The sequence below is a fragment of the Oryzobacter faecalis genome (assembly GCF_046764005.1).
Classification (GTDB): domain Bacteria; phylum Actinomycetota; class Actinomycetes; order Actinomycetales; family Dermatophilaceae; genus Oryzobacter; species Oryzobacter faecalis.
Map to the genome: position 1 here is coordinate 283,191 of NZ_JBKOFW010000004.1, position 56,655 is coordinate 339,845.

Genomic DNA, 56,655 nt, shown 5'->3' on the forward strand with positions numbered 1-56,655 from the left:
CGTAGCCGGCCTCGTGCCACTCGACGGCGAGGCCGAGCCGCTCGCGCATCGCGGCGACCGTGACCCGGTCGACGTCGTCGACGGGCTGCGCAGCGGCCAGCCGGGCCAGCGTGTCGCGGGCGAGCTGCGCGTGGTGGGCGTACCCGTCGGGGGAGAGGTCGTCGAGGTCGTCGTCGTGCCCCGGGACACCGAGGTAGGTCGCCTCGATGGGGCTGGCGGCGACGACGGCGTCGAAGTGGGCCTCTGCGACGGCATCGACGGCGGTGGGCTGGCGCAGCACGGGGGTCTCGGTCACGGTCGGCGACGCTACCCGAGGCGACCGACGTGGGGCCCCCGGGTTTCCGTCGCCTAGCCTTCGGCGGGTGGACGTGTACATCCGGTCGGTCAACGTGGGTCGGCCCCGGCCCGGCATCGAGCCACGCGGACGCGACACGGCCATCGACAAGCGGCCGGTCGCGTCGGTCGAGGTGCGCGACCCCGGACCCAAGCGGGGCGGGCTCGGCAGCGGGGTCGTCGAGGACGACGTGGTCGCGCGCAGGCACCACGGAGGGTCGCGCCAGGCGGTGTACGCGGTGGCGCGCGAGGAGCTCGACTGGTGGGCCGCCGAGGTGGGCCGGGACCTCCATGACGGCGTCTTCGGCGAGAACCTCACGACCGTCGGCCTCGACGTCGACGCCGCGGTCGTGGGGGAGCGCTGGCGTGTGGGAACGGCCCTGCTCGAGGTGTCCGGCCCGCGCATCCCGTGCGCGACCTTCGCCGCGTGGATGGGCGAGCGCGGCTGGGTGCGGCGGTTCACCGAGCGCGGCCGGACGGGGGCCTACCTCTCCGTCGTCCAGCCGGGCCGGATCAGCAGGGGTGACCCGGTGGAGGTGGTGTCGCGTCCGGCGGGTGGGCTCACCGTGCCGGAGGTGTTCCGGGGCCTGACCGGCGACCTCGACCTCGCCCGGCGCGTGCTCGATGCCGGCATCCTCGACGACCGCGACCACGCCACCCTCGAGCGGAAGGTCGCCCGCCGCACCCCCACCGACCACTGAGCCGCTCTCTCCACTGGCCGCACGGTGCGCACATCGACCAATAGGGCGATGTTGTCACGCCCGTGGCGTGGCAGGTCTCAGGCCGCCGTGAGGATGACGCGGAAGTGCCGCCGCCAGGCGTCCGAAAGTCGTTCGGGAACCGGGATGCCGAGGGCCCGAGCCACCGAGGCCCTCCGCGCGAGCAGCGCCTCGGGCTCCTGGAACAGCTCGTCCCCGGTCACCACCACGAACGTCCAGCCCTCCACCGACGAGAGGTGTCCGCGACGAGCCCCGTCCTTGGCCCGCTGCTCAGTGGTCTCGTGCCACCGGCCGTCGTACTCGATCGCGAGGAGGTGCTCCTCGTAGCCGAGCTCGATCCTGAACCGCACCGAGCCGTCGCGGTCCTCGACGTGGATGTCGACCTCCGGCTCGGGGAAGCCCGCAAGGACCATGAGGAGCCGCAGCGCCGTCTCTGGCGAGGAGTCGACCCCCGCACGGACCATCCCTGCTGCCTCGACGACCTCGTTCCTGAACTGCCCTTCCCATCCGGTGGCGTACTCGACGAGCTCTTCGGGTGACAAGCGCTTCTTGCGGACCAGGCTGTCGCCGAGCGCGACGAGGTCGACGAGTCCGAGGAAGCGGGCCATGTCGCAGAACGTCTGGCCCGGAGAGGTGATGGGCAGGCCGTGCCACTTCGTGATCTCGAGCCTCCGGCGGTACCGGTGCGGCTTGACCCCGCGGATACGGAAGCGGACGTCGCGCATGAAGGAGACGTGCGTCCACTCGTTGTCCGGAACGCGCCCACCCCACATCCGTGCAGCCGTGAAGTGGCTGAGCACCGCACCCGCAGGCGCCACCAGAAGGACCGCCCGTGCTCGAACGACCACGGTGTCCGGCACGTGAGCGGCCACCACGACCCCCGGGAGGATCTGGCGGAACTCAGGACCGGCGAGCCGTCGCCGGACACCCCGGCAGCCCGGTGGTCGCGGGTGAGGAACGGATGTCGTGGAACTGGCCCCGTCATCCTCCGATGGTGGCGACTCTTGGCCGGAGCAGTTCGGCGTCATCCACAGGCTGGGTCAAGATCGTCCTATTGGTCGATGTTGTCCCGGCGGTGCTTGGGCCGGACGTCCTGGGTCAGGGGCGGGCGCTGGTGCGCCAGGCGCCGGGACCGTGGGGCACCGAGGTGCGCAGGGCCGCACGGTGCGAGGCCCACCGGGATCCGTCGCGCTCCGGCGGCGGGTCGTCGCCCCCCGACGCCGCGGCCAGCACGGCGACGAGGGCGGCCACCTCCTCCGCGGAGGCGTCGCCGGTGATCCGGATCTCGGGCGTGGGCCGGTGGTCGTCGGTCATGACAGAGGGCGGGGTCCCCGTGAGAGCCGAGCCTGCGAGGAGGTCATGGGGCGGGGTCCCCGTGAGAGCCGAGCCTGCGAGGAGGTCATGGGGCGGGGTCCCCGTGAACTCTGAGCCTGCGAGGAGGTCATAGGGGAATGTTCCCGTGCTTCTTCGGCGGCAGGGTCTCGCGCTTGGTGCGCAGCGCGCGCAGCGCCTTGGTGACGTTCATCCGCGTGTTCGACGGGGTGATGACGGTGTCGATGTAGCCGCGCTCGGCCGCGACGTAGGGGTTGGCCAGGGCGTCCTCGTACTGCTTGATGAAGGCCGCGCGCGCCTCCTCGACCGAGCCGCCCTTGTCGGTGATCTTCTTCAGCTCCTTGCGGTAGAGGATGTTGACCGCGCCCTGGGCCCCCATGACCGCGATCTGCGCGGTGGGCCAGGCGAGGTTGATGTCGGCGCCGAGGTGCTTGGATCCCATGACGTCGTAGGCCCCGCCGTAGGCCTTGCGGGTGATGACGGTGACGAGCGGGACCGTGGCCTCCGCGTACGCGTAGATGAGCTTCGCGCCGCGGCGGATGATGCCGTCCCACTCCTGGTCGGTGCCGGGGAGGAAGCCGGGCACGTCGACGAAGGTGAGGATCGGGACGTTGAACGCGTCGCAGGTCCGCACGAACCGCGCGGCCTTCTCGGAGGCGTCGATGTCGAGGGTGCCGGCGAGCTGCATCGGGTTGTTCGCGACGACCCCGACCGAGCGGCCCTCGACCCGACCGAACCCGATGACCATGTTCGGCGCGAACAGCGGCTGCACCTCGAGGAACTCGCCGTCGTCGAGCACGGCCTCGATCGCGACGTGCATGTCGTAGGGGACGTTGGGGCTGTCCGGGATGAGGGTGTCGAGCACGCGGTCCTCGTCGGACACGGAGAGGTCGTTCTCGCCGCCGAAGACCGGGGCGTCCTCCATGTTGTTCGAGGGCAGGTACGACAGCAGGGCCCGCACGTACTCGATGGCGTCGTCCTCGTCGGTGCCCATGTAGTGCGCGACACCGGACTTCGTGTTGTGGGTCCGCGCGCCGCCGAGCTCCTCGAAGCCGACGTCCTCGCCGGTGACGGTCTTGATGACGTCCGGGCCGGTGATGAACATGTGCGAGGTCTGGTCGACCATGACGGTGAAGTCGGTGACCGCGGGGGAGTACACGGCCCCGCCCGCGCACGGCCCCATGATCAGCGAGACCTGCGGGATGACGCCGCTGGCGTGGACGTTGCGCCGGAAGATCTCCCCGTACAGGCCGAGCGAGACCACGCCCTCCTGGATCCGCGCCCCACCCGAGTCGTTGAGCCCCACCACCGGGCAGCCGACCTTCATCGCGAAGTCCATGACCTTGCAGATCTTCTCGCCGAACACCTCGCCGAGGGAGCCGCCGAAGACGGTGAAGTCCTGCGCGAACACGGCGACCGTACGGCCGTCGACCGTGCCGTAGCCGGTGACGACACCGTCGCCGTACGGCCTGTTCGCATCGGCGCCGAAGGCCACCGAGCGGTGCCGCGCGTACTTGTCCATCTCGACGAACGAGCCCTCGTCCAGGAGCAGCTCCAGCCGCTCGCGAGCGGTCTTCTTCCCCCGGGCGTGCTGCTTCTCGACGGCCCGCTCGGAGCCCGCGCCGGCGACGAGGGCGACGCGACGCTTGAGGTCGGCGAGCTTGCCCGCGGTCGTCGTGGTGTCGATGTCCGCGTGGACGTCGGTGCCGCCGATGGAGTGGGTGTCGCTCGTGGACATGTCGCGAGCCTAGCCTTGCGGGCGTGAGCCAGAACCCCCGATCCCGGCCGCTCGACGCGGCGTTGGTCACACCCGGAGAGCCGTGGCTGCCGGTCGAGGTCTTCGCCTCGCTGGGGTCCACGAACGACGAGGTGAGGGCCCGCCCCGCGCCCTGGCGCGTCGTCGTCGCCGAGGAGCAGGAGGCCGGTCGCGGACGCCTGGGCCGCAGCTGGACCACCACCGCCGGCACCGCCCTCGCCGTGTCGGTGCTCGTCCCCCCGCCGGCGTCAGGACCGGCCTGGGTGCCGCTCCTCACCGGCCTCGCCGTCCGCGAGGCGGTGGCCGAGGTGGCCGGCCTCGTGACCTCGCTCAAGTGGCCCAACGACGTGCTCGTGCCGTCCGACGGCGACCGCAAGCTCGCCGGCGTCCTGTGCGAGTGGTCGGGCGACGGCGTCGTCGTGGGCACGGGGATCAACGTCGGCACCGAGCGCGGCGACCTCCCGCTCGACACCGCGACCTCGCTGCGGGCCGCCGGTGCCCCGGACGTCGACCGCGCCGTCCTCCTCACGGCCTACCTGCGCCACCTCGCCGGTCTGCTGCGCGCCGACACCGGTCCCGGCGGCGAGGTCCGTGCCGCGTACGTCCGGGCGTGCGGCACGATCGGGCGCGAGGTCGAGGTGCACGAGCCCGGAGGACGCGTGCGCACCGGTGTCGCGACAGGGGTCGACGATGACGGCAGACTGACCGTGCGGACCCCGGCCGGCGCCACGACGGCGGTCTCCGCCGGTGACGTCGTCCACGTCACGTCGCGCCGAGGGTGAAGGAGGAGGTCGCGATGTCCACGCCCGGCGAGGACGCGACCCCGACGACGGCCGAGCTCGCCGAGCGGGCCGAGCGGGCCCTCCTCGGGCGGCAGGCCTCGATGGGTCGTCGCGAGGTCTCCGAGGGCGCCGGCGTCGAGCCCGCGACCGCGCGCCGGTTCTGGCACGCCATGGGCTTCCAGAACGTCGAGGACGACGAGGCGATGTTCACCGAGGCCGACCTCGAGGCGCTCAGGCGGGTGGCCCGCCTCATCCGGGACGACGAGGTCAGCGAGGAGCTCGCCCTCGGGATGACGCGGGCGTTCGCGCGCACCGCCGACCGGCTCGCCGTGTGGCAGACCCAGCTCGTCGCGGAGTCCCTGGAGTCGCCGGGGACGGAGGAGGTCGAGGGCCGGGACAGCCGGTCGGTGCCGGAGCCCCGCATCGCCGCCGACGCCGCCGCCCTCCTCGCCGAGCTCGCCGACGACGTCGAGCCGCTCCTCGTCTACGTCTGGCGCCGCCACCTGACGAACGCCATCTCGCGCATGCTCGCCGACGCCGACCCCGCCGTGCGGTGGGACCCCTCGGCCCCGTACCGCGTCGTCGGGTTCGCCGACCTCGTGTCCTTCACCTCGTTCGTGCGCCGGATGAGCGAGCGGCAGCTGGCCCGGCTCGTCCAGCGCTTCGAGCTGCTCGCGAGCGACGTCGTCACCGAGCACGGCGGCCGCGTCATCAAGACGGTGGGCGACGAGGTCCTCTTCGTCCACAAGGAGGTCGCGGGTGCCGCGGCGATCGCCCTCGACCTCGTCGACGCGATGGGCGAGGACGAGCTCCTGCCGCCGGTGCGGGTCGGCCTCGCTCACGGCCGGGTCGTCTCGCGCCTCGGGGACGTCTTCGGGCTCACCGTCAACAAGGCGAGCCGGATCACCGCCGTCACCCCGTCGGGCAAGGTCTACGTCGACGACGACATGGCCCACCTCCTCGGCGAGGTGTCCGGGTTCACGGCGACCGAACGGCGCCGCCGGATGCTCCGCGGCATCGGTGTCCTGACCCTCCATGAGCTGCGACGCGCGCCCGGTGGGCGTGGCCTCACCTCGCGAGAGGACGGGGCGTGACTACGATCGACCGCATGACGATGGTGTTCGGCGCATGACGAAGGTGCTCCTCGCGGAGGACGACCCCGCGATCTCCGACCCGCTCGCCCGTGCGCTCCGGCGCGAGGGCTACGACGTGGACGTGTGCACCGACGGCGAGTCGGCCCTCGACCAGGCCCTCCAGAACCCCGACCTGCTCGTGCTCGACCTCGGGCTGCCGAAGATGGACGGGCTGGAGGTGTGCCGCAGGCTCCGGCAGGAGGGGAGCTCGGTGCCGGTCCTCGTCCTCACCGCCCGTGCCGACGAGGTCGACACCGTCGTCGGGCTCGACGCCGGGGCCGACGACTACGTGACCAAGCCGTTCCGCCTCGCCGAGCTGCTGGCGCGGGCACGGGCGCTGCTGCGCCGCGGCATCGTCGAGAACGCCCCGCCAGAGGCGCTCGTGCGGATCGACCCCGAGGGCCGCCGGGTGTTCCTGCGCGGCCAGGAGGTCCAGCTCACCGGCAAGGAGTTCGAGCTGCTCAAGGTCCTCGTCGCCAACGAGGGCAAGGTCGTCTCCCGCGAGAAGCTGATGCGCGACGTCTGGGACAGCGCCTGGTACGGCTCGACGAAGACCCTCGACATGCACATCTCGGTGCTGCGCAAGAAGCTGGGCGACGACGCGGCGCACCCCAGCTACATCACGACGATCCGCGGGGTGGGTTTCCGCTTCGACGCGCCGGAGGACTGACGCGTGCGCCGCGTCCTCACGACGACGGCCGCGCAGACGGTCGGCATCACCTCGCTGCTCGTCGGCGGGACGGTGGCGGGGCTGCTCCTGTGGCCGGGTGACCCGCTCGCGTCCCTCGCCGGGGACGCCGCCAGCCTCGACGGCACCCCGGCGACCCCTGCCGTCGTCGCCGCGCTCGTCGCGGCCGTGGCCGTCGCCTCCCTCGTCGCCCTCGGCGTCGCCAAGCTCGTCGCGGACACCCGCGCCGACCGCGTCTCCGGGCTGCTCGTCACCCTCGGCGAGCGTGCCGAGCGTGACTCCGCCGACCCCAAGCCGGTGCCGCTGAAGTCGGGGATCGTCGAGGTCGACCGGCTCGACGCCGCCCTCGCCCGCGGGTCGCAGCGTGGCGCCAAGCGCCTGGCGTCCGAGCGCGACTTCGCGGCGGACGCCTCGCACCAGCTGCGCACGCCCCTCACCGCGCTGCTCATGCGGCTCGAGGAGATCTCGCTCACCGACGACCCCGAGGTCGTCAAGGAGGAGGCGACGATCGCCATCGGGCAGGTCGAGCGGCTCAGCAAGGTCGTCGACGACCTCATGAGCCGTACGCGCAGCGGCGTCGACGCCAACCCGTCGGTCTCGCTCGACTCCGTCCTCGCCTCCCTCCAGCGCGAGTGGCAGCCGGCGTTCGCGTCGGCCCGCCGCAGCGTCCACATCAGCGGTGAGCGCGGTGTCCAGGTACGGGCGACCCCGGTGGCGCTCGGGCAGATCCTCACGACCCTGCTCGAGAACTCCCTCGCCTACGGGCGCGGCACCGTCGAGATCGCCGCTCGTCGCGCCGGGCCCTCGGTCGTCGTGGAGGTCACCGACGAGGGCGACGGCGTCGCGGCCGCGCTCGCCCCGCACATCTTCGAGCGGTCGGTGTCGTCCACCGGCAGCGGGCTCGGGCTCTCGCTGGCGCGGGACCTCGCGGAGGCCGCGGGCGGTCGCCTCGAGCTCGTCCGGGCCCGGCCGCCGCTGTTCGCGCTCTTCCTCTCCGCCGCCGGCTGAGGACGTGGCCCGGTCGGGCCATGGTCACCGGCGGGCCGCGGCTCCTACCGTTGGCCCGTGGGATCGCGCACGCGCCTGCTCGGGCTCGGCCTCGGCACCCTCCTCGTCGTGCTGGGGGTCGCCGAGACGATCCGTGCCGTCCGCAGCGGCGACGGCGGTGTCGTCTTCTGGTTCGGCACGCTCGTCGGCGGGGGCGTGCTCACGATCGCGGGGACCGTGCTCGCCGAGCGCCTTCCCGGGCCGTCCCTCGCGATGACGGTCCTCGGCTGGCTGCTCGGGTCGGTCCCGACGATGTGGACCCTCGTCGTGCCGATCCTGCTCCTCGTGAACGTCGTGCTGCGCTTCCTCGGGCCCACCGGGACGCCGGTCGGGACCAGCCGCGCCGGTCCCGCCTAGAGGGGTTCGCCGGCGAAGACGACCTTGCGGTAGGCCCAGAAGCGGAAGAGCGTCCCGAGGCCGATGCCGACGATCGTCGCGACGTTGTCGGCGAGGCGCGACTCGAACCCCAGCCAGTAGTGGGACACGAACAGGGTCGCGGCGGCGATGCCGAGGGCGATGACGTTGACGCCGAAGAAGAGGGCGACCTCGTGGTGGGCGGGACGGCTGCGGCGACGGCGGAAGGTCCACTGCCGGTTGCCGATCCACGCGACGAGCGTCGCCACCGCGCCGGAGATCACCTTGGCCGTCGTGACCTTGTCGGACAGCACGGTGTGCCAGAGGACGTTCGCGAGCCCGATGTCGACGACGAAGGCCAGGGCGCCGACCACCCCGAACTTGATCATCTCGCGGTAGAGGACGTCGATCGCGCCGCGGAGGGTGTCGACGAGGTGGCCGGGCCCGCGGGTCGGGGGCGGGGCGGCGGTGGGCACCCGACGAGCCTACAAGCGCGCGGTCGGTATCCTCGCCGCGTGCTCACACCACGTCGCGCCCCCGGTGGCTTCCCGGTCGTCGGCATCGTCGGAGGGGGTCAGCTGGCCCGGATGTGCGCCGGCCCGGCCGCCGAGCTCGGCGTCACCCTCAGCGTCCTCGCCGAGTCCGACGAGGCCAGCGCCGCCCTCGTCATCCCCAGCGCGCCCGTCGGCGAGCACACCGACGCCGAGGCGGTCCTCGCGTTCGCCCGCGCGTGCGACGTCGTGACCTTCGACCACGAGCACGTGCCCGCCGACGTCCTCGACCTGCTCGTCGCCGAGGGGGTCGAGCTGCACCCGCGGCCCGCCGCTCTCCGGTTCGCCCAGGACAAGCTGGCGATGCGCGAGCGGCTCACCGAGCTCGGCATCCCGTGCCCCCGCTGGGTGCGCGCGTCGACGGTGGAGGAGGTCGCGGCGTTCGGCGACGAGGTCGGCTGGCCGGTCGTCGCCAAGACCCCACGAGGTGGGTACGACGGCAAGGGCGTCCGTGTCGTCGGGTCGGCCGACGAGCTCGCCGACTGGCTCGCGCGGGCCGGCGCCGACGGCACCGGCCTCCTGCTCGAGGAGCGGGTGGCGTTCCGGCGCGAGCTCGCCGTCCTCGTCGCGCGCAGCCCGTCCGGGCAGGCCGTCGCGTGGCCGGTCGTCGAGACGGTCCAGACCGACGGCATCTGCACCGAGGTCCTCGCGCCGGCACCCGACCTCGACGCCGGGCTCGCGGCTGCCGTGGTGCACGCCGGGCTGCGGGTGGCCGGTGAGCTCGACGTCACGGGGGTGCTCGCCGTCGAGCTCTTCGAGCTACAGCGTGGGTCTCGCCGCGGCGTCGAGGTCGAGGACGGTTCCGGCACACCGTCGTTCGTCGTCAACGAGCTCGCGATGCGTCCGCACAACTCCGGCCACTGGTCGATGGACGGTGCGGTCACCGGCCAGTTCGAGCAGCACGTGCGCGCCGTCCTCGACCTGCCGCTGGGGTCGCCGAAGCCCCGCGCCCGCTGGACCGTCATGGCCAACGTCCTCGGCGGCGACTACCCCGACCTCTACCCCACCTACCGCCACGTCATGGCCCGCGACCCCGAGGCCAAGGTGCACCTGTACGGCAAGGGCGTCCGCCCCGGGCGCAAGATCGGACACGTCAACGTCTCCGGCGACGACCTCGCCGACCTGCGGGAGCGGGCCGGCCACGCCGCCGACTACATCCAGGGAGTGGTGACCGAGTGAGCCAGCAGCAGCCCGGAGGAGCAGCGCCCGTCGTCGGCGTCGTCATGGGGTCCGACTCGGACTGGCCGGTCATGGAGGCCGCGGTGGCCGCGCTCGACGAGCTCGGCGTGGCGTGCGAGGTCGACGTCGTCTCGGCGCACCGGATGCCCGAGGAGATGGTCGAGTACGGCCGCACCGCCGAGGAGCGGGGGCTGCGCGTCATCGTCGCGGGGGCCGGGGGAGCGGCCCACCTGCCGGGGATGCTCGCGTCGGTGACCTCGCTGCCCGTCATCGGCGTCCCGGTGCCGCTGAAGTACCTCGACGGGATGGACTCGCTGCTGTCGATCGTGCAGATGCCGGCGGGGGTGCCCGTCGCGACCGTGTCGGTCGGGGGTGCCCGCAACGCCGGGCTGCTCGCCGCCCGCATCCTCGGGGCCGGTGAGGGCGCCGAGGCCGAGCGGCTGCGCGCCGCGCTCACCGAGTTTCGCGGCGCCCTGCGCGACGAGGCGCATGCGAAGGGTGCCCGCCTGCGCGCCCGCCGCTCCGACGGCTGAGCCCCCTCCTCAGCGGGCCATGCCCTCGCTGCGGACCCGGGGCCACTCGATCTTCGGGCAGGTGTCCATGACGACGTCGAGGCCGACCGCCCGGGCCCGCTCCGCGGCGGCCTCGTCGACGACCCCCAGCTGCATCCAGATCGCGTCGATCTGGAGCCGGTCCTTGTTGCGGATCGCGTCGTCGACGACCGCGCCGACGTGCTCGGAGCTGACGAAGCAGTCGATGACCTTGATGTCCTGGTCCGGGATGTCGTCGAGCGAGGCGTAGCCCTGGGCGCCGTGCACGGTCTCGGCCTTCGGGTGCACCGGGATGATCGGCTTGCCGAGCTCGACGTGCAGCCACTTCGAGATGCGGTGGGCGACACGCTGGGTGTTCGTCGAGAGGCCGACGACGACCCAGACGCCCGGGTCCATGATCAGCTCGCGGACGAGGTCGGGGTCGTTCTGGTGGTGGTGGGCCATGGACCCATCATGCCCCCGCGCGGCCGCGTGAAACGGGGGGTCCGGCGGGACGCCTCCGTGGGCCGTGGGCTCGTCGTTGCCGGGTGCACCTCGTGTCCTGGCCGGGGTTCGAGGCTTCGCGATGACGCGGCCTCCTCGCGCTCGGCGATCGTCGCTTCGCGCTCGGCCTCCTTCACAGGCGCCTGGGCGGCGTCCCGCTCGGCTCCGTCCTGCTGCCTGCTCACCACCCGCTGGGCGCACCGTCCACCTCGCCCTCCGCTCGGGGTTCTTCACAGGCGCCTGGACGGAGTCCCGCTGTGTTTCGCTCCGTGGCCGGCTCACCACCCGCTGTTCGCACCGCCCCCCTCGCCTCCCGTCCCGGCGTGCTCCACGAACTGCGTAGACGCGTCGCCCCCTCCCCGCCCACCGCGAACGTGGGTGAAGATCGTCGGCCCAGCGACGATCTTCACCCACGTTCGCCCGACGCAGGGCGGTGCCGAGGGCGGGCACCGACGTCAGGTTGCCACGCGAATTCGGCTGTGGGTCATCCACATTCGAGCGATCGAACACTTGTGCTAACGGTCGTCGGCGGGTACGATCGGGGTACAGGGGGAGGGGGACAGCATGAGCAGCACCGCACCAGCGACGAGCAGCCGCACCGGGCATCCGAGCGAGCTCCTCACGGTCCTGCACGACACGCAGACCCTGCTCGCTGCGCTCCCCGCGCCGTCACCGACCGGCGGCTCGCGGGAGGCGTGGGCCGAGGTGGTCCGGTCCTGCCAGCAGGTCGTCAACGCGGTGTCGGCGGTGCAGGACGAGGCGATCGTCGCCCTGGCCGCGATCGAACCGGTCACCCTCGAGGACGGCACCGACGCCGAGACCCACAAGGCGCCCGGGCACGTCGCCCTGGACGCGGCCGCGGTCGTGTCCGGGGCCCTGGAGGTCACCGCCAACCACGCCGGCGACCGGGTCCGCGACGCGGTCCGGTGGGCCGCCGACGGCAACCCCGGCACCACCACCTGCACCGGCCTGGGCGGGCTCCACGCCGCGATGCGCACCGGCGATCTCGACCGGTACCGGGCCGGGGTCGTCGCCCACGAGCTGGAGGAGGCCCCGGCGCCGGTCGCCGAGACCGTCATCGCCACCCTCGGTCAGCACCTCGCGTCCGAGACCGGGACCCAGCTGCGGCGCCGGACCCGGCGGCTGCTCGCGCGGGTCAGCCCCGACCTGCTCCGGCAGCGCGCGGCCCGGGCGAGGCAGGAGTGCGGGCTGCGCCGCCGCGTCGGCGAACCGGGCGTCGACCAGTGGGAAGGCTCCTTTCCCTCCGAACAGGCAGCGAAGGCGTGGGCCGCGATCGACACCCGCGCCCACCAGCTCCTCACCGACAAGGTGCACGACCGGATCGACCGCGCCCGCGCCCAAGCCCTGATCGACCTCGTCATGCAGTCGGCGACGGTCACCACCGTCATCACCCTCCCCGTCCCCGTCCCCGCAACCGCTCCCGTGCCTGAGCCCATCACCGACCAGGCTCCCGCGGTCGACGCCGAGCCCGCGACCGACGCCCGGACCGCTACCGCGACCGAAGAGGACCCCACGACCGTGGCTGCCGCCGATCGGCTGACCGCCGGCGACGCCGTCGACGGCGGGTTCGTCGAGGTCGCCACCGGTCGCGGGACCGAGCAGGTCCTCGTCGCCACGACCTGGCTCACCGACCAGCTCGCCCGCGCGAATACCTCGATGATCCGCGGCGACACGCAAGACGAGGGTCGAGCCCGCCCCCGAGGGACCGCGAACGGCGACCACGACGAGGTTCGGGTGCAGACCCGGTCCTGTGACCCGGTCACCGGGGCGCTGCTCAGCGACGAAGAGTCCGGCGCCTACCGCCCACCGGACCGGATCGCCGCCCTGGTCCGCCACCGCGACGGGCGCTGCCGCTTCCCCGGCTGCTCCGTCGCCGCCAGGTTCTGCGACCTCGACCACGTCCGGCCCTGGCCTGCCGGACCCACCACCGCGAGCAACCTCATGTGCCTGTGCCGCCGCCACCACCGCATCAAACAACGACCCGGCTGGCGAGCCGACCTGCGCCCCGACGGCACCGTCACCTGGACCGACCCCACCGGCCGCTCACGCGCCACGGCGCCCGTCGACGCCCTCCACACCGTCACCCTCCCCGCGACCCCGGCCGCCACCACCGGCACCGCACCCCCCGCAGGGGAGACCGCACCGCCCGACACGGACAGAGCCGCCAGCGACCCACCCGGCACCCCCGCACCACGGGCCGCCCCACCCGACCGGTTCAGCCACCTCGAGTACGGGCTCGAACACCTCCTGGGAGGAGTCGACCTCGGACGCCACCGCCCGCGACGGGTCCGGCGCACCGTCGACCTCCACCCCACGACCCTCGAGCTGGACCGGCCGAACCCCCCGTGCAGCGCCCGCCGTCGGGCGCGAAGCCGCACGGGCGAGCACGGCGCACCCCCGTTCTGAGGGCAGGGCGAGCAGCTCAGTCGTTGCCGAACAGGTCGCGCGTGTAGACCTTGTCGGCGACGTCCTCCAGCTCGGGGACGAGGCGGTTGGCGACGATGAGGTCGCTGCGCCGCTTCAGCTCGTCGAGGTCGCCCACCACCTCCGACCCGAAGAACCGGTCGCCGGTGAGCTCCGGCTCGTAGACGACGACCTCGATGCCCTTGGCCTTGATCCGCTTCATGACGCCCTGGACGCTGCTGCTGCGGAAGTTGTCGGACCCCGACTTCATGATGAGCCGGTGGATGCCGACGACCTTCGGTCCCCGGGCCACGATGTCGGTGGCGACGAAGTCCTTGCGGGTCGTGTTGGCGTCGACGATCGCGCTGATGAGGGTCTGGGGGACGTCGGCGTAGTTCGCGAGCAGCTGCTTGGTGTCCTTGGGCAGGCAGTAGCCGCCGTACCCGAACGAGGGGTTGTTGTAGTGCGCGCCGATCCGCGGGTCGAGGCCGACGCCCTCGATGATCTGCCGCGTGTCCAGCCCGTGCGTCGCCGCGTACGTGTCGAGCTCGTTGAAGTACGCGACACGCATCGCGAGGTAGGTGTTCGCGAAGAGCTTGATCGCCTCCGCCTCGGTGCTGTCGGTGAGGAGCACGGGCACGTCGGGGTCGAGCGCGGCGTCGGCGAGCAGGCGGGCGAACCGCTCCCCGCGCGGCCCCCGGTCACCGACGACGACGCGCGAGGGGTGGAGGTTGTCGTGCAGGGCCCGCCCCTCGCGCAGGAACTCGGGGGAGAAGACGATCCGTTCGGTGCCGAGCCGCTCGCGCAGGGCCCGCGTGAACCCCACGGGGACGGTCGACTTGATGACGACCGTCGCCTCCGGCTCGGTCGTGACGACGTCCTTGGCGACCTGTTCGACGGTCGCCGTGTCGAAGTAGTTGGTGCGCTCGTCGTAGTCGGTGGGGGTGGCGACGACGACGTACTCGGCGCCGGCGTACGCCTCGGTGGGGTCGAGAGTCGTCGTGAGGCGCAGGCGACCCGCGGCGAGGCGCTCCTCGACGTCCGGGTCGGCGATGGGGCTGCGACCGGCGTCGATGAGGGCGAGCCGGCGGGGGTCGATGTCGTGGGCGACGACGTCGTGGTGCTCGGCGAGGAGGACGGCGAGGGAGAGCCCGACGTAGGACGTGCCGACGACGGTGAGGTGCCCGGTCATGTCCCCAGCCTAGGGAGGGCTCGTGGCGGTGCCGGGGCCACGGGGCGGACACGACGACGGCGGAGGTTGCACCACGCCCTCCCGTGGGTTTGGGTTGGGGGTGAGCCCGGGACCGCCGGCCTCGGCGACGGAAGGACGCACCACCGCATGAAGTTCGGACTGTTCATCCCGCAGGGCTGGCGCCACGACCTCGTCGGGATCGACCCCGGCCAGCACTGGGGCGTCATGGCGGGCCTGGCCCGGCGGGCCGACGGCAACGAGGACTGGGCCTCGATCTGGGTCTACGACCACTTCCACCCGGTGCCGCGGCCCACGGAGGAGTCCGTCCACGAGGCGTGGACCCTCATGGCCGCGTTCGCCGGGGTCACCGGCCGTGTGCGGCTGGGCCAGATGTGCACGTGCATGGCCTACCGCGAACCGGCCTACCTCGCGAAGGTCGCCGCCACCGTCGACGTCGTCTCCGAGGGCCGCCTCGAGATGGGCATCGGGGCGGGCTGGTACGAGCACGAGTGGCGCGCCTACGGCTACGGCTTCCCCCGCGCGGGCGAGCGGCTCGCCAGGCTGCGCGAGGGCGTCGAGATCATGCGCCAGATGTGGACCACCGGAAGCGGCACCCTCGACGGCGAGTACTACCAGGTCGACGGCGCACTGTGCTTCCCGCAGCCGCTCCAGGGCACCTCCCTGCTGGGCAGCACCCACAACGGGATCCCCATGTGGGTCGCCGGCGGCGGAGAGCGCAAGACGCTGCGGATCGCGGCCGAGTACGCCGACTACACGAACTTCGACGGGTCGCCCGAGGCCTTCAGCCACAAGAGCGCCGTCCTCGAGCAGCACTGCAAGGACGTCGGCCGCGACTACGGCGAGATCGTCCGCAGCGCCAACTACAACGTCGTCATCGGACGCGACGAGCGCGAGGTCCGCGACCGGATCGGCTGGATCCGCGACCACTACACGAGGGCGGGCCTCCCCGCGAAGGTCGTCGACGAGACCGTCCGGTCCTTCGAGACCGGCCCGCTCGTCGGCACGCCCGAGCAGGTCGTCGAGCGGCTGCGCGACCTCGAGAAGCGGGGGATGACGTACGCCATCACCTACTTCGTCGAGCAGGCCTACGACCTCTCCGGGGTCGAGCTGTTCGAGCGCGCCGTCGTCCCCGAGCTCCTCGACCGCGACGAGCACGGCCACCTCTGGCACCTGATCCGCGGGCGCTGACCGTGGTGGGTCCCGTGCTCTGGCAGGTCCTCGCCGTCCCCTACGCGGCTGCGGCCGTGCTCCTCGTCGTCGCGGGGGCGCCCAAGGTGCTCGACCCCGGCGACCTGCACCGCGCGGTGCGCTCGGTCGGGATGCCGGTGGGCCGGGAGGCCGTACGGGCCTTCGCGCTCGCCGAGGTCGTCGTGGGGGTGGCCGCGCTGGCCGTCCCCGGGCCGGCCACGGCCCTGCTGCTCGCAGCGCTCTACGCCGGGTTCACCGCCTTCGTCGTCGTCGCGCTCCGGAGCGGCGGCGTCGTGTCGAGCTGCGGGTGCTTCGGCAAGGCCGACACCCCGCCCACCGTGGCCCACGCCGTCCTCACCGGCGGCGCGGCCCTCGCCGGGCTCGCGGCGGCCGCCGTCGTCCCCGCGGCACCGTGGGCCGGCCTCGAGGCCGGACAGGCGGCCGGGGTGCTCGCACTCGTCTCCCTCGTCGCGTTCCTCGCGTGGCAGGTCATGGCGGCCCTGCCGTCGGTCGACCCGCGCGCCGTCCGCAGCGTGGGGAGGGGCTGACGTGGTCTGGGCCCTCGTCGGCATGGGCCTGGCCATCGCCCTCCTCGGCGTGCTCGTCCTCGGGCTGCTGCGCAGCCACGCCCTCATCCTCAAGGCGCTCCACGAGCTCGGGGCGGGGCTCGAGCTCGAGAAGGAGGCCGCGGCCCACACCGACCACGCCCACGACGACGCCACGGCCTCGGTGGGACCGGTCCCCGTGTCGATCGAGCCCGGGGTGACCCCGCCCACCCGGAAGGCCTCGAGCCGGGCCCACGACGTCCTCGGTGAGGACCTCGAGGGCAGACCGGCCGTCATCGAGCTCGCCACCGCGGCGGGCGCGGCGGGGGCGGCCGGCGCGGTCGGGTCGGAGGACGCCGCGACCGGCACCGGTGACGCTCGCCCGACGCTCCTCGCCTTCCTCACGAGCGGGTGCAGCGTGTGCCTGACGTTCTGGCAGGAGCTCGGCCCCGACACCGAGACCCCCGGGGGCGCGCGGCTCGTCGTCGTCACCAAGGGGGTCCCCGACGAGTCGGCGCGCACCCTCGCCAGGCTCGCCCGCCCCGGCCTCGAGGTCGTCGCGTCGAGCGGTGCCTGGCTCGACTACGACATCCCCGGGTCGCCCTACTTCGTCCTCATCGAGGACGGTGTCGTCACCGGTGAGGGGTCGGCCACGTCCTGGCCCGCGGTCCGCGACCTCCTCGGGCAGGCCGTGGACGAGAGCGCCGAGGCGCGGGCCCGCGCCGGGCGCCCCGGCCCGGGGATGCTCCTCGGCGACCCCGGCCCCGGCGGACGCGACGACCTGGGCCGGATCGACGCCGAGCTGCTCGCGGCCGGCATCCAGCCCGGTCACCCGAGCCTGCACACCTCCCCGGAGCCGCCCGACGACCCGCCGGAACCGCGCGCGTGAGCGCCCTCGACGTCGTCCTCGCCGTGGGGCTGCCGATGGCGGTGCTCGCGGCGGTCCGGGCGACGTGGTCGCCTTGAGGCGAGTCGATGCTCTCGAGCATCAGCCCGTTCGGTGAACGGGCCCGCGCCTCCCGGTGGTGGCTGACCACCACCGCCTACGTCGTCTCCTCCACGCTCGGTGGCCTCGCCATCGGGCTGCTCGCCGCCCTGGTCGGCGCCCTGGTGCCGCAGGGCTGGCGGCTGTCGCCGACGGGGTTCGTCGTGGCGGCGCTGCTCCTGCTCGTCGGGCTCGCCCTCGACCTGCGGGTCGGCGGCCTCGAGCTGCCCTCGTGGCGCCGCCAGGTCGACGAGGCGTGGATCGGGCGCTACCGCGGCTGGGTCGTGGGCGTCGGGTTCGGGGCCCAGCTCGGGTTCGGCGTCGTCACGATCGTCACGAGCTCGACGACGTACGCCGTCGTGCTCCTCTCGCTGCTCTCGGGCACGCCGTGGGTCGGGGCGCTGCTCGGTGTCGTGTTCGGGCTGGTCCGGGCGCTGCCCCTCGTCCTCATGGCCCGGGTCGACTCGCGCGAGCGGCTGTGGGAGGCCCTGCGTGGCGTCGCGCTCGGGGCGCGGGTTGCTGACATCGTGGCTAGGGTGGGCCTCTCACTGGGGGCCACGGTCCTCGCCATCGCGCCCCTGACGATGGCGACGTGGACCTGACGGGAGTGGCATGAGGCGTAGTGGGTTCGGGATCTCCGTCGACGTGCCGACCGGGTGGTCGGCCACGATGGTCCGCCGGGTCGTCGACGGCGCGGAGGCCGCCGACCCGGGTGGACGCGGCACCGGGGAGCGCGCGACCGGCCCCACCGAGCGCACCATGCCCGTGGTCCACGTGTCCTCCCGCCCGCTCCCGGCCGCCATCGGTGACTTCGGGTCCGGCCTCGTCGAGGTCATGGCGCCCGACGACGTGTTCGTCGCCCTCGTCGAGTACGGCTCCGACCTCGCCGGCACGGGGCTGTTCGAGCGTCGCGGGTGGCCGCGCCTGGCCCCGTCCCAGTTCTCGCCCGCCCGGATGCAGCGTGCCCTCCCCGGCCGCAGCGCGAGCCAGCACTTCTTCTCCGTCGGCGAGCGGGCCTTCTGCCTCTACACCGTCATCGGGAGCCACGGCCGACGGATGGCGACCGTGCCGCGGGCAGCCGGTGTCGTCCGCTCGCTCGCGGTCGAGCGGGCCCCCGTCCTGCGCCGCCGGGGGGTGGTCGTGTGACCGTCGTCCGGCCCGAGCCGGCCGCCCCCGGGTCGAGCGCCCTCGACGACGTCCTCACCCGGCCCTCCGGGCTCGTGCGGCTGGTCGACCGGCTCTCGCGCGGGCGGTCGGTGAGCCGGCGCGGCTTCTTCGTCGGAGCGGCCGTGGCCGGGTCGGCGCTCGCGACGAACCCCCGCGCCTATGCCCTGATGCCGCAGAGCGCGTACGCGACGATCTGCGGCCCGTCGACGACGTACTCCGGTGGGTGGAGCATCTTCTGCGCCACCGTCAACAAGGGCGTCAATGCGTGCCCGCCGGGCAGCTTCACCGCGGGCTGGTGGAAGGCCGCCGACTCCTCGTGGTGCGGCGGCGGGTACCGGTACATCGTCGACTGCAACGCGAAGTGCACGAAGTGCACGAGCGGGTGCTCCGACCACATCTGCGACTCGAAGTGCTGGAACTGCTCCTGCCGCGCGGGATCCACCGCCACCTGCGACCAGCGGCGCGAATGCTGCAACGCCTTCCGCTACGGCCAGTGCAACACCCAGGTCAAGTGCAGCGGCGGGGTCCACTGCAGGGTCGTGTCCTGTGTCGCGCCCTACTCGTGGGACAACTGCTCGACGACCTCGTTCCGCAGCGACGCCACGGCCGAGCACAGCTCGCCCTACCTGCCGCAGTGGGGTCCGATCGAGAAGCAGTACAAGGCGATGGGTGCCCAGCGCTCCTACCTGCGCGCGTCGACCGGCCCGATCCGGTCGGCCGCGGACGGGCGCGGTCGCTACGTCGACTACCAGGGGGGGCGGATCTGGTGGACCAGTACGACGCCCGCCGTGGCGATGACCTCGGCGGTCAGCGCCTTCTACGCCGCGAACGGCGGCATCCCCGAGCTCGGCTACCCGAAGGCGCAGCGGAGCTCGGCGCTCGTCGACGGTGGCTGGATCCACGTGTTCGAGAAGGGCTGCATCGTCGACAGCGCCTCCACCGCGACCCAGGTGGTCTCCGGCCCACGGTGGAGCGTCTGGGTCGCCGCGGGACGCGAGACGGGTGCCCTCGGCTACCCGGTGGCGGCGCTCGAGACCCTCGCGGGCGGCGCGTGGCTGCAGCGCTTCCAGGCGGGGGGCATCGTCGACAGCGCGGCGACCTCGCCCGTCGCCGTCGACGGCATCCGCTGGACCAGGTGGGTCGCCTCCGGTCGTGAGACGGGGCCCCTGGGCTTCCCGGTCGCGGCGCGGCAGGACCTGGCGTCCTGGTCCTGGATCCAGCGGTTCCAGACGGGCTGCCTCGTCGACAGCCCCTGGACCACGCCCACCTCCGTCCACGGTGCCGTCTGGGTCGCGTGGCAGCAGGTCGGGCGTGAGGGCGGGCGGCTGAGCTTCCCCACGGCCGAGCAGGTCGTGACGAGTTCCGGTGTCTCGCAGCGATTCCGCGGTGGCGGGATCTGGGGACCCACCGGGTCGGCCGCGTACGCGGTCTTCGGTGCGGTCCTCAGCGAGTGGGAGGACGCCGGTGGCACCCGCGGCCGGTACGGATACCCGGTCCAGCACACGGTGGTCAACCCCAACGGCACGACGACGGGCGTGTTCGAGGGCGGCACCATCACCGCGTAGGACCGCGCCCGGGGGCCGGCGGGCTAGCGTGGCTCCATGGCCGGCCCGGAGATCTCCGCCCCACCCGTCCCGAGGTCCGACGAGGTCCTCACCCCCGAGGCCCTGGCCTTCGTGGCCGACCTCGACGCGAGGTTCCACGGGCGCCGTGACGAGCTGCTCGCCGCCCGCCGGACCCGGCGCGAGCAGATCGCGCGCACCGGCACCCTCGACTTCCTCCCGGAGACCGCCGAGGTGCGCGACGCCGAGTGGACCGTGCCACCCCTGCCTGCGGACCTGCGCGACCGGCGGGTCGAGATCACCGGGCCGACCGACCCGAAGATGGCGATCAACGCCCTCAACTCCGGTGCCCGGGTCTGGCTCGCCGACCTCGAGGACGCCAACACCCCGCACTGGCGCAACGTCGTGGGCGGTCAGCTCACCCTGCTCGACGCCACGAGGGGCCGGCTGGCCCACACCTCACCCGACGGCCGGGAGTACGCCGTGGGCGACCCCGCCGCGGCCCCCGTCGTCATCCCGCGCCCCCGCGGGTGGCACTTCGACGAGGAGCACCTCACCGTGGCCGGTCGCCCCGTCGTCGCCGCCGTCGTCGACGTCGGGCTGCACGCCTTCCACAACGCCCGCGAGCTGCTGGAGCGGGGGAGCGCCCCCTACTACTACCTGCCCAAGACGGAGTCCCACCTCGAGGCCCGCCTGTGGGACGAGGTGTTCACGCACGTCGAGGCCACCCTCGGGATCCCGCACGGCTCGGTGCGGGCGACGGTGCTCATCGAGACGATCACCGCGGCCTTCGAGATGGACGAGATCCTCTTCGAGCTCCGCGACCACGCTGCCGGGCTCAACGCGGGCCGCTGGGACTACCTGTTCAGCATCATCAAGAACTTCCGCGACGCCGGGCCGGCGTTCACCCTCCCGGACCGCAACGCCGTGACGATGACCGCGCCGATGATGCGGGCCTACAGCGACCTCCTCGTGCGCACCTGCCACCGGCGGGGCGCGTCGGCCATCGGCGGCATGGCGGCGTTCATCCCCAGCCGCCGCAACGCCGAGGTCAACGAACGGGCCCTCGCCAAGGTGCGCGAGGACAAGACCCGCGAGGCGCGCGCGGGCTTCGACGGGTCGTGGGTGGCGCACCCCGACCTCGTGCCGGTGTGCGCCGAGGTCTTCGACGCCGTCCTCGACGGGCGCGAGAACCAGCTCGACGTCCTGCGCGACGACGTGGTGGTCACCGCCGCGGACCTGCTGGCCGTCGACCGCACGCCCGGCGAGCGCACCGAGGCCGGGCTGCGCGGCAACGTCAGGGTGGCCATGCTCTACCTGCAGGCCTGGCTGTCCGGGAACGGGGCGGCCGGGATCGACCACCTCATGGAGGACGCCGCCACGGCCGAGATCTCCCGCTCGCAGGTCTGGCAGTGGGTGAACACCGCGGCGCGCCTGGACACCGGTGAGGTCGTCACCCGCGAGCTCGTCGAGCGGGTCGTCGAGGAGGAGTGCGCCGCCCTCGGCGAGGCGGTCGGCGAGGAGGCGCGGGCGCTCTTCGTCGAGGGAGCGCTCGGCGAGGAGTTCCCCGACTTCCTCACCCTCAGGGCGTACCGCGTGCTGCTCGGCCGGGGGGAGTGACACCGCGCGCGACGGGGCGCACGAACCCGCCCGAGGCGATCTGCTCGCCGCCGACCCAGACGCTCGCGACATCGGCGTCGCCGGCGAGCGCGAAGACCTTGCCGAGCGCCTCCGCGGGCGACTCGGTGTGCCGCAGCCCGATGTCGAGGGCCGTCCCCGGCGGTGGGACCACCCAGACGGCGTCGAGCTCCTTGCCCTCCGACAGGTCACCGACGACGGAGGACAGCCCCAGCGCCTCGGCCCCCGCCATCGTGCTGAGGTGGAGCAGCTGGCCCGGGGTCAGGACGAGCCCGTCGTCGCCGAGGAGTCGCTGCTGGGCATAGGCGTGCAGGCCCTCCTTGAGGATCGAGAAGCCCGTGCCGGCGCCGACGTCGGAGCCGAGCGCGACGCGGACCCCGGCTGCCAGGTGCCGGCGCAGCGGGAGGATCCCCGACCCGAGGGCGGCGTTGCTGCTCGGGCAGTGGGCCACCGCCGTGCCGCGGGCGGCCAGCACGCGCAGCTCCTCGTCGGTCGGGTGGACGTCGTGGGCGAGGACCGACCGCGGTCCGAGGAGCCCGTGGTGGTCGTAGGTGTCGACGTAGTGGGCGCGGTGCGGGAACAGACCGGCCACGGCGGCGACCTCGTGGGGGTTCTCGTTGACGTGTGAGGTGAACGACGCGCCGTCCACGTCGGCGAGGACGCCGGCGCACGCCTCGAGGATGCCGTCGGAGGCGGAGAGGGAGAACCGGGGCGTCACGGCGTAGCGCAGCCGGTCCACACCGTGCCAGCGGGACGCGAGGGCGAGCGCCTCGCCGTGGGCCCGCTCGGGCGTGGTGAGCAGCGGCTCGGGCAGGTTGCGGTCGCTGACGACCAGCCCGCTCGTCACCCGCAGCCCGAAACGGGCGGCCTCGGCGAGGAGCGCGTCGACCGCCGGCGCGAAGTGCGAGCCGAAGACGAGGGAGGTGGTGGTCCCCGCCGAGACCAGCCCCGCCACGAACTCCCCGGCGATGGTGGCCGCGTACTCCGCCGACGCGAGGCGTCCCTCCTCGGGGAGTGCCGACCGCTCGAGCCACTCGAGCAGTGGCATCCCGAGCGCCCCGATGATCCGGACCTGCGGGAAGTGGACGTGGGTGTCGACGAGGCCGGGGAGCAGCAGTCCCTCCCGCAGGTCGATGACGGGGGCGCCCGGGTGCGAAGCCGCGACCGTGGCGAAGGGCCCGCGGGTGGTGATGACCCCAGCGGCGGAGACCGCGAGCCCGAGGTCGTCGTCGTAGCGGAAGCCGGGACCGTCGAGCGGGTCGGTGAACGGGTCGTGCGGGGTGTCGTAGGCGCGAGCCCGGTAGACGACGCACGCGCCGGTCATGCCTCGGCCCGGGACCGCTCGGTCGCGAACAGCCCGACGAGCTCGGCCGCGACCGACACGGCGATCGCCGCGGGAGCCTTGCCGGGCAGCCCGGCGAGGCCGATCGGGCACCGGATGCGGTCGACGGTGGCATCGTCGTGGCCCTCCAACCGCAGACCGGCGCGGAAGCGGGCCCACTTCGCCGCCGACCCGATGAGGCCGACCGTGCCGAGGTGCGTGCAGCGGAGGGCGGCGTCGCACAGGGCGAAGTCCTCGGCGTGGTCGTGCGTCATGACGAGGACGTGGGTCCCGGCCGGCAGGGCCCCGAGGGCCAGCTCGGGGAGAGGGCAGTGGTGCACCCGGACCCGGGCCTCGCCGCCGAGGACGGCAGACAGCCGGTCGTCGGTGAGCTCGGCGGCGCGGGAGTCGACGAGGTGCAGGTCGAGGTCGTGGCCCGCGAGGACGCGCGCGAGCTCGAGCCCGACGTGCCCGACGCCGAACACGGCGACGGACGGCACGACGGGCAGGGGCTCGAGGAGCAGCGTCACCTCCCCGCCGCAGCACTGCCGACCGTGCTCGGTGCGGGCCCGTTCGCTCAGCGCGACGGTGAGCTGCTCGGGCCCGGTGGCCCCGGACCCGATGAGGGCGCGTGCCCGGGTGACCGCGGTCTGCTCGAGGTTGCCCCCGCCGACGCTGCCCCACGTGCCGTCGGCGGCCACGACCAACTTGGCCCCGGCCTCACGGGGCGCGTGGCCACGGACGTGGGCGACGGTGACGAGGACGCCCGGGAGCCGCTGCTCGCGCAGCGCCTCGACCGCCGCCAGCCAGCCCATCTCAGGCCTCCGCCGCGACGGGTGCCGGTGCGGGTGCCTGCCCCTCGGCGGGTGCCGTCGCGTGGGCGGGCGCCGGCGCGGCGCGGCGGGCCCGCTCGACCGCCCAGAACACGGCCTCGGGCGTCGCCGGGGACGCGAGCTCGACGCTCGTGCCGGGCGGTCCGAAGGCCGCGGCGGCCTCGCGCAGGGCCTCGCGGACCGACAGGGCCAGCATGAGCGGTGGCTCGCCGACGGCCTTGGACCCGTAGACGGCGCCGTCCTCGTGGGCCCCGGCGAGCAGGGCGACGTGGAGCTCGTCCGGCAGCTCGCCGATGCTCGGCAGCTTGTACGTGGAGGCCGACGCCGTGGTGAGCCGCCCCCGCCCGGGACCGTCCGACTCGTCCCACCGCAGGTCCTCGAGGGTCAGCCAGCCCAGCCCCTGGACGAACCCACCCTCGACCTGCCCGAGGTCGACGAGCGGCGAGAGGCTGTCCCCGACGTCGTGGACGATGTCGACGCGCCGGACCCGGTAGGCCCCCGTGAAGCCGTCGACCTCGACCTCGGACGCCGCGACGCCGTAGGCGAAGTACTTGAACGGACGGCCCTGCATCGCGACGGGGTCCCAGTGCAGGCCCTCGGTGCGGTAGAAGCCGGCGGCCCACAGCTGGGTCCGGGCGAGGTACGCCTCGCGGACCAGCTCGTCCCACGGCAGGCCCCGTCCGGCGTCGACCTCCCGCAGGCGGGCGAGGACCTGCTCGCAGGCGTCCTTGACGGCGCCACCGTTGAGGTCGCTGCTCGAGCTGGCCGCCGTGGCCGAGGTGTTCGGCACCTTGTCGGTGCGCGTCGGGGCCAGGCGGACCCGCTCGAGCGGGACGCCCAGGGCCGTGGCCGCCACCTGGAGCATCTTGGTGTGCAGCCCCTGGCCCATCTCGGTGCCGCCGTGGGAGAGCAGCACGGAGCCGTCCTTGTAGACGTGGACGAGGGCGCCGGCCTGGTTGAAGGCGGTGAAGTTGAACGAGATGCCGAACTTGACGGGCGTCGTCGCCAGCCCCCGGCGGCGGTGCGGGTGCGCGGCGTTGAACGCGGCGACCTCCGCGCGACGCCGGTCGACGTCGCCCGAGGCCACCACCTGCTCCCACGCGGCCACGGCGCGTTCCGGGTGGCGGACCGGCTGCCCGTAGGGGGTCGACTGCCCCTCGCCGTAGAGGTTGCGGCGGCGCAGCTCGGTCGCGTCGAGGCCGAGGAGGGGGGCGCACCGGCCGAGGACGTCCTCGATGACGAGCATGCCCTGGGGCCCGCCGAACCCGCGGAACGCGGTCTGGGAGGTCTTGTGCGTGCGCGCCACGCGGCCCCGCAGGCGGACGTGGGGGATCCAGTAGGCGTTGTCGACGTGGCACAGCGCCCGCGCCAGCACCGGCTCGCTGAGGTCGAGGCTCCAGCCCCCGTCGGAGGTGAGGGTGGCCTCGAGCCCGACGAGCAGGCCGTCGTCGTCGAAGCCGGCCCGCCATGTCGCGTGGAAGCCGTGGCGCTTGCCGGTCATCGCCATGTCGTGGGCGCGGTCGAGGCGGACGCGGACGGGGCGGCCGGTGAGCGTCGCGCCGAGGGCGGCCACCGCCGCGAAGCCGTGGGGCTGCATCTCCTTGCCGCCGAAGCCCCCGCCCATCCGCAGGCACTGGACCGTGACCGCGTGCGAGGCGATCCCGAGGACGTGGGCGACGATCTCCTGGGTCTCGGTCGGGTGCTGGGTGCTGCACTGGACGAACACCTGACCCCCCTCGTCGACGAGGGCGAGCGAGGCCTGGGTCTCGAGGTAGAAGTGCTCCTGCCCGGCCATCTCGGTCGTCCCGGTGAAGACGTGCGCGGCTGCGGCGAGGGCGGTGTCGACGGCACCCCGCTCGAGCAGCTGGGGCGTCCCCTGGTAGCTCTCGGCGGCGATCGCCTCCGTGACGGTGACGAGCGACGGCAGCGGCTCGTAGCCCGTCGTGACCGCGGCGGCCCCCAGCCGGGCGGCCTCGAGGGTCTCGGCGAGCACCCACGCGACGGCCTGCCCGACGAACATCACCTCGCTCGGGAAGAGGGGCTCGTCGTGCTTGACCCCGGAGTCGTTGACCCCCGGCACGTCGTCGGCCGTGAGCACCCGGACGACGCCCTCGACCTCCAGGGCCGGTGCGACGTCGAGCCGGGTGAGCCGGGCGTGGGCGTGCGGAGCGCACACGGGGTACGCGTGGAGCACGTCCGGTGTGCGGAGGACGAGGTCGTCGGTGTACAGCGCGTGTCCCGTGACGTGGAGGTCGGCGCTCTCGTGGGGGAGGGCGAGCCCGACGACGGCGTCGTCGGGCCGGCGGGACAGGTGGCTCATGCGCGGACCTCCCTGCCGGCGGTCTCGGCCCACCACGCGGGCAGCGCGGTGCCGAGCATCGCCGACCGGTAGGCGGCGCTGGCCCGCTGGTCGTCGATCGGCGTGCCCTCGCCGGCGAGGACGGCCGCAGCGGCCTCGACGGTCCCCCGGTCCCAGGGCCGGCCCTCGAGCGCGGCCTCCGTGGCGCGGGCGCGCAGCGGGGTGGCGGCGACGCCACCGAGCCCGACCCGGGCCCGGGTGACGGTGCCGTCGACGACGTCGAGGGCGACGGCCACCGCGACGCTGCTGATGTCGTCGAGGCGCCGCTTCGCGACCTTGCGGAACGTCGTGTGGGTGGCCGGCGGCAGGGGGATCCGCACGGAGCGGATGAGCTCGGCGGGCCGCAGGACGGTCGCGCGGTAGCCGGTGAAGAACTCCTCGAGCGGAACCTCTCGCTCGCCTTCGGGCGAGGTGAGGACGAGGGCGGTGTCGAGGGCGAGCAGGGCGGGGGCGAGGTCGCCGATGGGGGAGGCGGTGGCGAGGTTGCCGCCGATCGTGGCGCTGTTGCGGACCAGCCGCGAGGCGAAGAGCGGCCAGACCCGGGCGAGCAGCGGCACGGTGTCGCCGAGGGCCCGCTCGACCTCGGTGAGGGTGAGGGCTGCGCCGACCTCGACGACGCCGTCCCCGACGGACACGCCCCGCAGCTCGGGCAGCCGGTCGACCGCGACGACCGACGACGCGCGCCGCCCCTTGAGGTTGACCTCGACGCCCCAGTCGGTGGACCCGGCGACGACGACGGCGTCGGGGTGCTCGGCCAGGACCACCACGGCCTGGGCGAGGTCGGCGGGCCGGACGAAGCCGCCCAGGCGCGTGGGTGTGGTGGGCGGTGCGGGCCGCTCCTGCCGCCGGGCCAGGGGGTCGTCGGCGGGCACCGGGCCCAGGGCCCACGCGGCGTCACGGATCGGCCGGTACCCCGTGCACCGGCACAGGTTTCCGGCGACGGCGTGCAGGTCGAACCCGTTCGGGCCGTGCTCGGCGTCCTGTCCGGCACCGGGCGCGCGGTCCGGGCGGTAGTACTCGGCGGCCATCGAGCAGGCGAACCCGGGTGTGCAGTAGCCGCACTGCGACCCGCCCCCGGTGGCGAGCCCGGCCTGGACGGGGTGGAGGTGGCCGGGGTCGCCGAGCCCCTCGGCCGTGAGGACCTCCTGGCCGTCGAGTGCCGCCGCCGGGACGAGGCAGGCGTTGACCGGCGTCCAGCGGCTGCGGGCGGCGCCGTCCTCGTCCGGACCCTCGGGCCGCAGGACGAGGACCGCGCAGGCGCCGCACTCGCCCTCGGCGCACCCCTCCTTCGCACCGGTGAGGCCGAGGTCGCGCAGGAGGTCGAGCGCGCTCGTGTGGGCGCCGACGCCGGCCAGCGGGCGCCGCGTCCCGTTGACGGTGAGGTGCGGGTCGGTCACGGTGCTCCCTCGTGCAGGCATGCGTCGTGCGGGCCGCATGGTTCGGGGAGTCACGGGCCGCCGGTTGTCCATGCCGAACGACGACCTGCCGGCATCCATGCTACGTGACGCGGCTCACATGCGCGGGGTCTTCGTGAGGCGAGGGTGCCGGTTGACGTCCTTGTAGAGCAGGTAGCGGAAGCGTCCCGGACCCCCGGCGTAGCACGCCTGGGGGCAGAAGGCCCGCAGCCACATGAAGTCGCCCGCCTGCACCTCGACCCAGTCGGTGTTGAGCAGGTACACGGCCCGGCCCTCGAGGACGTACAGGCCGTGCTCCATGACGTGTGTCTCGGGGAAGGGGATCGTGCCACCCGGCTCGAAGCCGACGATGTTGACGTGGAGGTCGTGGCGGACGTCGAGGGGGTCGACGAAGCGCTGCGTCCCCCAGGCGCCGCCGCTGTCCGGCATCGGCTCGACCGGCACGTCGTCCTCGTGGGTGACGAAGGGCTCGGGGACCTCGACGCCGTCGACCCGCTCGTACGCCTTGCGGATCCAGTGGAACGTGGCGGTGGCGCCACCCTCGCCGCGCAGCGTCCAGTCGAGGCCCGGCGGGAGGTAGGCGTAGCTCCCGGGGCGGAGGGCGTGCGCCGTGCCGTCGACGGAGAGCGCGAGCGAGCCGTCGACGACGAAGAGCACCGACTCGGCGTCCGGGTCGTCGTCGGGGCGGGTCGACCCACCGCCGTCGCCCACCTCGACCACGGACCACGAGAAGGTCTCGGCGAACCCGGACAGCGGCCGCGCGAGGACCCAGAGCCGGGTGTCGTCCCAGTGGGGGAGCCGGCTCGTGACGATGTCGCGCATCGTGCCCCGGGGCAGGACCGCGTAGGACGTCGTGAAGACGGCCCGGTCGGTCGTCAGCTCTCCCTGCGCGGGGAGGCCACCGCGCAGCACCCAGTAGCTCATCTCGCTCCCCTCTCCAGCAGCCGTCCCCGGGGCTCGGCGGCCAGGTCGACCGGACGTCCGCGCAGCCAGGTCTGCCGGACGGTGCCGGTGAGCGTACGCCCGGCGTAGGGCGAGACGGGGTTCCTGTGGTGCAGCCGCGCCGGGTCGACCACCCACGGGGCCTCCGGGGCGAAGACGCACAGGTCGGCGTCGGCTCCCACGGCGATCTCGCCCTTGCCCTCCAGGCCGACGAGCCGGGCCGGCGCTGTCGCCATCCACCGCACGACGTCGGTGAGGGGCACCCTGCGCTCGCGGGCCGCCGACCACACGACGGGCAGCCCGAGCTGGAGGGAGGCGATCCCGCCCCACGCGGCGGCGAAGTCGCCGCTCTCGCCGGCCTTGAGGTCGGCGGTGCAGGGGGAGTGGTCGGTGACGACGAGGTCGATGGCGCCGCTCGCGAGCGCGGCCCACAGGCGCTCGCGGTTGGCCGCGTCGCGGATGGGCGGGCAGCACTTGAGCTCGGTCGCGCCGTCCGGGATCGACCCGGACTCGAAGTACAGGTAGTGGGGGCAGGTCTCCGCCGTCACGGCCACCCCGGCGTCGCGCGCCGCCCGCAGCGCCGGGACGACCCCCGCCGCGCTGAGGTGGACGACGTGGGCGCGTCCACCGGTGGCCCGGGCGGTGCCGACGACGAGGGCGACGGCGCGCTCCTCGGCCGCGTCGGGCCGGCTGTCGAGGAAGTCGCGGTACGCCCTCCCGTGCGCGCACTCGCGGACGGCGCTGCCGTCCTCCGCGTGGACGACCAGCAGCGCTCCCAGCCGGGCCGTCTCGGCCATCGCCGTGGCGAACCCGTCGGGAGTCAGGGGGGCGAACTCCTCGACACCGGAGTCGAGGAGGAAGCACTTGAACCCGAGGACGCCCGCGCCGTGGAGGGCGGCGAGGTCGTCGACGTTCCCCGGGACCGCCCCGCCCCAGAAGCCGACGTCGACCCAGGCCTGCCCCTGCGCCGCGGCCCGCTTCACCGCGAGGGCCGCCACCGACGTCGTCGGCGGGATCGAGTTCAGCGGCATGTCGACGATCGTCGTCACCCCTCCCGCCGCGGCGGCGCGGGTCGCGCTCGCGAAGCCCTCCCACTCGGTGCGCCCGGGCTCGTTGCAGTGCACGTGCGTGTCGACGAGCCCCGGCAGCAGCACCTCGTCGTCGGCGAGCTCGACGACGTCGGCCCCGTCCGCGGGGGCGCCGACCGCCGCGACGTCGACGACGACCCCGTCGCGGATGCGGACCGACGCCGCGGCCTCGCTGCCGTCGACCACGGCCCGGCCGGCCCGCAGGAGGGTCTCAGCTGCCACGGTAGGTCGAGTAGCCGAAGGGGCTCAGCAGCAGCGGGACGTGGAAGTGCTCGGCGTCGCGCACGGTGAAGGCGACGACGACCTCGGGGTAGAAGGCGGCGACCCCCTGCCCGTCGAACCAGGGGCCGGTGGCGAACCGCAGCCGGTGCTCGCCCTCGCCGACGTCGGCGGCGAGGGCGGCGACCCGGCCGTCGCCGTCGGTCGTCCCCCGGGCGAGGGCCGTGCCGTCGGGGGCCTCGAGCGTGACCCGCAGCCCGGCGGCGGGGCGGCCGGTGGAGGTGTCGAGGACGTGGGTGCTGACCGATGCCATCAGGTGCTCTCCTCGCTGGACAGGGCCTCGCGCAGCCGCAGCACCGCGATCTGCGTCAGCTGCCCGACCGTCTCGGTCCGCTCCGCCGCGGGGGTGTTGTCGAGCCGCCGGGCGAGCTCGTCGAGGACGTCCCGGCCCGTGCGCCCGGCCGCCCGGATGATGAAGACGCGGTCGAAGCGCTCCTCGTAGGCGTGGTTGGCCTCCTCGAGCGCCCGGAGCAGGTCGGCGTCGCCGCGGTCGACGCCGGACTGCTCCCGCGCGGAGTGGGCCGCCTCGTGCCGGCTCGCGTCGGCCCGCTCGCCGATGCGCGGGTGCCGGGCGAGGGCCCGCGCCAGCTCGTCGTCGGTGACGGTGGCGGCCACCGCGGTCATCCGGTCCTCGAGGGCGCCGAGGTCGGTGTAGGGCCGCCCCGCGACGACCTCGTCGGCCCAGCGCGGGACGTCGAGGCAGGTGAGCAGCCGTCGGCGGGCCTCGTCCTCGGGCCAGGCGTCGAACCGCGCGACGTCGGGGCCGGTCGTCATCGGCCGTCCTCCGGCTCGCGGAGCACCGTCGCCTCGATGAGGCCGTACGGCCGGTCGGCGGCGACGAAGACCTCGCCGGGGTTGTCGAGCCCGAAGGGGGCGAGGTCGACGAGCAGGTGGTGGCGGTTCGGTGCCGCGAACGAGACCTCGACGAGGCCGGGATGGGCCTCGAGGACGGCCCGGCCCATGGCGTAGAGGGTCTCCTGGAGGGCCCGGCTGTAGGTTGTCGCGAAGGTGGCGAGGAGCAGGGACCGCACGGCGTCGTGGGAGGCGTCCCAGTCGGGGACCGACCCCGGGGCGTGGCGCCAGGTCGCCCGCAGCGAGGTGGCGAGGATGCGGTCGTCGGCGTCGGCGAGGGTCGTGTACTCGTCGCGCAGGAAGCCCTTGAACTCGGACCCGGTCGACTTGAGGACGACGAGGTCGCGCAGCCCGGAGACCACCTCGGCCCCGGCGTCGGTGACGTCGACCTCGGCCGTGCGGACCTCGCCGCCCCGGCGCACGAAGGCGTGGTCGTGGCCCGCGCCCTCGACGGGGATGCGGTCCCACGCGTACTCCTCGACCCGGACGGTCGCGCCCTGCGCGGCCGGCGTCGCGGCGAGGAGCCGGCCACCCAGCGCGATGGCGTAGTCCTCCGGCGAGGCGACCCCGTGCTGCTTCGCGTAGGCGAAGGCGGTGTTCTTCTGGGTGTCGGTGGGCAGCACGTGCGACTGGTCGCCCTCGGTGTGGGCCGCCGTGAAGTCGCCGCGCAGCGCCGTCGAGACGTTGAGGTCGCGGATCCCGTGCCGCGGGCCGTCGCGGACGATCCGGACGACGCGACACTCCGCCTTGCCGTACCGGTTGGCCCCCAGGACGATCCCCATGGCCTCAGCCTTCCCCTCGGTGGGTGCGGTGCGCCAGCGCTGCGAGGGTCGGCGCGTCGAGCCGCGTGGCGGCACCGACCTCGTCCGACGACAGCGCCGAGCAGTCGAGCCCCCGCAGGAGGACGTCGGCGAGGGCCCGTGCGGTGGCCGGCTCGTCGAGCACCCCGGACTCCTGCCGGCCGACGTACGCGCGCAGCCGCTCGGCCGCGGCCGGGAGGGCCTCGCGGTAGAAGGCGAACGTGGCGGCGAAGCGGGTCGGGAGCTGGGCGGGGTGCAGGTCCCACCCCTGGTAGTAGCCGCGTTCGAGGGAGCGGCGCACGAGCCGCAGGTGCGTCGCCCACGCCGCCGCGACCTCCTCGGGACCCCCGACGGGCAGCACGTTGGTCGACCCGTCGGACAGGCGCACGCCGGTGCCGGCGGCGGCGGCCTGCATGACCGCCTTCGCGTGGTCGGCGACGGGGTGCTCGAGGCTCTGATGGGCCGCCGCGATGCCGCAGGCGGCCGAGTAGTCATAGGTGCCGTAGTGCAGCCCGGTGCACCGGCCCCCGGCGGCGTGGACCATCCGCGCCACGAGCGCGGTGCCGTCCGGGCCGAGGACCGACTGGGGGGTCTCGACCTGCAGCTCGAAGCGCAGCGCCCCGTCGGCGAGGCCGAGCGCGGGCTCGAGCCGGCTCGCCGCGTGGACGAGGGCCTCGACCTGCTCGACCGCGGTGACCTTGGGCAGGGTGAGGACGAACCCCTCCGGGAGGGGGCCGTCCTCGAGGAGGCGCTCGAGGAAGAGGACGAGCGTGCGCACCCCGCGGTGGCGCGTCGGCGCCTCCAGCCCCTTGAACCGCAGGCCGGTGAAGGGGGCGGCGGTGCCGGCGGCCACCGCCGCGGCCAGCGCCCCGGCCGCCGCCCGGGCGTCGCGGTCCTCCTCGTCGTCGGGGCGGGTGCCGTAGCCGTCCTCGAGGTCGATGCGCAGGTCCTCGACCGGCTCGCGGCCGAGCTTGGCGCGGACCCGGGCGAGGAGGTCGCCGTCACCGCCGAGCAGGGCGAGCAGGCGCTCCTCGTGCTCCTCCGTGGCCCGCCGCGCCGTGCGGCCGTACTCCGGGACGAGCCCGGGGTGGAAGCGGTCGGCGGGGACGTACACGGTGTGCACGGGCTGACGCCCCGGCCGCTCCCCGGGGTAGTGGGCCGCCAGCGCGGCGTCGACCGCCCGCAGCCGCTCGTCGAGCTCGGCGACGAGCAGGTCGAGGCCGGGCGGCTCGCTCTCCATGGCCGCACCCTAGACCGGGCGACGCAGCACCCGGGTCCCGTCGGGAAGGCGTCTGGTCGTGCCGTCGGAGTCGAGGCGGCCGAGGAGCGCGACCGCGACCCGGCGCGAGGTGCCGAGCAGCCGGGCCAGGTCGCCGGGGCCGAACGGCTCGCCCAGCTCGCCGAGGCGGGCCCGGGCCCGCTCGACGGCGTCGCCCGCGACGACCACCCCGCCGACCCGCAGGAGCAGGCCCGCGGCCTCGGCGCGTGCGAGTGCCGCGGGGGTGACGGCGGGGTCGGCGAGGAGGTTGGCCGGCACGGCCGCGAACGGCCGGGCGGCGAGCGACGCGACGACGGCCGCCACCGCCGGGTCGCAGGCCGGCGGGACGGAGGCGGCCGCGTGGTCGCCGGCCGCCGTGTGGTCGCCCCGCGCAGGGTGGTCGGTCGCCCCCTCCTGCGGGGGGTGGTCGCCGGTCGTCAGGGCGACCGCGCGCCGGGCCGCCTCCCCGCGGCGGGTGAAGGGCGCCGGGTCGACGGCGACGACGTCGGCCCCCGCGACGACCTCGTGCGCGCCGGGGTCGCGGAGGAGGACGCGGTCGCCGACGACGAGGGGCAGCGGGTCGCCCTCGACCGTGAGCCGCGCCGCGTCCTCCCCGAGCGGGCGGACCCGCACCGGGGCCGCGGCCGTCCCGACGTGGAGCACGGCGTGGGTCGGGGTCGTGCGGGCGAGCCGGTGGAGGAGGACGTCGACGACGGTGGCGGCGGACGCCACCCCGGGGGTCGCGAGGAGGCTGCCCCGCGGGACGTCGGCCACCGGGACGCCGCGGAGGTTGACCGCCAGCCGCGTGGGTGCCGACGCGCAGCGCACGGCGTCGCCGTGGACCTGGAGGCCGCGCACGGTCACCCGCGTCCCACCGACCTCGAGGACGTCCCCGACGCGCACGGTTCCCGCCGGGAGCGTGCCGGTGACGACCGTCCCGGACCCGGCCACGGTGAACGAGCGGTCGACCCACAGCCGCACGGGCGCCCCGGTGTCGGCCGGCGGTGCCGCGTCGACGAGCGCACGCAGGGCCGTCCTCGCGTCGGCGAGCCCCGCGCCGGTGCGCGCCGACGTCAGGGCGGTCGCCACGGGGTCGAGTCCGTGACGGGCGAGCCGGCCGAGGGCGTCGGCCAGCACCGCGTCCCCCGGGGCGAGGTCGGTCTTGGTCACGGCGAGTGCCAGCCGGGTGAGGCCGAGCGCGCGGACTGCCGTGAGGTGCTCCTCGGTCTGCGCGCTCCACCCCTCGTCGGCCGCGACGACGAGCAGCACCCCGCCCGCGGGCCCGACTCCGGCGATGGTCGTGCCGACGAGCCGGTCGTGGCCCGGGACGTCGACGAGGAAGACGCCGCGCCCGTCGTCGAGGTCGAGCCGGGCGTGGCCGAGCTCGATGGTCAGGCCCCGGCGCCGCTCCTCGGGGAGCCGGTCGGGGTCGGTGCCGGTGAGCGCGCGGACGAGCGCCGACTTGCCGTGGTCGACGTGCCCGGCCGTCGCGACGACTGCCACGTCAGCCCTCGTCGCCGGCCGGTGCGGCGGCGTCGAGGACGGCGGCGACGACCACGTCGTCGTGGGCCGGGTCGAGGGCGCGCGGGTCGAGGAGCGTGCGCTGCTCGTGGACGCGGGCGAGCACGGCCGGGTCCCCGCCGCGGAGCCGGTCGGCGAACCGGGCGTCGAGCGAGACGGCGAACCCGTCGAGGACGAGACCGGGGGCCGACCCGCCGCCCACCCGCCCCGCGCACGGCACGACCTCGGCGGCGACATCCCCGCGCAGGAGCGCGGCCGCCATCCGCTCGCACCGGCGCCGGAGGTCCGCGGCGTCGGCCGTGAGGGCCGCGTGCACGGGCGGGACCGGGCCGCGCAGCGTCGCCTCGAGCGCCGCGAGGGTGGTCTTGCCCGGACGCAGGGCCCGGGCGAGGGGGTGGCGGCGCATCCGCTCGACGACGTCGCGCCGGCCGAGGACGATCCCGGCCTGCGGCCCACCGAGGAGCTTGTCGCCGCTGCAGGTGACGACGGCCGCGCCCTCGCGCAGGGAGGTCGTCGCGTCGGGCTCGGCCGGCAGCAGCGGGTGCGGCCGCAGCAGCCCGCTGCCGATGTCGTGGACCACCGGGACACCGAGCGCGGCGAGGTCGGCGACCGGCACGTCCCGGGTGAACCCCTCGACGGTGAAGTTGCTCGGGTGCACCTTGAGGACGGCGCCGGTGGCCGGCCCGACGGCGTCGGCGTAGTCGCGCAGGTGGGTGCGGTTGGTCGTGCCGACCTCGTGCACCCGCACCCCGGCCGACGCGACGAGCTCGTGCAGCCGGAACCCGTCGCCGATCTCCACCATCTCGCCGCGGCTGACGACGACCTCGCCGCCGCCGGCGAGGGCGGTCGTCGCGAGGAGCAGGGCGGCCGCGCCGTTGTTGACGACGAGGGCGGCCTCCGCGGCGGGGACCGCGGCGAGGAGGGCGCCGACGACCCCGGGGGAGCGGGGCCCGCGCCGGCCCGTCGCGAGGTCGAGCTCGACGTCGACCGTGCCGGCGGCCGCCGTCATCGCCTCGGCGGCCGCGGTCGAGAGCGGGGCCCGGCCCAGGTTGGTGTGGAGGACGACGCCCGTCGCGTTGAGGACGGGCCGCAGCGAGGTGGCCAGGCCGGGGAGGGTGCCGACGACGGCGTCGACGGCGTCGGCGGGGTCGAGGAGGCCGCGGCGCACACGGTCCTGGGCCTCGGTGACGGCCGGCCGGACGACGCCCGCGCCGAGCCGCTCGACGGCGGCCCGCACCCGGGGGTCGGCGAGGAGGACGTCGGTGCGGGGCACCGACCGCCTCGGGTCGACCGCTCGCGGCTCCGACACCGGACCTCCTCGTAGGCTGGCGGAGGCGGACGGGAATCGAACCCGCCGAGCCGAGGTGCTCGGCTCCACCGGTGTTGAAGACCGGGGGGACCACCAGGCCCCGGACGCCTCCGTCCGCGAGGCTAGCCGAGCGGGTCGAGGAGGGCACGCGATGGTCCGGATGACGCAGTACGCGAGCGGCGGCGGGTGCGCCTGCAAGGTCCCGATCGGCGAGCTCACCGACCTCCTCGCGGGCGTGGACCTGCCCGGGCACCCCGACCTCCTCGTCGGTGCCGACACCGGCGACGACGCCGCCGTGGTCCGGGTCGACGGCGACCGGGCCGTCGTCAGCACCGTCGACTTCTTCACCCCCGTCGTCGACGACCCCTACGACTGGGGGCGCATCGCGGCGGCCAACGCCCTCTCCGACGTCTGGGCGATGGGGGGCGAGCCGGTCCTGGCGGTCAACGTCGCCGGCTGGCCGCGCGCCACCCTGCCCCTGGACCTCCTCGCCGACGTGCTGCGCGGTGGGGCGGACGTCGCGCGCGAGGCCGGCTGCGCCGTCGCTGGTGGGCACACGATCGTCTCGCCGGAACCGCTGTACGGGATGGCGGTCACCGGGCTCGCGCACCCCGACCGCCTGCTGCGCAAGGACGCCGCCGCTCCCGGCCTGCCGCTCAGCCTCACCAAGCCCCTCGGGACCGGGGTGCTCAACACGCGGCACAAGCGCACCGGCGAGGTGTTCCCACAGGCGGTCGAGGCGATGACCGCGCTCAACGGCCCGGCGGCCCGGGACGCCGTCGCGGCCGGCGTCCTGGCGGCCACCGACGTCACGGGCTTCGGCCTCCTCGGGCACCTGGTGACGATGCTGCGGGCCTCCGGCGTCGGGGCCCGCCTCGGCGTCGGCGCCGTGCCCCTGCTCGAGGGTGCGCGGGAGGCCGTCCGCGACGGCTTCGTCAGCGGCGGGTCCCGCCGCAACCTCGAGTGGGCCCGCCCCTCGCTCGACGTCGTCGAGGGGGTCGGGGAGGACGACCTCGTCCTCCTCGCGGACGCCCAGACGAGCGGGGGGCTCCTCGTGGTGGGCGAGGTCCCGGGCGGGGTCGTCATCGGCGAGACGGTCGCGGGCGCACCCCGGGTGGCCCTGGCCCGCTGAGCACACCGGAGTCGCGTGCTCGGGTGGTCGCCCGAGCGGCCACCTGAGCACACGACCCCGTCGACAGCCGGCGCGGGTTACCGTGTCCCCGGCCGACGGGTGGATCGACGGGGTGTGAGGGGGTGGGACGGATGCGGGTCGTCACGAGGCTGGCCGTCGTGGCCGCGCTCGCCGGCGCCCTCGTGGCGCCCGTCGCGAGCGGGGCCGCCGAGCCGTCGCCGACGCCCGCGCCGGTCGGCCCCGAGCCCGGAACCTCCGACGTGCCCCGGATGGCCGACGCCGCCCGCGACGGCGGCCTCCTCGCCGCTGCCGCCGAGCCCACGGTCACGACCACCGCGATCGGTGGCACCTCCCTCGTCGGCGAGGACGTCCTGGGGCGCGCGCGCGACGTCGGCGGCCACGCCGACCGCATCGCCGGTGCCGACCGCTACCGCACCGCCGTGGCCGTCGCGCAGCGGGTGGCGCCGGTCGGGGCCGACGAGGTCGTCCTCGCCTCGGGCGAGACGTTCCCCGACGCCCTGGCCGCCGGCCCCCTCGCGACCCGGCTCAAGGGCCCGGTCCTCCTCACCGCCAAGGGCGCCCTCCCCGCCGTGGTGGCGAACGAGCTGCGCCGCCTCGGCCCGCGCCGGGTCACGGTGGTCGGCGGCGAGGGCGCGGTCTCACCCGACGCCGTCGCGTCCGCCCGCGCGGCCGCCGGCGGGGGCGCCGTGGCCGTCCGGCGGGTGGGCGGCGCCGACCGGTACGCCACGGCGGCCGCCGTGGCCGCCCTCATGCCGTCGGTCAGCGGCGCGGTCCTCACCAGCGGCGTCGACTTCCCCGACGCGCTGACCGCGGCTCCCCTCGCCGCACGGCTGTCGGGACCGCTGCTCCTCGTCCGTCCCGACCGGCTCCCGGACCCCACGGCCGACGAGCTGCGCCGGCTGCAGCCCGACCGGCTCGTCGTCGTCGGCGGCGGCAGCTCGGTCTCGTACTTCACCGCCCGCAGCGCCGGCAGCGCGGCCGGGGTCTCCCCGGAGCGCGCGGCCGGGGCCGACCGCTACCTCACCTCCTCGGCGGTCGCCGCCCTCGTCGTCGCGGGCGGCCAGGCCGAGGGCGCCTACCTCGCGACGGGCACCGACTACCCCGACGCCCTCGTCGGTGGGGTGGCGGCGGCGGCCCGCAAGGGGCCGGTCCTCCTCACCGGCAGGCAGCGCGGCCACCTCGGCGCCGTGGCGGCCGACGTCGGGAAGGTGCGCGGGGTCGGCTCGTGGCTCCAGCTCTCCCTCGACGCCGTCGCCACCCAGCAGCGGCTGCCCGAGTCGACCTACGTCGCGTACGAGGCGGCGTACCGGGCCACCTCCCTCGCGATCCTCCACGGCTGGGACGACGCCGAGACCCAGGCCCAGCTCGCGCGGATGCGCGCCGTCCGCAAGCCCGACGGCGGCTACGGGATGGAGCGGGCCTGGGACGCGTTCCAGGACGGCTCGGTCAACCCCCGGGAGACGAGCTACCTCATCACGACCGTCGACCACGCCGGTCTCGCGCTCGTCGTCGGGCTGCGGGCCGGGGCGGTCCCGGCGTCCGAGGTCACCGCCCTCGTCGACCTCGTCCTGCGGTGGCCGAGCATCGACGGCGACCCCGGCTGCCTCGCGTACTCGACGTCCCCGACCGACCGCCGGTACTGCGTCTACAACGTCAACTCCGCGGCGGCGTGGTTCCTCAAGGCCGCGTGGGACGCCGGGGTCCGCCGACCCGGCCAGCTCGAGCTCGCCGAGCGCCTCTACACCCACGACGTCGCGTTCCAGCGCGACGGCTGGTGGCCCTACAGCTCGACCCGGACGACGGCCAAGCAGGACTGGAACCACAACGCCGCCATGGTCGAGTTCCAGCTGCTGCTCGACCCCCCGGCGGGGCAGGCCACCCTCGACCTCGTGATGCCGGGGGGCTGGGACCACCCCGACCCGGCCGCGGTCCACGAGAACGACGTCATCGGGTACGTGCGCCTCCTGCCCTTCGCCTGCGGCTACCGGAGCCCGGCCCTCGCCCCGGCCCGGGCGCGCTTCGACGACTTCCTCGTCGCCAGCGACGCGGGACAGGCCGCCCTCTGGGCGGTGCGCACCGTCGCCTCCTGCGGCGAGTGACCTGCGCGGCCCCGGGGGGCCGACCGCTGCATTCGGCGTGACGCGGCCGGGCCCCTAGGATCGACGGGTCATCCGCAAGGGAAGGAAGTGTCGGTGAGGGTCACCGTCGTCGGGCTGGGCAAGATCGGCCTCCCGCTCGCAGTCCAGTTCGCTAGGTCGGGTCACGAGGTCCGTGGGGCCGACGTCAACCAGGCCACCGTCGCCACCGTCAACGCCGGGACCGCACCGTTCCCCGGCGAGGCGCACCTCGAGGAGTACCTCGCCGAGGTCGTCGCCTCCGGGGCGTTCGCGGCCACGACCGACACCACCGCTGCCGTCGCCGAGAGCGACGTCGTCGTGGTCGTCGTGCCGCTCTTCGTCGACAGCGAGGCCCGCCCCGACTTCGGCTGGATGGACTCGGCCACCGACGACATCGCGAAGGGCCTCAGGCCCGGCACCCTCGTCGTCTACGAGACCACCCTGCCCGTCGGCACCACCCGCACGCGCTGGAAGCCGCGCCTCGAGGAGGGGTCGGGCCTGGTCGAGGGCCGCGACTTCCACCTCGTCTTCTCGCCCGAGCGCGTCCTCACCGGTCGGGTCTTCGCCGACCTGCGCAAGTACCCCAAGCTCGTCGGTGCCCTGTCCGCGGAGGGTGCCGCGCTGGCCACCGAGTTCTACGAGACGGCCCTGCAGTACGACGACCGGCCCGACCTCGAGCGCGGCAACGGCGTCTGGGACCTCGGCTCGGCCGAGGCCGCCGAGATGGCCAAGCTCGCCGAGACCACCTACCGCGACGTCAACATCGGCCTCGCCAACCAGTTCGGCGCCTTCGCCGCCAAGCACGGCATCGACGTCCACCAGGTCATCGAGGCGAGCAACAGCCAGCCGTACAGCCACATCCACCGTCCCGGCATCGCGGTCGGCGGCCACTGCATCCCGGTCTACCCGCGCCTGTACCTCTGGAACGACCCCGACGCCACCGTCGTGCGGGCCGCCCGCGAGGCCAACGCCGCGATGCCCGCCTACACCGTCGGCCTGGCGGTCGGCGCGGCCGGTGGCGACCTCGCCGGCCGGCGGGCCGTCGTCCTCGGGGCGGCCTACCGCGGCGGCGTCAAGGAGACCGCGTTCTCCGGGGTCTTCGCCACCGTCGAGGCGCTGCGCGAGGCGGGGGCCGAGGTCCTCGTGCACGACCCGATGTACACGCCCGACGAGCTGCGCGGCCTCGGCTGGGAGCCGTACGCGCTCGGCGAGCCGGCCGACGTCGTCGTCCTCCAGGCCGACCACGCCGAGTACCGCGACCTCGGGTCCGACGACCTCCCCGGCGCCACCGTCGTCGTCGATGGCCGCCGGGTCCTCGACCGCAGCCGCTTCCCCGGCGTGCGCTTCCTCGTCGTCGGCCAGGCGGAGCAGGCCTGATGGCGGTCCGGATCGTCGACTCCGCCGACGTCGCCGAGAGCGCGACGATCGGTGACGGCAGCTCGGTCTGGCACCTGGCGCAGGTCCGCGAGGACGCCGTCCTCGGGGAGAACTGCATCGTCGGCCGCGGCGCCTACGTCGGCACCGGCGTCCGGATGGGCAACGCCTGCAAGCTGCAGAACTACGCGCTCGTCTACGAGCCGGCGGTCCTCGAGGACGGCGTCTTCGTCGGCCCCGCCGTCGTCTTCACCAACGACCACTACCCGCGCTCGGTGGCCCCCGACGGCACCCTCAAGCGTGGCGACGACTGGGAGGCCGTCGGGGTCACCTGCCGCGAGGGCGCCTCGATCGGGGCCCGCGCCGTGTGCGTCGCCCCGGTGACCGTCGGGCGGTGGGCGATGGTCGCGGCCGGCTCGGTCGTGACCAAGGACGTGCCCGACTTCGCGCTCGTCGCCGGGGTCCCCGCGCGGCGCCTGCGCTGGGTCGGCCGGGCGGGCGTGCCGCTCGAGGCCGGCCCCACCCCCGGCAGCTGGGTGTGCCCCAGCACCGGCCGGACCTACACCGAGACGGACGACACCCTCACGGAGGACCCGCAGTGAACGACTTCATCCCGCCCGCCAAGCCGCTGATCGGCGACGAGGAGCGGGCGGCGGTCGACCGCGTGCTCCGCAGCGGCATGCTGGCGCAGGGCCCCGAGGTCGCCGCCTTCGAGCAGGAGTTCGCCGAGCACTTCGGCCTCGGCCGCGCGTGCGTCGCCGTGAACTCCGGCACGTCGGGCCAGCACCTCGGCCTGCTGTCGAGCGGGGTCAAGACCGGCGACGAGGTCATCGTCCCGTCGTTCACCTTCGCCGCGACCGCCAACTCCGTCGCGCTCACCGGCGCCACCCCGGTCTTCGCCGACATCGACGCCGACGACTTCTGCCTCTCGCCGGCCGCGGTGGAGGCCGCCGTCACCGAGCGCACCGTCGGCATCATGCCGGTGCACCTCTACGGCCACCCGGCCAAGATGGACGCGCTCGGCGCGGTCGCCGAGAAGAACGGGCTCAAGGTCTTCGAGGACGCTGCGCAGGCGCACGGCGCCTCCCTCAACGGCACCCCGGTCGGCGCCTTCGGCACCTTCGCGATGTTCTCCCTCTACCCGACGAAGAACATGACGTCCGGCGAGGGCGGCATGGTCTCGGTCGAGGACGCCGAGGTCGAGCGCCTCATGCGGCTCTACCGCAACCAGGGGATGGAGAAGCAGTACCACAACGAGGTCGTCGGCCTGAACAACCGGATGACCGACATCCACGCCGCCATCGGCCGCGTCCAGCTGACCAAGGTCGGCGCCTGGACGGCCCAGCGCCAGGCGAACGCCGCCTTCTACGACGCCAACCTCGAGGGCGTGACCGTGCCGCCGGTCGCCGACGGCGCCGTGCACGTCTACCACCAGTACACGATCCGCGTGCCGGAGGGCCGCGACGCGTTCTCGGCCGCTCTCAGGGAGCGGTTCAACGTCGGGTCGGGCATGTTCTACCCCGTGCCCAACCACCGACTCGCGCCGTTCCAGGTGCAGGTCGACCTCCCCGAGACCGAGCGCGCCGCCGCCGAGTGCCTCTCGCTGCCCGTGCACCCCTCGCTCTCCCAGGGCGACCTCGAGCGCGTCGTCGAGGCCGTCAACACCCTCGCGAAGGCGGGTGCGTGAGCATGGCGAACCTGCGGGCCGGCCTCATCGGGCTCGGGATGATGGGGCGCCACCACGCCCGCGTCCTCGGCAGCCTCCCGGGCGTCGACCTCGTCGCGGTGGCCGACCCGGGCGGTGACGTCCACGGCGTCTCCGGCGGGCGCCCGGTCGAGGCCGACATCGAGGGACTCCTCGAGCACGACCTCGACTACTGCATGGTCGCGGTGCCGACGATCTACCACGAGGCGATCGGCCTCGCGCTCGCCGAGGCCGGCGTCCACGCGTTGATCGAGAAGCCCCTCGCGCAGGACACCGAGTCCTCGACGCGGGTCGCCGACGCGTTCGTCGCGAAGGGGCTCGTCGGGGCCGTCGGGCACATCGAGCGGTACAACCCCGCACTGCAGCAGGCGCGTTCGCGCCTCGAGGCCGGTGAGCTCGGCGAGGTCTACCAGGTCGTCACCCGGCGCCAGGGCCCGTTCCCGGCGCGCATCGCCGACGTCGGTGTCGTCAAGGACCTCGGCACCCACGACATCGACCTCACCGCGTGGGTCACCCAGCAGGAGTTCACCGCCGTCGCCGCGCGCACCACGCACCGGTCCGGCCGCGAGCACGAGGACATGGTCTCGGTCGTCGGGCAGCTGTCGAACGGCGCCATCACCAACCACCTCGTCAACTGGCTGACCCCGTTCAAGGAGCGGCTCACCGTCATCACCGGGGAGAAGGGCTCGTTCGTCGCCGACACCCTCAGCGCCGACCTCACCTTCCACGCCAACGGCAAGACCGAGCAGGCGTGGGACGCCATCGCGAAGTTCCGCGGCGTCTCCGAGGGCGACGTCGTCCGCTACGCCATCCCCAAGCCGGAGCCGCTGCGCATCGAGCACGAGCAGTTCCGCGACGCCGTCCTCGGCAAGGACGCCGACATCGTGACGATGGAGCAGGGGCTGCGCACGGTCCGGGTCGCCGAGGCGTGCCTGGAGTCCGCGCAGAGCGGCCACACCGTCGAGCTCGGCTGACCGCCCCGGCTCAGGTCGTGGCCGCCCGGAGGACGGCGTCCGCGGCGGCACCGGCGACGGCGCGCTGGCTGGCGTGCTCCTCGGTCCACGCGCGCAGCCGCTCACGGTCGGCCCGGGCCGGAGGGGCGACCAGGGCGGCGCGGAGGAGGTCGGCGACGGCCCCGGCGTCCCAGTCTCCCGCCCACCCGAGGTCGTGCTCGTCGACCATCGCGCGCCCGGGGCCCGGGCCGGCGTAGACGACGGGTGTCCCGCAGGCGGTCGAGGCGAACATCTTCGTGGGGAAGGCGTAGTCGTAGCCCCGGTCGGGGTGCAGCGACGCGAGGCCGGCCCACGCCGACGCGAGGGCGCGGGCGACCTCCTCGCCACCGGCGACGCCGGGGAACTCGACCCGGCCCGGTGCCAGCTCGTCCGCGCGCCGCCGCAGGTGGGCGGCCTCCGAGCCCTGCCCGTACATGACGAGGCGGGCGCCCGGCACCTCGGCCGCCACCTGGCCGAACGCCTCGACGAAGACGCCGGCGCCCTGGATCTCGGACATCGTCCCGGCGTAGACGAGGGTGGGGCGCGCCTCGGTCGCGACGTCCTCGGGCGGGCGGAACACCTCGGTGTCGACGCCGGTGCCGACGACGGTGACGGGAACCCGCCCGCGGGTCAGGCGCTCGACCTCGTCGCGGACGCCCTCGGAGACGACGAGGACCTCGGCGGCTCCGCGCATCGCCCACGACTCGACGACGCGCAGCACCCGGACGAGGGCGGGCGCGACACCGATGCCCTCGGCCGCGGTCGAGGAGACGTCACCGGCGTAGTAGGCGTACGGGACCCGTCGCAGCGCGCAGACGAGGCGCACGACCGTCCCGGTGGTGGGCGGGGGCTCGACGACGACGACGGACGGCCGGCGCGCGAGGAGGAGCCGGAGGAGCAGCGGGCCGTCGAAGCTCGCGAACTGGACGTACCCGCGCACGTTGCCCCCGGCGTCCCGCAGGACCGGCCAACGGCGGACGCGGACCCGCTCGGGGTCGCGGGCCGGACCGCTCTGGGACGGCGGACGGGTCGAGAGCACCTCGACCTCGGCGCCGCGTCCGGCGAGGGCCCGGGCCAGGGCTCCGAGGCGGAAGGCGGCGGCACCGGGCTCGGGCGGGAAGAGCCGCGAGGCGATGAGGACGCGGGTGGGGCGGGCCATGGTGAGGCGACGCTAACAGCGCGCGCTCAGGCGCCGTCGCGGGGGCGGCGCGACCACGGGAGGAGGGCGAGGACGTCGGCCGCGTCGCGGCGGCAGACCAGCCACCAGGCGCCGAGGAAGCCGAGGACGAACAGGGGGTCGACCCACGGGCTCACGCCGGTCGCGTACTCGACCGCGATGACGGCGGCGACGAGGACGAGGCCGGCGAGGACGCGCGCGAAGACCGGGCCCCACGCGTGGCCGTCCTGCCGCCAGGTGACCGCCACCGGCACGGCGGCGATGACGACCGTGCCGCAGAGGTAGCCGAGGGCGACCCCGAGGATCCCCAGCGACGGGGCGAGCAGCGCCCAGGCGGCCGTCCCGACGACGAGCCCCGCGAGCGAGGCGCCCGTGGTCACCCACATGCCCCGGGCCGACCGCGTCGTCAGGGCGTTGACCGACGCGACGCCGAGGTTCGTCGCGAGGATGGCGACGGCGAGGACGGGCAGGACGGCGACGGCGCCCTCGAACTGCTCGCCCCACACGACGTCGACGAGCAGCCGGGACGCGATGGCGATCGAGCCGAAGATCGCGACCATGACCACGGCGAGGGCGCGGGTGGCCCGGTCGGTGCGGGCGTGGAAGGTGGAGTGGTCGCCCCGGCCCCACGCCTCGGCCATCGAGGGGAAGAGGACGAGGCTGAGCGAGGCCGCGAGCATCGAGGCGGGCGTCGCGAGGTTGAGGGCGGCGGCGTACTGGCCGGCGTCGGCGTCGCCCGAGGTGACCTTGGCGGTGATCTGCGAGAGCTGGAGGAACCCGGTGCTCGCCACGGTGCCCGTCGCGCCGAGGGCGACGAAGACGTCGATCTCACGGCGCGTGGCCGCGTCCGGCCGGCCGCGCGCCCCCCACGGCCACCCGGCCGTCGCGTAGAGGCCGTAGGCGAGGACGAGCGGGAGGACGAGGACCGGCCCGCGGACCCCGGCGAGCAACAGGGCGAGCAGGGCGACGAGACCGACGGCGACGCTGGCGAGGTCCCAGGCGGTCGCCCGCGGCACCTGCGCCACCCCGAACTGGACCCCGCGCGTGAAGCTGTACCCGGCGTACGCGACCGTCAGCGCGGCCACGCACACGCCGCCGGCCCACGAGCCGTGGTCGACGAGCACCCACACGAGCGCGCCCGCGACGCCGAGCGGGACGGCTGTCTGCGCGGTGCGCCGGGCGAGGTGCGCAGCGCTGCTGCGGACCTCCTCGGGGCGGTCGGCACCGCGGGCGCGGGCGAGGTACTTCGAGGCGGCGCTGCCGGCGGTCGTCGGCCACAGGAGGGCGAGGAGGGTCGCCGCGGCGATGGCCGTCGCGACGACGCCGAGCTCGGCCCGCCCGGCGAGCCGGCCGACGAGGAAGGCGGTGAGGAAGCGCAGCAGGCCCTGCGCGACGAGCCCGGTCGTGCTCAGCACGCTGCCGCGCGCGATCGACGTGGCGCCGGTGCCGTCGAGCCGGACCGGGCGGAACATCGAGGAGAGCAGGCCGCTCATCCGCGCCCCGCGAGGACGTCGCGGTAGACCTCGCGCAGCGTGGCCACGCCGTGAGGGGTGCCGTGGTGCTCGGCCACCCACGACCGGCCCGCCCCCGGGTCGTGGGCCAGCGACCCGTCGAGGAGCCCGCGCGCCGCCTCCGCGACCGACGCCGGGTCGGTGCCGAGGACGGGCGGCGGGGCGTCGGCGTACAGGGGCAGCGGCGTCGGCAGCAGGAGCGGGGCACCGGACCCGAGGGCCTCGAGCTCGCTCGACGACAGGATGCCGGCGGCCTGGCCGACGACGGCGCTCGCCCCGGCGAGGAGGGCGAGGTAGCCCTCATGGTCCAGGCGGGGGACCAGGCGCACCCCCAGGGTGGCGGCACTGCTCGCCGCCGGGCCCCAGTCGAGGCCGACGACCTCGACGTCGTCCGGGAGGGCGGCCAGGAGCAGCCGTGCCGTCTCGAGCTGCTCGGCGAGGCCCTTCACCTCCTCCCACCGCGAGGCGAAGACGACGCGGCGCGGCTGCACCGGGTGCCACGCCGGCAGGGCGCCGGTGTCGACGGGGACGGGGAGGAGGCGGGCGTCGGGGCGGTGGGGGAGGACGTGCTCGGCCAGGTCCGGGGTCGAGTAGAGGACGGCCTCGGCGTCGCGCAGGCCGGCCCTGATGCCCGGGCCGCGGGCGGGGTCGTGCTGCGCGGTGCGGACGTCGGTGCCGTGGCAGTGCAGGACGAACCGGCGGGCGGCGGGTCGAGCGTGCGGGAGGGTCGTCGCCGAGTGGACGTGGACGACGTCGTGTCGCCGCGCCGCGACGGCGAGCCGGGCCAGCCAGGCACCCCCGACGACCGGCCGGCGCAGCGGGGCGAGCGGCCCCGGCCACGAGCCCGTGGCGTCGGCGAGCGGGAGGTGGTCCCAGGGGAGGCCGCCCCGTCGGGCCTCGCGGACCAGCCGGGCAGCGGTCTGCGCGGCGTCGCCCACGTGGAGGACGGAGGGCGTGGGGGTGCCGCTCACGCCGCTCCCAGGAGCCGGGTGACGATGCCGTCGACGACCTGCAGGTCGGCCTCGCTGCTCAGGGCCCGGGCGTGCCGGTGCGACGCCTCCTTGCCGGCCCGCACGGCCTGGGGGTCGAGCGTGCGCAGCGCGGCGACGAAGGCCTCGGTCGAGAAGTCGGCCGACACGACACCGAGCCCGTGCTCGCGCACGAGCCGCGCCATCTCCGGGGCGGGGCCGACGGCGTGCGCGAGCCGGGCCTGCACGAAGTCGAAGAACTTGTTCGGGAGCGCGTACTCGGCGTTGACGTTGATCGGCGGCATGCAGAAGGCCCCGACGTCGTAGCGGTTCAGCGTGGCGGGCAGCTCGGCCGGGGCGACGGGGTCGTGGATGGTGATGCGGTCGGATCCACCGGCGAGGCGGCTCAGCTCGGCGAGGTAGCGCCCGCCGTCGGCGGCGGGCACGAGGTAGAGGTCGAGGGTGCACGACGGCACCGCGAGGGTGGCCTCGACGAGCATCTCGACGTTGCGGCCACGGATGGCGGCGCCGCTGTGCACCAGCCGGATTCGCGCCGGGTCGGCGGGGCTGGGGGTGAGGTCGCGCCACGGCCCGGCATTGCGGACGACCTCGCACGCGACGCCGTAGTGCTCGGTGTAGCGCTCGGCGAGTGGCTCGCAGACGGTCGTCACCGCAGCCGAGGCGGGCAGGTACTCGCGGCAGACGTGCTCCATGAGCGGGCCGACGAGCAGGCGCCAGGTGAGGACGTGCGAGAACTCCTCGGCCGCCCACTCGTGCATGTCCGCCCAGACCGGGGCGCCGCGGGCCACGCGGTGGGCGAGCGGCAGCGACCGGGCGTCGTTCGCCACGACGAGGTCGAAGCGCCCCGAGCCGCCGAGCTCGGTCTCGACGAGCTCGAGCCCGCGCCTCAGGCCGGGGGCCGACAGCTCGACGGCGTGCAGCCGGCGTGCGGCCAGGCCCGCCACGCCGAGCGGGGTGCGGGGGAGGGAGTTGAGGCCGGCCCCGACCTCGAGGTGACGGGTGGCCGCGGCCGGCGCGGGGCCGTAGCCCACGGTGGTCACCTCGCCGTGGCGGGCCAGGGCGTCGACCTGTCGGAGGACCCGCGCGTCCCGCGTCAGCGGCGACAGCGAGATGGCGAGGATGCGAGGGGCGCTCACAGGGCGCGAGTCTACGGGGGTCGGGGGGCCCCGCCGGGGGCGCCCCGCGAGGGTGGGGGCGTGCCCGGCGTCACGTGTCACCCGGGGGTACCCGCGAGTAACCTGAAGCCCATGACCGGGAACCCCCACTTCGACACCTACCGCCTCTCCGAGGACCACGAGGCGATCCGGGAGGCCGTCCGCGCCGTCGCCGCCGACAAGATCGCCCCGTTCGCGGCGGCGGTCGACGAGGAGTCGCGCTACCCGAAGGAGGCCCACGACGCCCTCGTGGCGAGCGACTTCTTCGCCCCGCACGTCCCCGAGGAGTACGGCGGTGTCGGCGCCGACGCGCTCGCGGTGTGCATCGTCATCGAGGAGGTGGCGCGCGTGTGCGCGTCGTCCTCGCTCATCCCCGCGGTCAACAAGCTCGGGTCGCTGCCGCTCGTCCTCGCCGCGAGCGAGGACGTCAAGGCGCGCTACCTCACCCCGCTCGCGGCGGGTGGGTCGACGTTCTCGTACGGGCTGTCCGAGCGCGAGGCGGGTTCCGACACGGCCGCGATGAGGTGCCGTGCCGTGCGCGACGGGGACGACTGGATCCTGTCGGGCCAGAAGTCGTGGATCACGAACGCCGGTGTCTCCGAGTACTACACGGTCCTCGCGGTCACCGACCCCGACGGCCCGCGAGGCAACAACGTCACCGCGTTCGTCGTCGAGAGGTCCGACGAGGGGTTCACGTTCGGGGAGAAGGAGCGCAAGCTCGGCATCAAGGGCTCCCCGACCCGCGAGCTGCACTTCGACAAGGTGCGGCTGCCCGGGGACCGGGTCGTCGGCGAGGTCGGCGCCGGCCTGAAGATCGCGCTCGCCACCCTCGACCACACCCGCGTCACCATCGGCGCGCAGGCCGTCGGCATCGCCCAGGGCGCGCTCGACCAGGCCGTCGACTACGTCAAGGAGCGGCGCCAGTTCGGCAGGGCCGTCGCCGACTTCCAGGGTGTGCAGTTCATGCTCGCCGACATGGCGATGGAGCTCGAGGCCGCGCGCCAGCTCGTCTACGTCGCCGCCGCGAAGTCCGAGCGCGGCGACCGCGACCTGCCGTTCTTCGGCGCCGCCGCCAAGTGCTTCGCCTCCGACGTCGCGATGAAGGTGACGACCGACGCCGTGCAGCTGCTCGGCGGGGCCGGGTACACCCGCGACTTCCCGCTCGAGCGGATGATGCGCGACGCGAAGATCACCCAGATCTACGAGGGCACCAACCAGGTCCAGCGCATCGTCATGGCCCGCCAGCTCCTCAAGGGCTGACGGCGGCCCGCCGGGGCGTCAGGAGCAGATGTCGCCGGTGGCCTTGCGGGTCGGGATCGACTCTGCGGGGGTCGGGCTCGCCTTGATGACGGCCTCGGGCAGGGGCTCGGTCCCGAGGCGGTTGGGGAGCTCGACGACGTCGGGGGCGTCGGTCCCGAGGACGACCCGGACCGTCGAGCCGAGCCCCGAGGCCTTCTTGACCCGCGCGCCCGGGAACGCCGCGGCGACCGTGCGGGCGGCCTCCGCGTACTCGCCCGAGTACTCGACGACCGCGCCCTTCGGGCCCACGGCCTCGTTGGAGGTCGTGACTCCCTGGAAGCCCTGGACGGTGAGGGCCCGGCGGGCCTGGCCCGCGAGCCCGGGGACGCCGGTGGCGTTGACGACCCGGACCGCGATCTCGTCGGGGGACACCGTGAGGGGGGTCGCCGACCCGCTCGGGGCCGGCGACGGGCCCGTCTCGGGCTCGCCGGGGCGCTTGTCCTCGCGCAGGGCGGTCCAGATCTGCTCGGCGGCCGGCTTCCACTGCACGCGGTTGAGGTCGGCGGGGTAGGGCTCGGTGGGGACGGTGACGAACTCGATCGCGTCGAGGCCGATGCCCCTGACGCTCGTCGCGAGGTCACGCATCGTCCCGACGCCGAAGTCCGGGTCGGTGGTCAGTGACTTCGTCGCCGCGTCGAGGAAGGCGTAGAGCCGGTTCGGCTGGACGAGCAGCTCGGAGGACGTGGCCTCCTGCATCACCGAGGCGAGGAAGGCCTGCTGGCGCTCGATGCGGCCGAGGTCGCTGCCGTCGCCGAGGGACTTGCGGGTGCGGACGTACGCGAGGGCCTGTTCGCCCTCGAGGGTGTGCCGCCCCGGCGTGAGGCGAAGCCCGCTGTCGCGGTCGTCGATGGCGGCCGGGGTGCAGACCTCGACCCCGCCGAGCGCGTCGACCATCGTCTGGAAGCCGCGGAAGTCGACGACGGCGTAGTGGTCGACGAAGATCCCGGTGTTGCCCTCGACGGTGCGGATGAGGCAGCCCGGCCCGCCCTTGGTGTAGTTGCGGTTCCACTGGCGCACGACCCACTCCTCCCGCGGCGCGTCGGGCGAGCACTCCGGGGGCGCGGGGACCATCGAGTCGCGGGGGATCGACACGACGGTCGCCCACGAGCGGTCGGCGGAGAGGTGGACGAGCAGGTTGGTGTCCGAGTGGTTGCCCGGCTCGGCGGTGACCTTGCCGATCGCGTCGTTGCCCTCGCCCTCGCGGGTGTCGGAGCCGATGAGGAGGAGGTTGACCGCCTCGGTGGGAGCGGCGGGCCGGTCGGTGCCGAGGGCCGACGAGACGTCGATCTTGGTGATGTTGGCGTTGAAGCGCCACGACGCGAAGGCGAGCCCGCCGCCGACGAGGGCGACCACGGCGACGAGGCCGATCGCGAGCCGGCGCCGCCACGGGGAACGGCGCCCGGTGCCGTGGATCTCGCGGCGCGTCAACCGGCGCTCCTCGAGCAGCGTGGAGGCGCCGGAGTGCCGATGGTCGGTGGCCACCAGGCCCTCCTCACGTGGTGTCGACAGGGGCGCGCGAGCACCCGACGGCCCTCGCGGCCGTCGAGTGTAACGACTCGGTCACGATCCGCAGAACCGAGCAGGTGGGAGTGGGTGGCGGTCACCCGGCAGGCTCGCCGTCGGTCCCCGGAGGGGGCTCGGTGAGGGGTTCTCCCTCGCGCAGCATGGCAAAGAACGCGTCGGCTCGCTCGTCGTCCCAGAGCACCGAGCTGCCCGCGCTCGTCGAGGCGTTCGTCGAGGAGATCGGCACGACGAGGCCGAGCGCCTCGCCGCCGGACACCTTCCGCATCGTCGTGAGGATCCGGTAGGTGTCGACGAGGGAGGTGTCCTCACCGACGACGACTCCCGACGCCGCCGCGTGGGTGAAGCCCCACCAGCGCCACGGCACGAGCACGGTCGAGGGCGTCGCGGCCTGCTTCATCACCGCGCCGAGGAACTGGCGCTGGCGCTCGGCGCGGCCGAGGTCGCCCTTGGGGTCGGAGTACCGGGCCCGCACGTAGCCGAGGGCGTCCTTCCCGCTGAGGGTCTGGCAGCCCTTCTTGAGGTCGATGTGCGCCTTGTCGTCCTCGATGTCGCGCGGCACGCACATCTCGACCCCGCCGAGGCTGTCGACGACCGAGGCGAACCCGCCGAACCCGATCTCGACGTACCCGTCGATGGGCAGGCCGGTCGCCAGCTCGAGGGTCTCGGCGAGCAGCTTCGGCCCCCCGATCGCGAAGGCCGCGTTGACCTTGTTCTTCCCCTCGCCGGGGATCTCGAGGTAGCTGTCGCGGGGGATCGAGACGACGACCGGCTTCCCGGACCCGCTCGGGGTGTGGACGAGGATGATCGAGTCGGTGCGCCGCCCGCCGTCGTCCCTGCCGACGCCGAGCTCCTTCTGCTCCTCCGCGGTGAGCCCCTTGCGGCTGTCGGAGCCGACGAGGAGGTAGGTGTGCCCGGCGGCCGCCTTGGGCCGGTCGCCGCCGGGGGTGGTGTCCTCGCGGGCCACCTGGGTCCACGCGTGCGCCGGCGTCGCGACGAGGAAGACCAGCCACAGGACGAGCAGGAGGACGACCGTGCGCAGCCCGCGGCGCGCACCACCGGGTCGGCGCGGCCCGCGGGGGGTTTGGGGGGCCGACGGTGGCCGCCCGCCCCCCGACGGGGGAGCGCCGGGCCGCACCGGGCGACCGAGCTCGTCGTACGCCGTCGCGGCGGCCGGCGGTGCCACGGGAGCCGAGGCCGCCGGGGGTGGCGGCGGGGGCGGCGCGCCTCGCCCACCCCGTCCGGCCCCCCTGGCCCCGCGCCGCGTGTCGACGACGAAGACGTCGTCGCCACCGCGCGCGTCGGACCCACCCCGCTGGGGGATGGGTCGGGCGTGGTCGTCGCTCATGGAGGGCTCTCCCGTCGGGTCGGCCGTCGCGGGTCGCGACGGCCACCGCCCAGTGTGCCAAGGAAGGCTGGACGGTGGCTGGACAGCACGCGGTCCGGGGCGATCGCCGGCGTCGGCCCCGGCGTGGCGGGTGGGCCGCCGGCGCCGGGGCCCCGATACTCGTTCCCCATGGGAGGCACCCGCGGCAGCGCCGTGCTCGAGCGGCGGTCGGTGGCCGACGGCCCGATCCGCGTCGACACCAGGGCCCCCAGGGACCTCGCCCGCAACCGGCGCCGCGCCCTCGCCCTCCTCGTCCTCACGGTCGTCCTGCCCGGCTCGGCCCAGCTGGCGGCCGGCAACCGCTCCCTCGGCCGCGCCGCCCTGCGGGTGTGGGCCGGCCTGCTCGGCTCGGGGGTGCTCCTCGGTCTGCTCTTCGTCGTCAGCCGCGAGGCCGCCCTCACGGTGCTCACCCACCGGTGGACCCTCGCGGTCGCCGAGTGGGTCCTCTACGGCGTCGCGGCGCTCTGGCTCGTGCTCCTCGTCGACGCCTGGCGCCTCGGCCGGCCCGAGGAGCTGACCCGCCGCGACCGGCGCACCGTCCTCGGCATCGTCCTCGTGGCGGTCGTCGTCCTCTCCGGCGGCACTGCCTGGGCCGGCACGACCGTGGGCGAGGCGCGCAGCGCGATGGCCTCGCTCTTCACCTCCGGCGAGGCGCTCGCCACCGCCGACGGGCGCTACAACATCCTCCTCCTCGGCGGCGACAGCGGCGCCGGGCGCGAGGGCCTGCGCCCGGACTCGATCCAGCTCGCGAGCGTCGACGCCGAGACCGGCCGGGCCGTGCTCTTCGGGTTCTCCCGCGAGACCGAGCACATCACCTTCCGGCCGGGCTCGACGATGGCGCGGCTCATGCCCGAGGGCTGGACCTGCGGTGACGAGTGCCTGCTCAACGGGCTCTACACCTGGGCCCACGACCACGCGGACCAGTTCCCGAAGGATGCCGGCGACCCGGGCGTCCTCGCGACGACCGAGGCCGTCGAGTCCCTGACCGACCTCGACGTCCAGTACCACGTCCTCGTCGACCTCAAGGGCTTCAGCAGCCTCGTCGACGCCGTCGGCGGCCTCGACATCACCGTGCAGCGGCGCACCCCGATCGGTGGTGGGGCCTCGCCGATCAAGGGCTGGATCGAGCCCGGGCAGCGGCACCTCGACGGCTACCACGCCCTGTGGTACGCCCGCAGCCGCACCAAGTCGACGAACTACGAGCGGATGGCGCGGCAGCGGTGCGTCGTCACGGCGCTGGTCCGCCAGCTCGACCCGCAGACGCTCGCCCTCAACCTCGGCGAGATCCTCGAGGCGACGAAGGGCGTCGTGCGCACCGACGTCCCGCAGGCGGCCCTGCCGGCGCTCGCCGACGTCGCGGTGAGGACCAAGGCGCAGAAGATCACGTCGGTGAACTTCGTGCCCCCGCTCATCAAGCCGTGGGACTTCGACCCGCAGGTGGTGCGGCGCACGGTGGCGCAGACGATCGAGAGGTCCGAGCGGGCCGACGACCGGGCCGCCGCGGCCGCGCCGAAGGCCACGGCGTCCTCGACCTCGGGCGACGGCCCGGCCGCCGCGACGCCCGCGAAGCCGACGAAGCAGGCCGTGATGGACCGCCCCGGCAGCGACCCGGACGCCGACACGAGCGACCTCGCGAGCGTCTGCTCGGCCGGCTGACGCCGCCTCGGGTGGGCTCACGCCGGTACGGGATACTCCTCCGGTGACGTCCAACGCCTTCGCCCGGCAGAACGCGGCGAAGCTCCTCTGGGCGCCGCGCTACCTCCTCGGCGACCTCGTGACCCGCGTCGTGCCCCGCCGTCGCGAGCGGTGGGTCGTCGGCAGTGCGTTCGGCGTCCACGACGGCGCCCGCGCCCTCGTCGAGGAGCTCGTCGCCCGGGGCCGCGGGCGCGACGTCACCTGGCTGGCGCGGTCCGAGGCCGAGGAGGAGGACGCCCGCCGGCTCGGCGTGCGCGTGGCCCGGCACGGCTCGGGTGCCGCCTTCCGTGCCGCCGTGCGCGCCGGCGTCGTCGTCCTCACCCACGGCTTCGGCGACGCGAGCCGGTTCGGCACCCGGGGGGCGCTCGTCGTGCAGCTCTGGCACGGGAGCCCGCTCAAGCGGATGCACCTGGACAGCCCGGCCGCGATGCGCCTGCCGGTGCTCGGCGACCGCGGCCCCGTCCCGGGCCTGCTGGCGCAGGCCTACCGGCGGGGTGGGGCGCGCATCGGCCTGCTGCCCGTGGCCTCCTCCACCGTGCGGCCCTTCATGGCGAGCGCCCTCGGCGTCGACCCGTCCCGCGTCGAGGTGCTCGGTGAGCCGCGCACGGACGTCCTGCACCGCGGGAGCGCCGGCGACCGGCGCGCGGCGGCGCGGCGCCGGCTCGAGGAGGCCGTCGGCCCGCTCGGCGACCGCACGGTCGTGCTCCTGGCCCCGACGTGGCGCGACGGCGCGGGCGACCCCGTCGTCCCGACCGCGGCCGAGTGGACGGCGCTGGACGCCTGGCTCGAGGCGCGCGACGCCGTCCTCCTCGTCCGCCCGCACCCGCTGGCCGTCGGGGACTGGTCGCACGAGGGCGAGCGGGTCCGGCTCCTCGGGTCGGCCGTCGAGCCCGACGTCATCCGGGTGCTGTGGGGGGTCGACGCCGTCGTCAGCGACTACTCGTCGATCGTCGTCGACGCCGCGGTGACCGGGTCCCCGCTCGTCTTCCTCGCCCCGGACGAGGCCGAGTACACCGCACGCCACGGCCTCTACCTCCCGTACGCGCAGACCACCGGTGGGTCGGTGCAGCGCTCCTGGGCCGAGGCGCTCGAGCGTCTCGACGCGGTCCTCCCCGGCGGGTCGGCGGCCGACGAGGCGGCAGCACACGCCGCCGGGCTCGCCGCGCGCTACCACGAGGTCACCGACGGCCGGGCCGCCGAGCGCGTCGTCGACCGGGTGGACGAGCTCCTCGGTGCCGCAGCCGGGCGGCCGCAGCGGGTGTTCTTCGAGAGCTTCCACGGGCGCACCGTGGCCTGCAACCCGGCGGCGCTCGACCGCGAGATCGCCACCCGCTTTCCCACGGCGACGCGCACGTGGTCGGTCTCGCGCGACGGGGTGGAGGTCCCCGATGGCGCCACGGGGGTCCGCGTCGGGACGCCCGAGTGGCTGGCCGCGCGCGACGCCGCCGACCTCCTCGTCCTCAACGACTGGATCGAGGACGACTGGCGGCCGCGGCGCGACCAGTTCGTCCTCCAGACCTGGCACGGCACCCCGCTCAAGCGGATCGCCCTCGGTCGGCGCGGCCGGACCCCGCGCCTCGTCGCGGCGGTCGTCAAGCAGTCGACCCGCTGGTCGGCGATGCTCGCGCAGAACCCGTTCGGGGCCCGCGCACTGCGCCGCAGCTATGCGGTCGCGAAGCCGATGTGGACCCTCGGCTACCCGCGCAACGACGTCCTCGTCACCGGCGCCGACCCCGGCCTGCGCAACCGGCTCGGTGTCACGACCCCCAAGGTCGTCCTCTACGCCCCGACCTGGCGCGACGACGCCCTCGAGGGCCCCGACCCGCTCGACGCCGTCGACCTCGCGCGGCGGCTCGGCCCCGACTGGACCGTCCTCGTCCGCGGCCACGCCCGCACCCTCGACCGGCGCCGCGCCGTCGACGGCGAGCGGGTCCTCGACGTCTCCGCCCACCCCGACGTCAGCGACCTCATGGCCGTGTCCGACGTCCTCGTCACGGACTACTCGTCGGTGATGTTCGACTTCAGCGCGACCGGTCGGCCGCTGGTGTTCTACGTCGCCGACGAGGAGCGTTACGCGAGCGAGGTCCGCGGGTTCGCGTGGGACCTGCGCGCCACGGCCCCCGGGCCGCTCGTCCGCACGGTCCAGGAGTGCGCCGACGCCGTGGCCCGGGCCCACGACCCGGCCGAGCGCGACCGCTGGTCCGCGCGGTACCGGGCCTGGCGGGCGGAGTTCAACCCGCTCGACGACGGCCACGCGTCGGAACGCGTCGTCGACAGGCTCGTCGAGGTCGGCGCCCTCCGCCCGTGAGGGTGGCGGTCCGCCCAGCCCGCCGAGGTCGGCGGCCGCCCCGCACGCACGACGTCCGCTCCCGGCCGCACCGGCTGCCTTCTCGGCGACGGGGGCCTCCGCCCGCGCCGAAGGCCGGTACCTCTTCGCTCGCTACGCTTCGCGTCACCCCAGGAAGCAAAGGCGGCTGCGTCACCCCAGGAAGCAAAGGCGGCTGCGTCACCCCAGGAAGCAAAGGCGGCTGCGTCTCCACGGGAGGCGAAGGCGGCTGCGTCTCCACGGGAGGCGAAGGCGGCTGCGTCTCCACGGGAGGCGAAGGCGGCTGCGTCTCCACGGGAGGCGAAGGCGGCTGCGTCTCCACGGGAGGCGAAGGCGGCTGCGTCTCCACGGGAGGCGAAGGCGGCTGCGTCTCCACGGGAGGCAGATCGCTTTGCCTCGCCGGGTGAGGCAGCACGCTTTGCCTCGCCAGGGGAGGCAAAGCGTAGTGCGTGACCCAGCCATGGTGGGCGAGTGCTCGACCGCGCCCCCGCGCCACCACCGCCCAGCGCGTCACCACCGCCCAGCGCGTCACCACCGCCCAGCGCGTCACCACCGCCCAGCGCGCCACCACCGCCCAGCGCGTCACCACCGCGCTACGCGCCACCACCGCGCCACCGCGCCACCGCGCCACCGCGCCGTGGAGCGCGA

The 56,655-nt window shown here is 74.8% G+C and carries 50 protein-coding genes and 1 tRNA gene (1 of these 51 cut by a window edge); 25 read left to right on the forward strand and 26 right to left on the reverse strand.

Features of this window, described 5'->3' with window-relative positions; all coding sequences use genetic code 11:
* Positions 1-295, reverse strand: partial view of a DUF885 domain-containing protein gene (locus tag ACK8HX_RS10230; RefSeq protein WP_411940589.1) — the 5' end (the start) only. Its footprint begins 1,391 nt before the window's first position; 295 of the gene's 1,686 nt are visible here — the first part of the coding sequence; it begins with the start codon at positions 293-295; its stop codon lies off the left edge, out of view.
* A gap of 67 nt (positions 296-362) precedes the next feature.
* Between ACK8HX_RS10230 and ACK8HX_RS10235 the strand changes: the two genes are divergently transcribed.
* Positions 363-1,034 (forward strand): MOSC domain-containing protein, encoded by a 672-nt coding sequence (locus ACK8HX_RS10235; protein WP_411940590.1) that lies wholly within the window; start codon positions 363-365, stop codon positions 1,032-1,034.
* Positions 1,035-1,111: 77 nt separating this feature from the next.
* Here the strand turns inward: ACK8HX_RS10235 and ACK8HX_RS10240 are convergent, their stop codons facing one another.
* From ACK8HX_RS10240 to ACK8HX_RS10250, 3 genes are all read right to left on the reverse strand, one after another.
* Entirely contained in the window at positions 1,112-1,777 is a 666-nt protein-coding gene (locus ACK8HX_RS10240; protein ID WP_411940591.1) for a hypothetical protein, read from the reverse strand.
* A 373-nt stretch (positions 1,778-2,150) separates the two neighbouring features.
* Positions 2,151-2,366, reverse strand: coding sequence for an acyl-CoA carboxylase epsilon subunit (locus ACK8HX_RS10245; RefSeq protein ID WP_411940592.1), 216 nt, complete (start codon positions 2,364-2,366; stop codon positions 2,151-2,153).
* A gap of 127 nt (positions 2,367-2,493) precedes the next feature.
* A complete protein-coding gene (locus ACK8HX_RS10250; RefSeq protein ID WP_411940593.1) occupies positions 2,494-4,122 on the reverse strand; it encodes an acyl-CoA carboxylase subunit beta in 1,629 nt (542 codons plus the stop codon).
* A gap of 23 nt (positions 4,123-4,145) precedes the next feature.
* Here ACK8HX_RS10250 and ACK8HX_RS10255 point away from each other — a divergent pair, with 23 nt between their 5' ends.
* Genes ACK8HX_RS10255 through ACK8HX_RS10275 form a run of 5 tightly spaced genes read left to right on the forward strand, consistent with a single transcriptional unit; the run spans position 4,146 to position 8,147 of the window.
* The gene (locus ACK8HX_RS10255) at positions 4,146-4,922 is read left to right on the forward strand and encodes a biotin--[acetyl-CoA-carboxylase] ligase (protein ID WP_411940594.1); all 777 of its coding nucleotides are present in this window, start codon (positions 4,146-4,148) and stop codon (positions 4,920-4,922) included.
* 14 nt (positions 4,923-4,936) lie between these two features.
* Positions 4,937-6,016, forward strand: coding sequence for an adenylate/guanylate cyclase domain-containing protein (locus ACK8HX_RS10260; RefSeq protein WP_411940595.1), 1,080 nt, complete (start codon positions 4,937-4,939; stop codon positions 6,014-6,016).
* Positions 6,017-6,050: 34 nt separating this feature from the next.
* Positions 6,051-6,725, forward strand: a complete 675-nt coding sequence (locus ACK8HX_RS10265) for a response regulator transcription factor (RefSeq protein WP_411940596.1) — start codon at positions 6,051-6,053, stop codon at positions 6,723-6,725.
* Between the two features lie 3 nt (positions 6,726-6,728).
* Entirely contained in the window at positions 6,729-7,751 is a 1,023-nt protein-coding gene (locus tag ACK8HX_RS10270) for a sensor histidine kinase (protein ID WP_411940597.1), read from the forward strand.
* A gap of 57 nt (positions 7,752-7,808) precedes the next feature.
* A complete protein-coding gene (locus tag ACK8HX_RS10275; RefSeq protein WP_411940598.1) occupies positions 7,809-8,147 on the forward strand; it encodes a hypothetical protein in 339 nt (112 codons plus the stop codon).
* Here ACK8HX_RS10275 and ACK8HX_RS10280 read toward each other — a convergent pair.
* Positions 8,144-8,620: a GtrA family protein gene (locus ACK8HX_RS10280; protein WP_411940599.1), complete on the reverse strand. Its 477-nt coding sequence runs from the start codon at positions 8,618-8,620 to the stop codon at positions 8,144-8,146. The genes ACK8HX_RS10275 and ACK8HX_RS10280 overlap by 4 nt on opposite strands.
* A gap of 39 nt (positions 8,621-8,659) precedes the next feature.
* On the opposite strand from ACK8HX_RS10280, the gene ACK8HX_RS10285 reads away from it, so the two are divergent.
* Together ACK8HX_RS10285 and purE are read left to right on the forward strand one after the other, a co-directional pair.
* The gene (locus ACK8HX_RS10285; protein ID WP_411940600.1) at positions 8,660-9,874 is read left to right on the forward strand and encodes a 5-(carboxyamino)imidazole ribonucleotide synthase; all 1,215 of its coding nucleotides are present in this window, start codon (positions 8,660-8,662) and stop codon (positions 9,872-9,874) included.
* Positions 9,875-9,918: 44 nt separating this feature from the next.
* A complete protein-coding gene (gene purE, locus ACK8HX_RS10290) occupies positions 9,919-10,407 on the forward strand; it encodes a 5-(carboxyamino)imidazole ribonucleotide mutase (RefSeq protein WP_411940681.1) in 489 nt (162 codons plus the stop codon).
* Positions 10,408-10,416: 9 nt separating this feature from the next.
* On the opposite strand, the gene ACK8HX_RS10295 is transcribed toward purE, so the two are convergent.
* Complete coding sequence (locus ACK8HX_RS10295; RefSeq protein WP_411940601.1) at positions 10,417-10,869, reverse strand: CoA-binding protein; 453 nt, start codon at positions 10,867-10,869, stop codon at positions 10,417-10,419.
* Between the two features lie 603 nt (positions 10,870-11,472).
* Here ACK8HX_RS10295 and ACK8HX_RS10300 point away from each other — a divergent pair.
* On the forward strand, positions 11,473-13,335 hold the full coding sequence (locus tag ACK8HX_RS10300; protein WP_411940602.1) for an HNH endonuclease signature motif containing protein: 1,863 nt from the start codon (positions 11,473-11,475) through the stop codon (positions 13,333-13,335).
* A 16-nt stretch (positions 13,336-13,351) separates the two neighbouring features.
* On the opposite strand, the gene ACK8HX_RS10305 is transcribed toward ACK8HX_RS10300, so the two are convergent.
* Positions 13,352-14,524 (reverse strand): nucleotide sugar dehydrogenase, encoded by a 1,173-nt coding sequence (locus tag ACK8HX_RS10305; RefSeq protein ID WP_411940603.1) that lies wholly within the window; start codon positions 14,522-14,524, stop codon positions 13,352-13,354.
* Positions 14,525-14,671: 147 nt separating this feature from the next.
* On the opposite strand from ACK8HX_RS10305, the gene ACK8HX_RS10310 reads away from it, so the two are divergent.
* The 7 genes from ACK8HX_RS10310 to aceB all read left to right on the forward strand — a co-directional run bounded on the left by ACK8HX_RS10310 (position 14,672) and on the right by aceB (position 21,612).
* The gene (locus ACK8HX_RS10310) at positions 14,672-15,733 is read left to right on the forward strand and encodes an LLM class F420-dependent oxidoreductase (protein WP_411940604.1); all 1,062 of its coding nucleotides are present in this window, start codon (positions 14,672-14,674) and stop codon (positions 15,731-15,733) included.
* A gap of 14 nt (positions 15,734-15,747) precedes the next feature.
* Positions 15,748-16,281: a MauE/DoxX family redox-associated membrane protein gene (locus tag ACK8HX_RS10315; RefSeq protein WP_411940605.1), complete on the forward strand. Its 534-nt coding sequence runs from the start codon at positions 15,748-15,750 to the stop codon at positions 16,279-16,281.
* A gap of 1 nt (position 16,282) precedes the next feature.
* Entirely contained in the window at positions 16,283-17,167 is an 885-nt protein-coding gene (locus ACK8HX_RS10320; protein WP_411940606.1) for a thioredoxin domain-containing protein, read from the forward strand.
* 86 nt (positions 17,168-17,253) lie between these two features.
* Positions 17,254-17,865 (forward strand): hypothetical protein, encoded by a 612-nt coding sequence (locus ACK8HX_RS10325; protein WP_411940607.1) that lies wholly within the window; start codon positions 17,254-17,256, stop codon positions 17,863-17,865.
* A gap of 10 nt (positions 17,866-17,875) precedes the next feature.
* Positions 17,876-18,409 (forward strand): hypothetical protein, encoded by a 534-nt coding sequence (locus ACK8HX_RS10330; RefSeq protein ID WP_411940608.1) that lies wholly within the window; start codon positions 17,876-17,878, stop codon positions 18,407-18,409.
* Positions 18,406-19,995, forward strand: a complete 1,590-nt coding sequence (locus tag ACK8HX_RS10335; protein ID WP_411940609.1) for an LGFP repeat-containing protein — start codon at positions 18,406-18,408, stop codon at positions 19,993-19,995. Before ACK8HX_RS10330 ends, ACK8HX_RS10335 begins: the two co-directional genes overlap by 4 nt.
* A 36-nt stretch (positions 19,996-20,031) precedes the next feature.
* On the forward strand, positions 20,032-21,612 hold the full coding sequence (aceB, locus tag ACK8HX_RS10340; protein WP_411940610.1) for a malate synthase A: 1,581 nt from the start codon (positions 20,032-20,034) through the stop codon (positions 21,610-21,612).
* Here the strand turns inward: aceB and ACK8HX_RS10345 are convergent.
* The 13 genes from ACK8HX_RS10345 to ACK8HX_RS10405 all read right to left on the reverse strand — a co-directional run bounded on the left by ACK8HX_RS10345 (position 21,575) and on the right by ACK8HX_RS10405 (position 35,719).
* The gene (locus ACK8HX_RS10345) at positions 21,575-22,954 is read right to left on the reverse strand and encodes a guanine deaminase (RefSeq protein WP_411940611.1); all 1,380 of its coding nucleotides are present in this window, start codon (positions 22,952-22,954) and stop codon (positions 21,575-21,577) included. The genes aceB and ACK8HX_RS10345 overlap by 38 nt on opposite strands.
* Entirely contained in the window at positions 22,951-23,766 is an 816-nt protein-coding gene (gene xdhC, locus ACK8HX_RS10350; RefSeq protein WP_411940612.1) for a xanthine dehydrogenase accessory protein XdhC, read from the reverse strand. Before xdhC ends, ACK8HX_RS10345 begins: the two co-directional genes overlap by 4 nt.
* A gap of 1 nt (position 23,767) precedes the next feature.
* Positions 23,768-26,104, reverse strand: coding sequence for a xanthine dehydrogenase molybdopterin binding subunit (xdhB, locus tag ACK8HX_RS10355; protein ID WP_411940613.1), 2,337 nt, complete (start codon positions 26,102-26,104; stop codon positions 23,768-23,770).
* Positions 26,101-27,561, reverse strand: a complete 1,461-nt coding sequence (locus ACK8HX_RS10360) for a xanthine dehydrogenase small subunit (protein ID WP_411940614.1) — start codon at positions 27,559-27,561, stop codon at positions 26,101-26,103. The genes xdhB and ACK8HX_RS10360 overlap by 4 nt, the downstream gene beginning before the upstream one ends.
* Before the next feature lie 93 nt (positions 27,562-27,654).
* Positions 27,655-28,482, reverse strand: a complete 828-nt coding sequence (locus ACK8HX_RS10365; protein ID WP_411940615.1) for a bifunctional allantoicase/(S)-ureidoglycine aminohydrolase — start codon at positions 28,480-28,482, stop codon at positions 27,655-27,657.
* Entirely contained in the window at positions 28,479-29,810 is a 1,332-nt protein-coding gene (allB, locus tag ACK8HX_RS10370) for an allantoinase AllB (RefSeq protein WP_411940616.1), read from the reverse strand. The genes ACK8HX_RS10365 and allB overlap by 4 nt, the downstream gene beginning before the upstream one ends.
* Positions 29,800-30,120, reverse strand: coding sequence for a hydroxyisourate hydrolase (gene uraH, locus ACK8HX_RS10375; RefSeq protein ID WP_411940617.1), 321 nt, complete (start codon positions 30,118-30,120; stop codon positions 29,800-29,802). Before uraH ends, allB begins: the two co-directional genes overlap by 11 nt.
* Positions 30,120-30,641, reverse strand: a complete 522-nt coding sequence (gene uraD, locus ACK8HX_RS10380) for a 2-oxo-4-hydroxy-4-carboxy-5-ureidoimidazoline decarboxylase (protein ID WP_411940618.1) — start codon at positions 30,639-30,641, stop codon at positions 30,120-30,122. Before uraD ends, uraH begins: the two co-directional genes overlap by 1 nt.
* The gene (gene pucL, locus ACK8HX_RS10385) at positions 30,638-31,501 is read right to left on the reverse strand and encodes a factor-independent urate hydroxylase (RefSeq protein ID WP_411940619.1); all 864 of its coding nucleotides are present in this window, start codon (positions 31,499-31,501) and stop codon (positions 30,638-30,640) included. The genes uraD and pucL overlap by 4 nt, the downstream gene beginning before the upstream one ends.
* Before the next feature lie 4 nt (positions 31,502-31,505).
* Positions 31,506-32,759 carry a DUF6986 family protein gene (locus ACK8HX_RS10390; protein ID WP_411940620.1) on the reverse strand — a complete coding sequence of 418 codons (1,254 nt, stop codon included), beginning with the start codon at positions 32,757-32,759 and terminating at the stop codon, positions 31,506-31,508.
* A gap of 9 nt (positions 32,760-32,768) precedes the next feature.
* Entirely contained in the window at positions 32,769-34,280 is a 1,512-nt protein-coding gene (gene selB / locus ACK8HX_RS10395) for a selenocysteine-specific translation elongation factor (protein WP_411940621.1), read from the reverse strand.
* Between the two features lies 1 nt (position 34,281).
* On the reverse strand, positions 34,282-35,607 hold the full coding sequence (selA, locus tag ACK8HX_RS10400; protein WP_411940622.1) for an L-seryl-tRNA(Sec) selenium transferase: 1,326 nt from the start codon (positions 35,605-35,607) through the stop codon (positions 34,282-34,284).
* Between the two features lie 17 nt (positions 35,608-35,624).
* Positions 35,625-35,719: transfer RNA gene (locus ACK8HX_RS10405), tRNA-Sec, on the reverse strand.
* A 39-nt stretch (positions 35,720-35,758) separates the two neighbouring features.
* Here ACK8HX_RS10405 and selD point away from each other — a divergent pair.
* The 6 genes from selD (at position 35,759) to ACK8HX_RS10435 (ending at position 42,930) form a co-directional block, all read left to right on the forward strand.
* Positions 35,759-36,739, forward strand: a complete 981-nt coding sequence (gene selD / locus ACK8HX_RS10410) for a selenide, water dikinase SelD (RefSeq protein WP_411940623.1) — start codon at positions 35,759-35,761, stop codon at positions 36,737-36,739.
* A gap of 131 nt (positions 36,740-36,870) precedes the next feature.
* On the forward strand, positions 36,871-38,859 hold the full coding sequence (locus tag ACK8HX_RS10415) for a cell wall-binding repeat-containing protein (RefSeq protein WP_411940624.1): 1,989 nt from the start codon (positions 36,871-36,873) through the stop codon (positions 38,857-38,859).
* Between the two features lie 93 nt (positions 38,860-38,952).
* Positions 38,953-40,254, forward strand: a complete 1,302-nt coding sequence (locus tag ACK8HX_RS10420) for a nucleotide sugar dehydrogenase (protein WP_411940625.1) — start codon at positions 38,953-38,955, stop codon at positions 40,252-40,254.
* Complete coding sequence (locus ACK8HX_RS10425; protein ID WP_411940626.1) at positions 40,254-40,853, forward strand: acyltransferase; 600 nt, start codon at positions 40,254-40,256, stop codon at positions 40,851-40,853. The genes ACK8HX_RS10420 and ACK8HX_RS10425 overlap by 1 nt, the downstream gene beginning before the upstream one ends.
* A complete protein-coding gene (locus ACK8HX_RS10430) occupies positions 40,850-41,938 on the forward strand; it encodes a DegT/DnrJ/EryC1/StrS family aminotransferase (protein ID WP_411940627.1) in 1,089 nt (362 codons plus the stop codon). The genes ACK8HX_RS10425 and ACK8HX_RS10430 overlap by 4 nt, the downstream gene beginning before the upstream one ends.
* Positions 41,939-41,940: 2 nt before the next feature.
* Positions 41,941-42,930 carry a Gfo/Idh/MocA family protein gene (locus tag ACK8HX_RS10435; RefSeq protein ID WP_411940682.1) on the forward strand — a complete coding sequence of 330 codons (990 nt, stop codon included), beginning with the start codon at positions 41,941-41,943 and terminating at the stop codon, positions 42,928-42,930.
* Positions 42,931-42,940: 10 nt separating this feature from the next.
* Here ACK8HX_RS10435 and ACK8HX_RS10440 read toward each other — a convergent pair whose 3' ends face one another.
* Genes ACK8HX_RS10440 through ACK8HX_RS10455 form a run of 4 tightly spaced genes read right to left on the reverse strand, consistent with a single transcriptional unit; the run spans position 42,941 to position 47,761 of the window.
* Positions 42,941-44,107: a glycosyltransferase gene (locus ACK8HX_RS10440; RefSeq protein ID WP_411940628.1), complete on the reverse strand. Its 1,167-nt coding sequence runs from the start codon at positions 44,105-44,107 to the stop codon at positions 42,941-42,943.
* 26 nt (positions 44,108-44,133) lie between these two features.
* Positions 44,134-45,618: a lipopolysaccharide biosynthesis protein gene (locus ACK8HX_RS10445; RefSeq protein WP_411940629.1), complete on the reverse strand. Its 1,485-nt coding sequence runs from the start codon at positions 45,616-45,618 to the stop codon at positions 44,134-44,136.
* Positions 45,615-46,607, reverse strand: coding sequence for a glycosyltransferase (locus ACK8HX_RS10450; RefSeq protein ID WP_411940630.1), 993 nt, complete (start codon positions 46,605-46,607; stop codon positions 45,615-45,617). The genes ACK8HX_RS10445 and ACK8HX_RS10450 overlap by 4 nt, the downstream gene beginning before the upstream one ends.
* Positions 46,604-47,761: a glycosyltransferase family protein gene (locus ACK8HX_RS10455; RefSeq protein WP_411940631.1), complete on the reverse strand. Its 1,158-nt coding sequence runs from the start codon at positions 47,759-47,761 to the stop codon at positions 46,604-46,606. The genes ACK8HX_RS10450 and ACK8HX_RS10455 overlap by 4 nt, the downstream gene beginning before the upstream one ends.
* Positions 47,762-47,872: 111 nt before the next feature.
* On the opposite strand from ACK8HX_RS10455, the gene ACK8HX_RS10460 reads away from it, so the two are divergent.
* Positions 47,873-49,039, forward strand: coding sequence for an acyl-CoA dehydrogenase family protein (locus ACK8HX_RS10460; protein ID WP_411940632.1), 1,167 nt, complete (start codon positions 47,873-47,875; stop codon positions 49,037-49,039).
* A gap of 18 nt (positions 49,040-49,057) precedes the next feature.
* Here ACK8HX_RS10460 and ACK8HX_RS10465 read toward each other — a convergent pair whose 3' ends face one another.
* Together ACK8HX_RS10465 and ACK8HX_RS10470 are read right to left on the reverse strand one after the other, a co-directional pair.
* On the reverse strand, positions 49,058-50,560 hold the full coding sequence (locus tag ACK8HX_RS10465) for an LCP family protein (protein WP_411940633.1): 1,503 nt from the start codon (positions 50,558-50,560) through the stop codon (positions 49,058-49,060).
* Between the two features lie 118 nt (positions 50,561-50,678).
* Complete coding sequence (locus ACK8HX_RS10470) at positions 50,679-51,947, reverse strand: LCP family protein (RefSeq protein WP_411940634.1); 1,269 nt, start codon at positions 51,945-51,947, stop codon at positions 50,679-50,681.
* Between the two features lie 168 nt (positions 51,948-52,115).
* Here ACK8HX_RS10470 and ACK8HX_RS10475 point away from each other — a divergent pair, with 168 nt between their 5' ends.
* Entirely contained in the window at positions 52,116-53,642 is a 1,527-nt protein-coding gene (locus tag ACK8HX_RS10475) for an LCP family protein (protein ID WP_411940635.1), read from the forward strand.
* Positions 53,643-53,685: 43 nt separating this feature from the next.
* A complete protein-coding gene (locus tag ACK8HX_RS10480; RefSeq protein WP_411940636.1) occupies positions 53,686-55,989 on the forward strand; it encodes a CDP-glycerol glycerophosphotransferase family protein in 2,304 nt (767 codons plus the stop codon).
* Positions 55,990-56,655: the final 666 nt, after the last annotated feature.

Coding starts and splice junctions, on each gene's coding strand:
- ACK8HX_RS10325 (WP_411940607.1), top strand. CDS start 17,254: ATGCTCTCGAGCATCAGCCCGTTCGGTGAACGGGCCCGCGCCTCCCGG.
- ACK8HX_RS10260 (WP_411940595.1), top strand. CDS start 4,937: ATGTCCACGCCCGGCGAGGACGCGACCCCGACGACGGCCGAGCTCGCC.
- xdhB (WP_411940613.1), bottom strand. CDS start 26,104: ATGAGCCACCTGTCCCGCCGGCCCGACGACGCCGTCGTCGGGCTCGCC.
- selD (WP_411940623.1), top strand. CDS start 35,759: ATGGTCCGGATGACGCAGTACGCGAGCGGCGGCGGGTGCGCCTGCAAG.
- uraH (WP_411940617.1), bottom strand. CDS start 30,120: ATGGCATCGGTCAGCACCCACGTCCTCGACACCTCCACCGGCCGCCCC.
- ACK8HX_RS10345 (WP_411940611.1), bottom strand. CDS start 22,954: ATGACCGGCGCGTGCGTCGTCTACCGGGCTCGCGCCTACGACACCCCG.
- ACK8HX_RS10470 (WP_411940634.1), bottom strand. CDS start 51,947: ATGAGCGACGACCACGCCCGACCCATCCCCCAGCGGGGTGGGTCCGAC.
- xdhC (WP_411940612.1), bottom strand. CDS start 23,766: ATGGGCTGGCTGGCGGCGGTCGAGGCGCTGCGCGAGCAGCGGCTCCCG.
- purE (WP_411940681.1), top strand. CDS start 9,919: ATGGGGTCCGACTCGGACTGGCCGGTCATGGAGGCCGCGGTGGCCGCG.
- ACK8HX_RS10305 (WP_411940603.1), bottom strand. CDS start 14,524: ATGACCGGGCACCTCACCGTCGTCGGCACGTCCTACGTCGGGCTCTCC.
- ACK8HX_RS10390 (WP_411940620.1), bottom strand. CDS start 32,759: ATGGAGAGCGAGCCGCCCGGCCTCGACCTGCTCGTCGCCGAGCTCGAC.
- ACK8HX_RS10360 (WP_411940614.1), bottom strand. CDS start 27,561: ATGCCTGCACGAGGGAGCACCGTGACCGACCCGCACCTCACCGTCAAC.
- ACK8HX_RS10245 (WP_411940592.1), bottom strand. CDS start 2,366: ATGACCGACGACCACCGGCCCACGCCCGAGATCCGGATCACCGGCGAC.
- ACK8HX_RS10435 (WP_411940682.1), top strand. CDS start 41,941: ATGGCGAACCTGCGGGCCGGCCTCATCGGGCTCGGGATGATGGGGCGC.
- ACK8HX_RS10330 (WP_411940608.1), top strand. CDS start 17,876: ATGAGGCGTAGTGGGTTCGGGATCTCCGTCGACGTGCCGACCGGGTGG.
- ACK8HX_RS10310 (WP_411940604.1), top strand. CDS start 14,672: ATGAAGTTCGGACTGTTCATCCCGCAGGGCTGGCGCCACGACCTCGTC.
- ACK8HX_RS10300 (WP_411940602.1), top strand. CDS start 11,473: ATGAGCAGCACCGCACCAGCGACGAGCAGCCGCACCGGGCATCCGAGC.
- ACK8HX_RS10445 (WP_411940629.1), bottom strand. CDS start 45,618: ATGAGCGGCCTGCTCTCCTCGATGTTCCGCCCGGTCCGGCTCGACGGC.
- ACK8HX_RS10460 (WP_411940632.1), top strand. CDS start 47,873: ATGACCGGGAACCCCCACTTCGACACCTACCGCCTCTCCGAGGACCAC.
- pucL (WP_411940619.1), bottom strand. CDS start 31,501: ATGGGGATCGTCCTGGGGGCCAACCGGTACGGCAAGGCGGAGTGTCGC.
- ACK8HX_RS10240 (WP_411940591.1), bottom strand. CDS start 1,777: ATGCGCGACGTCCGCTTCCGTATCCGCGGGGTCAAGCCGCACCGGTAC.
- ACK8HX_RS10475 (WP_411940635.1), top strand. CDS start 52,116: ATGGGAGGCACCCGCGGCAGCGCCGTGCTCGAGCGGCGGTCGGTGGCC.
- ACK8HX_RS10425 (WP_411940626.1), top strand. CDS start 40,254: ATGGCGGTCCGGATCGTCGACTCCGCCGACGTCGCCGAGAGCGCGACG.
- ACK8HX_RS10440 (WP_411940628.1), bottom strand. CDS start 44,107: ATGGCCCGCCCCACCCGCGTCCTCATCGCCTCGCGGCTCTTCCCGCCC.
- ACK8HX_RS10295 (WP_411940601.1), bottom strand. CDS start 10,869: ATGGCCCACCACCACCAGAACGACCCCGACCTCGTCCGCGAGCTGATC.
- ACK8HX_RS10365 (WP_411940615.1), bottom strand. CDS start 28,482: ATGAGCTACTGGGTGCTGCGCGGTGGCCTCCCCGCGCAGGGAGAGCTG.
- aceB (WP_411940610.1), top strand. CDS start 20,032: ATGGCCGGCCCGGAGATCTCCGCCCCACCCGTCCCGAGGTCCGACGAG.
- ACK8HX_RS10265 (WP_411940596.1), top strand. CDS start 6,051: ATGACGAAGGTGCTCCTCGCGGAGGACGACCCCGCGATCTCCGACCCG.
- ACK8HX_RS10415 (WP_411940624.1), top strand. CDS start 36,871: ATGCGGGTCGTCACGAGGCTGGCCGTCGTGGCCGCGCTCGCCGGCGCC.
- uraD (WP_411940618.1), bottom strand. CDS start 30,641: ATGACGACCGGCCCCGACGTCGCGCGGTTCGACGCCTGGCCCGAGGAC.
- ACK8HX_RS10250 (WP_411940593.1), bottom strand. CDS start 4,122: ATGTCCACGAGCGACACCCACTCCATCGGCGGCACCGACGTCCACGCG.